43 protein-coding genes (2 of these 43 cut by a window edge) are annotated in these 57,671 nt (G+C 71.2%); 27 read left to right on the top strand and 16 right to left on the bottom strand.

The window, feature by feature from the left end; all coding sequences use genetic code 11:
- Window positions 1-723: the 3' end of a trypsin-like peptidase domain-containing protein gene (locus C3489_RS01265; protein ID WP_146075258.1), read on the top strand. It extends 3,591 nt beyond the left edge of the window; the window shows 723 of its 4,314 coding nt (coding positions 3,592-4,314); its start codon lies off the left edge, out of view; its stop codon occupies window positions 721-723.
- A 133-nt stretch (window positions 724-856) separates the two neighbouring features.
- Here the strand turns inward: C3489_RS01265 and C3489_RS01260 are convergent, their stop codons facing one another.
- Entirely contained in the window at window positions 857-1,636 is a 780-nt protein-coding gene (locus C3489_RS01260) for an NAD(P)H-dependent oxidoreductase (RefSeq protein WP_103778850.1), read from the bottom strand.
- Between the two features lie 140 nt (window positions 1,637-1,776).
- On the opposite strand from C3489_RS01260, the gene C3489_RS01255 reads away from it, so the two are divergent.
- From C3489_RS01255 to gap, 3 genes are all read left to right on the top strand, one after another.
- Window positions 1,777-2,625, top strand: a complete 849-nt coding sequence (locus tag C3489_RS01255) for a helix-turn-helix transcriptional regulator (protein ID WP_103778848.1) — start codon at window positions 1,777-1,779, stop codon at window positions 2,623-2,625.
- A 40-nt stretch (window positions 2,626-2,665) separates the two neighbouring features.
- Window positions 2,666-3,622, top strand: coding sequence for a GlxA family transcriptional regulator (locus tag C3489_RS01250; RefSeq protein WP_103778846.1), 957 nt, complete (start codon window positions 2,666-2,668; stop codon window positions 3,620-3,622).
- A gap of 117 nt (window positions 3,623-3,739) precedes the next feature.
- Complete coding sequence (gene gap, locus C3489_RS01245) at window positions 3,740-4,738, top strand: type I glyceraldehyde-3-phosphate dehydrogenase (protein WP_103778844.1); 999 nt, start codon at window positions 3,740-3,742, stop codon at window positions 4,736-4,738.
- Between the two features lie 94 nt (window positions 4,739-4,832).
- Here gap and C3489_RS01240 read toward each other — a convergent pair whose 3' ends face one another.
- Entirely contained in the window at window positions 4,833-5,588 is a 756-nt protein-coding gene (locus tag C3489_RS01240) for an alpha/beta fold hydrolase (RefSeq protein ID WP_103778842.1), read from the bottom strand.
- Between the two features lie 217 nt (window positions 5,589-5,805).
- Between C3489_RS01240 and C3489_RS01235 the strand changes: the two genes are divergently transcribed.
- Complete coding sequence (locus C3489_RS01235; protein WP_103778840.1) at window positions 5,806-7,452, top strand: hypothetical protein; 1,647 nt, start codon at window positions 5,806-5,808, stop codon at window positions 7,450-7,452.
- 576 nt (window positions 7,453-8,028) lie between these two features.
- Here the strand turns inward: C3489_RS01235 and C3489_RS01230 are convergent.
- Complete coding sequence (locus tag C3489_RS01230) at window positions 8,029-11,451, bottom strand: FlgD immunoglobulin-like domain containing protein (protein ID WP_103778838.1); 3,423 nt, start codon at window positions 11,449-11,451, stop codon at window positions 8,029-8,031.
- A gap of 136 nt (window positions 11,452-11,587) precedes the next feature.
- Window positions 11,588-12,322, bottom strand: a complete 735-nt coding sequence (locus C3489_RS01225; RefSeq protein WP_103778836.1) for a sulfite exporter TauE/SafE family protein — start codon at window positions 12,320-12,322, stop codon at window positions 11,588-11,590.
- Window positions 12,323-12,371: 49 nt separating this feature from the next.
- Between C3489_RS01225 and C3489_RS01220 the strand changes: the two genes are divergently transcribed.
- The 3 genes from C3489_RS01220 (at window position 12,372) to C3489_RS01210 (ending at window position 15,157) form a co-directional block, all read left to right on the top strand.
- Complete coding sequence (locus C3489_RS01220; RefSeq protein WP_258054517.1) at window positions 12,372-12,989, top strand: MarR family winged helix-turn-helix transcriptional regulator; 618 nt, start codon at window positions 12,372-12,374, stop codon at window positions 12,987-12,989.
- Between the two features lie 20 nt (window positions 12,990-13,009).
- Complete coding sequence (locus tag C3489_RS01215; protein WP_103778834.1) at window positions 13,010-13,399, top strand: nuclear transport factor 2 family protein; 390 nt, start codon at window positions 13,010-13,012, stop codon at window positions 13,397-13,399.
- Window positions 13,400-13,528: 129 nt separating this feature from the next.
- On the top strand, window positions 13,529-15,157 hold the full coding sequence (locus C3489_RS01210) for an alkaline phosphatase D family protein (protein ID WP_103778832.1): 1,629 nt from the start codon (window positions 13,529-13,531) through the stop codon (window positions 15,155-15,157).
- A gap of 40 nt (window positions 15,158-15,197) precedes the next feature.
- On the opposite strand, the gene C3489_RS01205 is transcribed toward C3489_RS01210, so the two are convergent.
- Window positions 15,198-16,133 carry a helix-turn-helix transcriptional regulator gene (locus C3489_RS01205; RefSeq protein ID WP_181139451.1) on the bottom strand — a complete coding sequence of 312 codons (936 nt, stop codon included), beginning with the start codon at window positions 16,131-16,133 and terminating at the stop codon, window positions 15,198-15,200.
- Window positions 16,134-16,271: 138 nt separating this feature from the next.
- Here C3489_RS01205 and C3489_RS01200 point away from each other — a divergent pair, with 138 nt between their 5' ends.
- The 5 genes from C3489_RS01200 (at window position 16,272) to C3489_RS01180 (ending at window position 20,757) form a co-directional block, all read left to right on the top strand.
- Complete coding sequence (locus C3489_RS01200; RefSeq protein WP_103778828.1) at window positions 16,272-17,180, top strand: oxidoreductase; 909 nt, start codon at window positions 16,272-16,274, stop codon at window positions 17,178-17,180.
- Between the two features lie 176 nt (window positions 17,181-17,356).
- Window positions 17,357-18,121, top strand: coding sequence for a GNAT family N-acetyltransferase (locus tag C3489_RS01195; RefSeq protein WP_103778826.1), 765 nt, complete (start codon window positions 17,357-17,359; stop codon window positions 18,119-18,121).
- A gap of 68 nt (window positions 18,122-18,189) precedes the next feature.
- A complete protein-coding gene (infA, locus tag C3489_RS01190; protein WP_103778824.1) occupies window positions 18,190-18,414 on the top strand; it encodes a translation initiation factor IF-1 in 225 nt (74 codons plus the stop codon).
- Window positions 18,415-18,647: 233 nt separating this feature from the next.
- Complete coding sequence (locus tag C3489_RS01185) at window positions 18,648-19,904, top strand: extracellular solute-binding protein (RefSeq protein WP_103778822.1); 1,257 nt, start codon at window positions 18,648-18,650, stop codon at window positions 19,902-19,904.
- 328 nt (window positions 19,905-20,232) lie between these two features.
- Window positions 20,233-20,757 carry an HPP family protein gene (locus tag C3489_RS01180; protein ID WP_103778820.1) on the top strand — a complete coding sequence of 175 codons (525 nt, stop codon included), beginning with the start codon at window positions 20,233-20,235 and terminating at the stop codon, window positions 20,755-20,757.
- A gap of 28 nt (window positions 20,758-20,785) precedes the next feature.
- On the opposite strand, the gene C3489_RS01175 is transcribed toward C3489_RS01180, so the two are convergent.
- Window positions 20,786-22,144 (bottom strand): carbohydrate-binding protein, encoded by a 1,359-nt coding sequence (locus C3489_RS01175; protein WP_103778818.1) that lies wholly within the window; start codon window positions 22,142-22,144, stop codon window positions 20,786-20,788.
- Between the two features lie 92 nt (window positions 22,145-22,236).
- Window positions 22,237-23,235: a LysR family transcriptional regulator gene (locus tag C3489_RS01170; protein ID WP_103778816.1), complete on the bottom strand. Its 999-nt coding sequence runs from the start codon at window positions 23,233-23,235 to the stop codon at window positions 22,237-22,239.
- Window positions 23,236-23,340: 105 nt separating this feature from the next.
- On the opposite strand from C3489_RS01170, the gene C3489_RS01165 reads away from it, so the two are divergent.
- Both C3489_RS01165 and C3489_RS01160 read left to right on the top strand, forming a co-directional pair.
- Complete coding sequence (locus C3489_RS01165; RefSeq protein ID WP_103778814.1) at window positions 23,341-24,279, top strand: AraC family transcriptional regulator; 939 nt, start codon at window positions 23,341-23,343, stop codon at window positions 24,277-24,279.
- A gap of 33 nt (window positions 24,280-24,312) precedes the next feature.
- On the top strand, window positions 24,313-25,170 hold the full coding sequence (locus tag C3489_RS01160; RefSeq protein ID WP_103778812.1) for a carbohydrate-binding protein: 858 nt from the start codon (window positions 24,313-24,315) through the stop codon (window positions 25,168-25,170).
- A gap of 27 nt (window positions 25,171-25,197) precedes the next feature.
- Here the strand turns inward: C3489_RS01160 and C3489_RS01155 are convergent, their stop codons facing one another.
- Both C3489_RS01155 and C3489_RS01150 read right to left on the bottom strand, forming a co-directional pair.
- Window positions 25,198-26,229: a tetratricopeptide repeat protein gene (locus C3489_RS01155; RefSeq protein ID WP_103778810.1), complete on the bottom strand. Its 1,032-nt coding sequence runs from the start codon at window positions 26,227-26,229 to the stop codon at window positions 25,198-25,200.
- A gap of 43 nt (window positions 26,230-26,272) precedes the next feature.
- Window positions 26,273-26,872 (bottom strand): hypothetical protein, encoded by a 600-nt coding sequence (locus tag C3489_RS01150; RefSeq protein ID WP_146075257.1) that lies wholly within the window; start codon window positions 26,870-26,872, stop codon window positions 26,273-26,275.
- Between the two features lie 1,008 nt (window positions 26,873-27,880).
- Between C3489_RS01150 and C3489_RS01145 the strand changes: the two genes are divergently transcribed.
- A complete protein-coding gene (locus C3489_RS01145) occupies window positions 27,881-28,264 on the top strand; it encodes a hypothetical protein (protein ID WP_103778806.1) in 384 nt (127 codons plus the stop codon).
- A gap of 57 nt (window positions 28,265-28,321) precedes the next feature.
- Here C3489_RS01145 and C3489_RS01140 read toward each other — a convergent pair whose 3' ends face one another.
- Window positions 28,322-28,759 (bottom strand): nuclear transport factor 2 family protein, encoded by a 438-nt coding sequence (locus C3489_RS01140; RefSeq protein WP_103778804.1) that lies wholly within the window; start codon window positions 28,757-28,759, stop codon window positions 28,322-28,324.
- Window positions 28,760-28,977: 218 nt separating this feature from the next.
- Between C3489_RS01140 and C3489_RS01135 the strand changes: the two genes are divergently transcribed.
- On the top strand, window positions 28,978-30,333 hold the full coding sequence (locus tag C3489_RS01135; RefSeq protein WP_103778802.1) for an SMI1/KNR4 family protein: 1,356 nt from the start codon (window positions 28,978-28,980) through the stop codon (window positions 30,331-30,333).
- A 13-nt stretch (window positions 30,334-30,346) separates the two neighbouring features.
- Here C3489_RS01135 and C3489_RS01130 read toward each other — a convergent pair whose 3' ends face one another.
- Both C3489_RS01130 and C3489_RS01125 read right to left on the bottom strand, forming a co-directional pair.
- Complete coding sequence (locus tag C3489_RS01130) at window positions 30,347-31,390, bottom strand: Ku protein (protein WP_103778800.1); 1,044 nt, start codon at window positions 31,388-31,390, stop codon at window positions 30,347-30,349.
- Between the two features lie 157 nt (window positions 31,391-31,547).
- Window positions 31,548-40,280: a SpvB/TcaC N-terminal domain-containing protein gene (locus tag C3489_RS01125; RefSeq protein ID WP_103778798.1), complete on the bottom strand. Its 8,733-nt coding sequence runs from the start codon at window positions 40,278-40,280 to the stop codon at window positions 31,548-31,550.
- A 296-nt stretch (window positions 40,281-40,576) separates the two neighbouring features.
- Between C3489_RS01125 and C3489_RS01120 the strand changes: the two genes are divergently transcribed.
- The 3 genes from C3489_RS01120 (at window position 40,577) to C3489_RS01110 (ending at window position 42,850) form a co-directional block, all read left to right on the top strand.
- Complete coding sequence (locus C3489_RS01120) at window positions 40,577-41,050, top strand: hypothetical protein (RefSeq protein ID WP_103778796.1); 474 nt, start codon at window positions 40,577-40,579, stop codon at window positions 41,048-41,050.
- A 268-nt stretch (window positions 41,051-41,318) separates the two neighbouring features.
- Window positions 41,319-42,086, top strand: coding sequence for a GNAT family N-acetyltransferase (locus tag C3489_RS01115; protein WP_103778794.1), 768 nt, complete (start codon window positions 41,319-41,321; stop codon window positions 42,084-42,086).
- Window positions 42,087-42,211: 125 nt separating this feature from the next.
- Window positions 42,212-42,850: a LysE family translocator gene (locus C3489_RS01110; RefSeq protein WP_103778792.1), complete on the top strand. Its 639-nt coding sequence runs from the start codon at window positions 42,212-42,214 to the stop codon at window positions 42,848-42,850.
- A 37-nt stretch (window positions 42,851-42,887) separates the two neighbouring features.
- Here C3489_RS01110 and C3489_RS01105 read toward each other — a convergent pair whose 3' ends face one another.
- Window positions 42,888-43,877 (bottom strand): aldo/keto reductase, encoded by a 990-nt coding sequence (locus C3489_RS01105; protein ID WP_103778790.1) that lies wholly within the window; start codon window positions 43,875-43,877, stop codon window positions 42,888-42,890.
- A 232-nt stretch (window positions 43,878-44,109) separates the two neighbouring features.
- Here C3489_RS01105 and C3489_RS38520 point away from each other — a divergent pair, with 232 nt between their 5' ends.
- A complete protein-coding gene (locus tag C3489_RS38520) occupies window positions 44,110-44,259 on the top strand; it encodes a hypothetical protein (protein ID WP_181139444.1) in 150 nt (49 codons plus the stop codon).
- Between the two features lie 99 nt (window positions 44,260-44,358).
- Here C3489_RS38520 and C3489_RS38185 read toward each other — a convergent pair whose 3' ends face one another.
- The gene (locus C3489_RS38185; protein WP_258054516.1) at window positions 44,359-47,100 is read right to left on the bottom strand and encodes a S8 family serine peptidase; all 2,742 of its coding nucleotides are present in this window, start codon (window positions 47,098-47,100) and stop codon (window positions 44,359-44,361) included.
- Window positions 47,101-47,433: 333 nt separating this feature from the next.
- Between C3489_RS38185 and C3489_RS01095 the strand changes: the two genes are divergently transcribed.
- The gene (locus C3489_RS01095; RefSeq protein WP_258054515.1) at window positions 47,434-49,239 is read left to right on the top strand and encodes a serine/threonine-protein kinase; all 1,806 of its coding nucleotides are present in this window, start codon (window positions 47,434-47,436) and stop codon (window positions 49,237-49,239) included.
- A 68-nt stretch (window positions 49,240-49,307) separates the two neighbouring features.
- On the opposite strand, the gene C3489_RS01085 is transcribed toward C3489_RS01095, so the two are convergent.
- Window positions 49,308-50,045 carry an SDR family NAD(P)-dependent oxidoreductase gene (locus C3489_RS01085; protein WP_103778786.1) on the bottom strand — a complete coding sequence of 246 codons (738 nt, stop codon included), beginning with the start codon at window positions 50,043-50,045 and terminating at the stop codon, window positions 49,308-49,310.
- A gap of 23 nt (window positions 50,046-50,068) precedes the next feature.
- Window positions 50,069-51,205, bottom strand: a complete 1,137-nt coding sequence (locus tag C3489_RS01080) for an ROK family transcriptional regulator (protein WP_219821915.1) — start codon at window positions 51,203-51,205, stop codon at window positions 50,069-50,071.
- 276 nt (window positions 51,206-51,481) lie between these two features.
- Here C3489_RS01080 and C3489_RS01075 point away from each other — a divergent pair, with 276 nt between their 5' ends.
- The 5 genes in view from C3489_RS01075 to C3489_RS01055 are tightly spaced (at most 22 nt apart) and all read left to right on the top strand, a layout consistent with a single transcriptional unit that may run on beyond the window.
- Window positions 51,482-53,638, top strand: a complete 2,157-nt coding sequence (locus tag C3489_RS01075; RefSeq protein WP_103778782.1) for an alpha-galactosidase — start codon at window positions 51,482-51,484, stop codon at window positions 53,636-53,638.
- Window positions 53,639-53,658: 20 nt separating this feature from the next.
- The gene (locus C3489_RS01070) at window positions 53,659-54,900 is read left to right on the top strand and encodes an ABC transporter substrate-binding protein (protein WP_103778780.1); all 1,242 of its coding nucleotides are present in this window, start codon (window positions 53,659-53,661) and stop codon (window positions 54,898-54,900) included.
- Window positions 54,901-54,922: 22 nt separating this feature from the next.
- A complete protein-coding gene (locus C3489_RS01065) occupies window positions 54,923-55,855 on the top strand; it encodes a carbohydrate ABC transporter permease (RefSeq protein WP_103778778.1) in 933 nt (310 codons plus the stop codon).
- Window positions 55,855-56,715, top strand: coding sequence for a carbohydrate ABC transporter permease (locus C3489_RS01060; protein WP_103778776.1), 861 nt, complete (start codon window positions 55,855-55,857; stop codon window positions 56,713-56,715). Before C3489_RS01065 ends, C3489_RS01060 begins: the two co-directional genes overlap by 1 nt.
- Window positions 56,712-57,671, top strand: the 5' portion of a protein-coding gene (locus tag C3489_RS01055) for an alpha-glucosidase (RefSeq protein WP_103778774.1). 765 nt of this gene lie beyond the right edge of the window; only the first 960 of its 1,725 coding nucleotides appear in the window; its start codon is at window positions 56,712-56,714; the stop codon falls past the right edge of the window. The genes C3489_RS01060 and C3489_RS01055 overlap by 4 nt, the downstream gene beginning before the upstream one ends.

The raw sequence follows: 57,671 nt of genomic DNA, 5'->3' as shown, positions 1-57,671 counted from the left end.
GGCGGGACCGGCTGGCCGACTTTCAGCCCCGACGGCGAAACACTCGTCAGCAACGGCTACGGGTCCTCCTCAGTGGACCTGTGGGACACACGGAGCCACCGTCGGCTCGGCACCCTCGACGCGGCCACCAAGATGGTCAGCTCCGTGGCCTTCAGTCCGGACGGCAGCACCCTGGCAACGGTGGGCTGGGACGGCAAAGTACGGCTGTGGGACATGCGAAGCCGCCGCCTCACGGCAACACTCGCGGGTCACACCGACTCTGTGCAGTCGGTGGCCTTCACTCCGGACGGGAAGACCCTCGCCACCAGCGGCCGGGACGCCACAGCGCGACTGTGGGACGTCACCGCTCACCGCCTCCTGGCCACCCTCACCGGCCACACCGGCATTGTCTGGTCGGCCGTCGTCAGCCCGGACGGCAAGACCCTGGCAACCGCCGGTGACGACCGCACCGTGCGCCTTTGGGACATCGAGACCCACCAGCAGCTGGCCCTGTACACCGGCCACACCAGAGTCGTGCACTCAGCCCTCTTCTCGCCGGACGGCAACACCCTCGTCACCACCAGCGGCTCCGACGTGACCGCGCGGCTGTGGGACACCGACGCCTTCAACGACATCGCCACCCTCACCCGTAGGGCCTGCGCGATCGCCGGCCAGTCCCTCACCAACAGTGAATGGCACCGCTACGTCCCCGGCGGAATCGCGTACCAGCGGATCTGCCCCTGACCCGTGGACGAAGCGGTGCTAATGAGCCTGCCATCGAGGTCTGAAGCGCAGGGGCGCGCGGTGGACCCTGCGCCTCAGACGTTCATGTGCCTTATGAGATGCCCTCGGCCCTCGTCGCGTTCGTCGTCGGCGGTCAGGCCCGCACGTGCAGCCCGAATCCCGTGCGGCCCGCGGGCTCCAGCCCTTCCTTCAGGTTCAGCGAAGGGATCTCGTAGTCGCCGAAGTTCTGCCGCCGGAACGGGATCGGCTCGGTCGACTCCAGCGTGAGCAGGCGCTGCTTCCAGGCCTTGGCGATGTCCGGGTAGTCCTCGTCGGTCATCCGGTCGGTGCCGTACAGCACGAAGGGGGGCAGCACCTCGATGCCCGGGTAGTAGAGGATGCCGTGGTGGATCGGGAACAGCAGGTCGTCGATGGGACCGTTGATCCCGCGAGGGGCGTAGTGCGGCTGCGGTCCGCCCGTGGTCACCGACAGCAGAGCCCTTCTGCCCGCGAGAGTGCCTTCGCCGAAGCGCTCGCCGTACTTGGTGTCGCTGTGCTCGCCGACGCCGTAGGCGAAGTGGAAGGTGAACACCCGGTCCACCCAGCCCTTGAGGATCGCGGGCATCGAGTACCACCACAGCGGGAACTGGAAGATGACCGTGTCGGCCCACAGCAGCTTCTCCTGCTCGGCCACGACGTCCGGGGTGAGCGTTCCGGTGTCGAAGGCCCGGCCCGAGTCCCGGGTGACCTTCAGCGGAGTCGAGGCACTGGGCCCGTAGTCCGCGGCGTCGACGACGGCCTTCCAGTTCATCGCGTACAGATCGCTCACCCGTACCTCGTGCCCGGCGTTCTCCAGCGTGGACACCGCGAGGTCCTTCAGCGAGCCGTTGAGCGACTTCGGCTCCGGGTGGGCGTAGACGATGAGCGTCTTCATGACGGACTCCTTCGGATCGGATGACTCGATCCTGGACGCCACGACGCCCGGCGTTCAGGGGCTCCGCTTCCGTAGGACGGGACTTCCTGGTAATGGCAGGGCCACCTTCGCGGGCACTACGCCAGGCCATACTGGGGGCCATGGACGATCTGGCTGGTTTTCTGCGGACCCGGCGCTCCCGGGTCGACCCGGCGGCCGTCGGCATCCCGACCGACAGCCGCCGCCGGGTCGAAGGCCTGCGCCGCGAAGAGGTCGCGCACCTGTCCGGAGTCAGCGTCGACTACTACGTACGCCTGGAACAGGGCCGCGCGACCCAGCCCTCGGAGCAGGTCCTCGACGCGCTCGCCCGCGTCCTCGGCCTCGACGACACCGAACGCGGGCACCTCTACCGGCTCGCCCGGCAGCGCCGCCGCCCCGCCAAGGCGCCGGGCGGGCGGGCCCGGCCCGAGCTGCTGCGCGTCCTCGACCTGGTCACCGACGCACCCGCGCTGCTCATGGACCACCGCATGGACGTGCTCGCCGGGAACCGCCTCGCCGGGCTCCTCTACGGCCGGCCGATGCCGGGTCTGAACACCGCCCGGCACATCTTCCTGGAGGAGGCCGAACGCGGCCTGTACGCGGACTGGGAGCAGTGCACGCTCGACGTGGTCGGGCACCTGCGTCTGGCCGCCGGCAAGTTCCCCGACGATCCCCGCCTGGCCTCGCTCATCGGCGAGCTGGCGATGGGCAGCGAGCGCTTCCGCCGTCTCTGGGCCCGCGCGGACGTACGCGCCCGCGCGCATGGCCGCAAGGCGTACCGGCACCCGTTGGTCGGACTGCTGGAACTGCACCAGGAGAACTTCGCACTACCGGACGAATCGGGCATCGAGCTACTCGTGCTGTCCGCGGCCCCCGGCAGCCCCGCGGAGGACGGACTGCGCCTGCTCGCGGGCCTGGGCGCGGACAGCGCTGCCGCGGATCGCGCCGGGAACACTGAGGTCCGCCAGTAGCTCGGGGACGCCCCCGCCGCGCCCCACGTAACCTCTTCCTGTGCCAGCCTCCCGTTTGCATCGTGTCGCCGTCCTCGTGCTGGAGGGCGCGAAGCCGCTCGATGTCGGAATCCCCGCGCAGGTCTTCACCACCCGCGCGAGCATGCCGTACGAGGTGCGGGTGTGCGGGGCGACACCCGGCCTCGTGACCGGCGGCGACGGCCTCGCGTACTACGTCGCCCACGGCCTGGACGCGCTCGCGTGGGCCGACATCGTCTTCGTGCCCGGCTACCGGTTCCCGGACCGCGACGACCCGCCGCAGGCCGTCGTCGAGGCACTGATCGCCGCCCACGAACGGGGTGCGCGGCTCGCCGCCATCTCGACGGGCGCCTTCGCGCTCGCCGCCACGGGCCTGCTCGACGGCAGGCGTGCCACGACGCACTGGCACTACACGCGTGCCCTGGCGGCCAGGCATCCGCTCGTCAAGGTCGACGAGAACGTGCTGTTCGTCGACGAGGGCAGCGTGCTCACCTCGGCCGGCGCCGCCTCCGGCATCGACCTGTGCCTGCACATCCTGCGCGGCGACCTCGGCGTGGCCGCCTCGAATCACGCGGCCCGGCGTCTGGTCGCGGCCCCCTACCGCAGCGGCGGCCAGGCCCAGTACGTGCCGCGCAGCGTCCCCGAGCCGCTCGGCGAGCACTTCGCCGCCACCCGTGAGTGGGCGCTGCACCGGCTGGGCGAGCACCTCACCCTGGACGTACTGGCGCGGCAGGCGGGGGTCTCGCCGCGCACGTTCTCCCGGCGCTTCGTCGAGGAGACCGGCTACACGCCGATGCAGTGGGTGATGCGTGCCCGCATCGACCTGGCCCGTGAACTGCTGGAGCGCTCGCAGCGCAGCGTCGAACAGATCGCCGCCGACGTCGGCCTCGGCACCGGCGCGAACCTGCGGATGCACTTCCAGCGCGTGCTGGGCACCACGCCGAGCGAGTACCGGCGCACCTTCACCCGGGGTGAGTGACCCGGCCCGGTCACCGGGTGGCGGGGTGGCGGGATCCTTTCGAACCCTGGCGATCGCGCCACTGTCGGCGGCGCCGGCCTCGGGCGAGCCTGGTGGGGAAGGGAAGGGACACCATTCATGACTCGCATCGCCATCAACGGTTTCGGCCGCATCGGACGCAATGTGCTGCGCGCCCTGCTGGAGCGCGACAGCGCCCTGGAGATCGTCGCCGTCAACGACCTCACCGAGCCCGCGACCCTCGCCCGGCTGCTCGCCTACGACAGCACGGCCGGCCGGCTCGGGCGTCCGGTGACCGTCGACGGCAACGCCCTCGTCGTCGACGGCCGTCGGATCACGGTGCTGGCCGAGCGTGAGCCGGCGCAGCTGCCGTGGGCCGAACTCGGCGTCGACATCGTCCTGGAAGCCACCGGCCGCTTCACCTCCGCCAAGGCCGCCCGCGCCCACCTCGACGCGGGCGCGCGCAAGGTGCTGGTCAGTGCGCCGTCGGACGGCGCCGACGTCACGCTCGCGTACGGGGTCAACACCGACGCCTACGACGCTGACCTGCACACGATCGTGTCCAACGCCTCCTGCACCACCAACGCACTCGCGCCGCTGGCCAAGGTGCTGGACGAACTCGCCGGTATCGAGCACGGGTTCATGACGACGGTGCACGCCTACACGCAGGAGCAGAACCTGCAGGACGGTCCGCACCGCGACGCCCGTCGCGCCCGGGCAGCCGGCGTCAACATCGTGCCGACCACGACGGGCGCCGCCAAGGCGATCGGCCTGGTGCTGCCGAACCTGGACGGCAAGCTGTCGGGCGACTCGATCCGCGTACCGGTACCGGTGGGCTCGATCGTCGAGCTGAACACGACGGTCGCCCGCGACGTGACCCGCGACGACGTGCTGGCGGCATACCGCGACGCGGCTGAGGGGCCGCTCGCCGGCATCCTCGAATACTCGGACGACCCGCTCGTGTCGTCGGACATCACCGGCAATCCCGCCTCGTCGATCTTCGACTCGGCCCTCACCCGCGTCGACGGCCGCCACGTCAAGGTCGTCGCCTGGTACGACAACGAGTGGGGCTTCTCCAACCGCGTGATCGACACCTTGGAACTCCTCGCCGCACGCTGACCGAGCGCGCAGCCGCCCCGATCCGACAGTACCGGTCATCGCCGGTACCGGCCGGTCGGGGCGTCGCGTTCTTCAGACGCTCCCGGGCAATTGCTCAGCGGGAACGGGCCTGACCCTCCTCAACGAGGCTCTCGCCCTCGCCTGCCGCCGCGCGCACCAGGACGTCGGCCAGTTCGGTCGGTGTGGACAGCATCGGCCAATGCCCGGTGGCCATTTCGAAGAAGGTCACCCCGGGCTCGGCCAGCTTCGCGAACCGGGGGTCGCCCGTGGCGTACAGGGCACGGACGACGTCCAGGCTCAGGCGGCCGCCCGCCAGGCAGAAGACACCCGTCGTCGGCACCTTCAGCCACGCACCCGTCAGCGTGATCGGATCGGTGACGGTGCGCAGGGGATGCGGTGTCGCCAGGCTGCGGTAGCGCTCCCACTCGGCCTCCGGCACACCGTGCACGGCGTCGATCCCGCCGGGGACCGGAAGGACCCCGCCGTCGGCCGTCTCCAGCAGGTGCGGCATCTGGGTGACCACCGACTCGCCGGACTCGGGAGCACCGGTGTCCACGAACACCAGCCGCTCGACCTTCTCGGGCACCCGGTCGACGGCGCCGACCGACGGGAAGCCGGCGTAACTGTGCGCCACCAGCACGACTTCCCGCTCCTGCGCCTGGAGCAGTTCGGCCACCGCGTCCACATGGTCGGCAAGCCCGATGACGGCGGCGTCCTCGTCGGCCCTGTCCCCCAGGCCGGGAAGCGTCACCGCCGTCGCGCGGTGCCCCCGTGCGGACAACTCCGCGGCCACGGCGTCCCACGCCCAACCGCCCATCCACAGACCGGGCACCAGCAGAAACGTCGCCATCGTCGACTCCTTGACTCGGTTCTACGACCAGCCCGGAAGGTAGGTTCTCCCCCAAGGGGAGATTCAACTCGCGCACGGCGCCCGCCCGTCCGTTCACGGGCCCCGGCAAACACCCGGCAAACGCAGGCCCAACGTTCGGTTTCGTTCTGCGTGCAACCTTCTGCCCCCTCCAGAGGTCTGGAAGCCGATTGGATCTTGATGCCCTGGTGGGAAACACATGAGAAGAAGCACCCTCGCTGCGCTGTGCACGCTCGGCGCGCTCGGTGGCGTGCTCACGGTGCCGACGGCGGCGCAGGCGGCCGACCCGCACCCGAACGGGCCCTCGGTCCGGACGAGTGAGACCCGGATCCACCTGGACTTCGGTACGAACACGCTGCCGAAGGACCTGAAGGTGCTCCTGCGCAAGGAGGGCACCGACACCCCGGTGGCGACCGTCACCGAGTTCATCCACGTGCAGGACACGGACCCCTGCAACCCGTCCTGCCAGGACGACCCCGGTGAGACCGCCATCGAGACCTCTCCGCTGCGGCTGGCCGACCTGGGCCGGTACGCCGTGGACGTCGAGTACGCCGGCACCGCCGGCGAGACGATCGTCCACAAGGACGAAGCGGTCTTCGACTACCACCTGATCCCGCAGGTCACGTCGTTCGAGGTGACCGGGAAGCCGGACCTGGAGCACCGGACGGTGTCCATCGCGGCGGACGCGACGCTGCGCGACCCGCGCGACGACTCCGAGAAGCCGATGCCGAACGGCCGGCTGGTCCTGGAGACGACCGCGGCGAAGACAGAGCTGACCACCGACGCCACCGGGCACCTCACTGCCCCGTACACCTTCACCGGCACCGAGCAGCACGACACCAGCACGTACCAGAACGACGTCAAGGTCATCCTGCGGCCGGCCGACGCGGACGCCGCTCATGGGCAGACCCGCCGGGTGGAGGTCGGATACACGGCAACCTCCATCGCGCTGGACTCGCCCAAGGTGACCGGCCCGGACGGGAAGGATGCCCCGTTGACCGGCCGGGCCACCTACCGCGGCAGCGACGGCGTCGACAAGCCGGTCCCCGTCGGGACACCCATGGCGGTGTACAACGTGCGGAAGTTCGCCGCGGGGGCGGACGGGCGGTTCACCACCCAGGTCCCCGTCTACGGCACCCAGCGGCAGCGGATCGCGCTCCTGGGCACGCCCTGGCTGAGCGAGACCTACGTGTACGTCAACTCCGACCCGACCACGAGCGCGGGCTTCCACAGGGTCCCCAGCTATTCCGTCAGCCCGTACAAGAAGGTCACGATCTCGGGCATCTTCGACCGGTACGACCTCCCGGCCGCGACGACGCTCAAGGTGAACATCCAGTTCAAGAAGTACGGAACCACCGAGTGGGTCACCAAGAGGACCGTCGACAGCCCGGCCATCGCGGGCAACAGCTCCCGCACGGTCACGGCCACCGACCTGCCCTACCTGGGCCTGGGTGTCTGGCGGCTCCAGTTCGCCGGAACCAGGGACATCCCGGCCGGCCCCGCCCCGGAGTCGTACTCGATCTGGCGCCAGAACACGGCGTTCGGCGAGTTCAACGCGAACCCGGAACCGGTCAGGGCGGGCGCCCCGATCACCATCACCGGCAAGCTCAACACGCAGTCCGGCGGGCAGTGGTCCGCGTTGCCCAGTGCCCGGATCAACATCTACTTCCGTGAGAAGGGCACGACCACCTGGCGCGGGGTCGGCGTCGCCGTCACGGGCACGGACGGCAGGTTCACCAAGACCTTCACCGCCGCCAAGGACGGTGACTGGCAGGCCAGATACGACGGCGACGACTGGTCGCACTTCTACAGCTACAGCCGCCTGGACTTCGTGGACGTCCAGTGACCACGGCCCTCGCGAGGTGACCTCGCGGCCCGGTCAGTGAGCCGGCGCGCAGCCGGGTGAGCATGTCGCCGTAGTCGGCGACGGGCAACGGTGCCTGACCCGCCGTCGTATGGAACCGGCGGCGGGTCAGGGCGGTCATGCCGCGCGCTCCGTCGTCGCCCCGGACGAGTGCGCGGGTGACGGGCGGGCGAAGGGGCGGTCGCCGCCCTGGTGCGCGCCGTCCTGCCCCGGGCGATCGGCCGGGGCAGGCTGACCGACGACGACACCCCGTCGACCGACGCCACGGCACAGCCGTCCGACGAGGATGTCCTCGACGTTCTGAGCCCCCGGCGCGCTGTGCGGGCCCCCCGCCCCCCGCATCAGCCACGCCGCCCGCGTCAGCCACCTCAGCCCCGCTCAAGGGCGATACGCCCGCTGCCGTGTCCCAAGCTGCCGGCGGCCGTATCGCGGATGCGCTGCTGTCAGCACTTGTGCGGCGGTGTGCAGATGGCCGGCTCGCGTTCGCTGTTCACCGTGGCGGGCCAGGACGAACGGCCGGCACCCCGGCGGGGGGAACGTATGGGTGGTCCGGCGCTTCTAGGCGAACCAGCCCTCCACATCCGCGATCAGGTGCACGTTGCCGGCGTGGTTGTAGAAGGTCACCTTGCCGTCGATGACCGGTACGACGACCTGGTTCGGCACCGTCTGCCCGGCCCGGAAGTTCACGTTCGACGTGGTGCCGCGTGACGTACCCGAGGGGTGGACCGTGACGTACCCGGTGGTGGTGGGTCCGGTGGCCGTGACGTTGAGGACGACGGCGGAGATCTTCGCCGGAACGGGGCCCGTCCCCGCGACCTGCAGGGTCACGGACCGGCCCGGCCCCACCACGCCCTGGCGGATGCCGTAGCCGCTGCGGGTGTCCATGAGCCGGCGTGCCTCGACACCGGTGAACGCTTGACCGTCGCCGCCGGTGTAGTAGCCCACGACGTCACCGAGGAGGTCGACGGAGCCGTAGTTGTTGGTGAGGGCGATCCTGCCGTTGACGACGGGTACGACGACGAGATTGGCGACGGTGCGGCCGGCGGGCACGTTCAGATTGGAGGTGCCCGGGCGCGGGGTGCCGTCCGGGTAGGCGGTGACGACGGTGGAGTGGGAGGCGTTGGTCGCGGTCACGTTCATGACGACCGCGCTCACCCCGCTCGCCGGCACGCCCTTGACGCCCGTCACCTGCAGGCGGGCCGTGCCGCCGGAGCCCACCTTGGCGCGCGGCACGCCGAGGCCGGTGCGGGTGTCCATGAACCGGGTGGGCGTCAGCGGCCGGAACGCGGAGCCGCCCGTGCCCTGCGCGTAGTAGCCGGCCACGTCGGCGACGAGATCGACGGTGCCGCCGGTGGAAGCCATCAGGTCCACCCTGCCGTTGACGACGGGCACGACCACGAGGTTGGACGTCGTCTGCCCGGCCGTGAAGTTGACCTGGGAGGCATGCTGGGACTCGGCGGTGTTCGGGACCACGGAGATGTGGCCCGCCTTGGTGGCGTTGGTGACCGTCACGTTCAACACGACGCTGGTCGCCCCGGTGGCCGGCACGCCACCGGCGCCCGCGACCTTCAGGGTGACGCGCCGCCAGGGGCCGACCTTGGCCCTCGGTGCGCCGACGCCCGAGCGGGTGTCGAGGACCCGCCGGGGCGCGAGCGGCCGGTAGCGGGAAGGGGCGGTCTCCAGGACGGTGTCGGACGCGTCGATGGTGCCGCTCGTCAGCCGGACGAAGGCGTCGCCGGGATCGGGCGCGACCTCGAAGTCGTACGAGTAGCGGGCTGCCAGCACTCCGCGCCCCGCGTCGTCCCTGCCGTCCCAGCGTGCCTGGACGGCGGCTCCGGGTCCGGCCGTGCCGCTCAGCGTCCGCACGACCCGTCCGGAGCCGTCGCGTACCAGGACACGCCAGTGGTCCGCGGGCCGGGACAGGCGCCACAGGGCGTCCCAGGCGTTGTCGAATTCGTAGGCGGCGGTGAAGCCTCCGTCGACCGTGGCGTCGAGGATGGTCAGGCCCTGGGGGGCGATGGGGACGCGCTTGACACGGATGTTGTTCTGCGCGTCGATGAACGCCACTCCACCGCCGTACTTGTCGACGCTCCAGTCGGCCCGCCGTCCCGAATCGGCCCGGTCGGTCACCGGGATGTCGGCGAACTCGGTGGTCTGTCCGGTCGTCGCGTCCGTGAGGAGCAGTTTGCCGGCCGCGTTGTTCCGTCGTACGACGTATCCGTCGCCGAGGAGTGCCTCACCCGTCGGCACGGGGACGCTCTTCTTCAGGTGCTGGTCGTACACCCCGGCCTTGGCACCGCCCGCGCAGGCCCAGTACAGCCAGCGGCCCAGCGCCTGCAGCTCGCTCGGGACACAGCCGGAGCCGAGGTCGAGGTCGGGGGTGGTCACCTTGGTGACCAGGTCGTAGGAGTTGACCTTGCCGGTCCCACCGGCCGTCTTCCACAGCTTGGTGCCCCACAGGGCGGCGGCGCTGTGCGGGCGCTGGAGCACGATCCGGGAGCCGCCGTTGTCACCGAAGTCGCCGACGTACTGGGTGGTTCCGTCGGAGGAGAGCGAGTAACGGCCGCCCGCGTCCAGGAGCGTGGAGGTGGTGGGTAGGTCCACGCGGTAGTAGGAGTTCTCGGTGAGGGGCGAATCGACCGAGTAGCCATGCGAGATGGCGCTCTGTCCGTCACCGAGCGACAGCGGCCCCTTGGGCCAGGCCGGGTTGTCCGACGAGGTCCAATGGCGTGGCCTTGCCTCGCCGGGCGTGCGGGTGTCGACTTCGTACAGGGTGCGTCCCGGTCGTGTGTTGCTGAAGTAGTTCACCCGCCCGCCGCCCACTGCCAAGCCGCTGTAGGTTGCGGGCATCTGCGGCACCTTCCGCACGGCCGCGAGGCGCGGCACCCCGTCCTCGCCGAGCGTGACGCGGTGCACGGACCAGTCCTGCGCGCAACTGCCGCCGACGGCGAGAACGCTGCCGTCGGGAGTGACGGTGAGGTTGTCGGCCGCGTGCGGGAGCAGCTCGCGGACGGTGCCGCCGCCGAGCGGCACCGCGAGGAGCTTGCCGCCCTGGCTGTAGGTGCCCCAGTAGTCGTCGACGTCGTGGCGTACGAGGATCCAGTCGCCGAGTACGGCGGACTTCGACCAGTCGGCTTCGTTGATGCCCTTGGGCGGCAGCGGGGTGGCCACCGGAGGGGCCGACGCGTTGTCGCGCGGGACCGTCAGGACGGTGTCGTTGTCCTGCTCGACGAGGAGTCGGTCGTGTCCGAGGCTCCGGCCTGCCGCGGGTGTCACGGTGAGCGTCGGCGTGAGGGTCGCCGTCGCGTAGTCGAGAAGGTAGGAGCGGTACGGGCCGTCGGCCACGGTCTGTGTGGTCACCAGCGCGCCCCGCAGGTCCTGTTCGAGGACGCGCAGCGTGGTGACGGGTTCGCGCAGGCCGGTCACCGGCTGCTCGGTGACCTCCTCGCCGCCGGTCGCGTGAAGCAGGCGCAGTCCGTCGTACTTCCCGTCGGCCGTCTTGGTGGCGGTGACCACCGTGTCCGGGGTGAAGGCGCGGATCCAGGTCTGGCCGGCCGGCACGGACAGGGTGGCGGTGGCCGTGCCGGTCGCGAGGTCGGTCGCGGTGAACCGTCGCGTGTCGCGGTTGTAGTAGCCGAGGAGACCGGAGTGGTGGGCTGTGTCGGAGGTGAGGTAGGTGGAGGGCAGGCTCGTGTCCGTGCCGGTCGTGAAGTCCGTCCAGACCAGCTTCTTGCCCTCCTGGTGGTGGACGTAGCCGGTGGCGCCGGCGTGATCGATGAGCTCCCCGCGCGGCTTGAACCGGCCCGGGTCGGAGATCACCACCTCGTCGGGGGCCGACGCGGGCGTCGAGGGCGGGTCCTCGGCGAAGGCCGCCCCGGTCGTGGTGACGCTCAGGCCGCCGGTCGCGGCCAGGACGACGGCGGTGGCGAGCGCGGTGCGTGAGCGCGCCGCGCGGCGCGTCGCGAAAGACAGACGAAGCATCGGTGGGTCCCCTCCCTCGGCGTGGGAGAAGACCAGGCCAGACGCTTCGACGCGCGCCGAGCCCCCCGCTTCTTCCCCCCGCGGCGCGCGATCTTAGCTGAAGCGGGCGGGGGTTGCGCGGGCGGACCGGGGTTGGTCATGCCATGTCCAGCAGCCCTTTGACCAGTACGGAGAGGCCACCGGCCAGGGACAAGGCGCAGATGAACCGACGCGTCTCCCGCTCCCGGGCTCTCGGGGCGAGGGCCCTGCCGATGAGGATGCCCGCCACCATGGCGGCCACCGTCACCCCCCACGCGGACCCACTCAGCCGTGGCACACCATGGGCAGCCACCGAGAAGACGTTCACCGCGATGCCGTAGAACTGCGCGTTCGGCACGAATGCGGGAAGCGGCCAGCCCGCGTTCAAGGCGTACAGCGAGTACGGTGGCCCGCCGACGCCGGCGGCGGAGTTCATGAACCCGCCCACGGCCCCGGCGGTCACGGCGCCCTTCGTTCCGGTCAGCGCCGGTATGCGCGCGCCTGCCATCACGAGAGCCACGGCCAGCGTCACAAGTGTCCCGATGCCGGCCAGCAGTACCGGTTCGGAGAGCCGGGCGGCCGCCCACCGGCCCGCGGGCACGGTGCACGCGGCGGCGATGACCAGGGGGACCATGGCACCGATCCGTACCTGCCGCCACCCCGCGGCGAGTCCCACGACGCTGATGGCTCCGGCGGCGCAGTTGGCGAGCACCACCCCCTGCGACGGCCCGAGTGTCAGGACGAACACGGGAACCGCGATGAGCGCGAAGCCCATCCCGGTGAGCCACTGCACCGAAGCAGCCACCACGACTGTGCCGCCCAGCAGCAGTTCTGCCGATCCTGCCCCGGCCACAGTGGACACCTACCGTTCTTGTCTTCAACTCACGGGCCACGCCTGGCCGATGGCGCTGCGCGCCCGGGTCGATATAAGGTACTGCTTCATTATGAAGGACGTAAATATTTCTCAGGAGTTGGCGTCCGACCCCGACGGCTCCCTCTACGACCCCGGGGTCCGAGCGTCCATGCAGGCGTTCACCGGCGGCGGCGCCACCCTGGCACTGGAGGTGGCCGCCGCCGTCCGTTCGGCCTCGCAGGCCATCGACAGGTTGCGTGCGCACGGCGCGGGCGGGCGTGGTCTCAGTGCGGGGGCGCTCGATCTGCTCGCGCGACTGCGCACGGCGTCCGAGGACGGGCTCCGTATGGGGGAGTTGGCCCGTGCGGCCGGTGTCAGTCCGCGCAATGTCACGGGACTCGTCGACACCCTGGAGCGCGACGGCCTGGCCGAGCGGGTCCAGAACCCGAGCGACCGCAGATCGGTGCGCGTCCGCATCACCCCGGCCGGGCGGGAGTGGCTGGAGGCCTTCCGGCAACCCACCCAGCGGGCCATGTCCGCCGTCTTCCGCGGCTTCAGCAAGCATGAACTCGCCCAGCTCCGGCACCTGTGTCTGCGCCTGGTGGAGAACCAGCACCAGATCGAGCGGTACCTGAACAACGTCCGGCCGGACGAGCCGGCTTCCTGAAACGACCCCTGGAGCACCCCATGACCACCGGCTCACTCACCCGCGAGACCGTCAGGGCCTACTCAGACGCCCGGTTCCGCGGTGACATCACCGCCGCCGCCGCGCTGACCGGCGACGGCTTCGTCTTCCGCAGCCCCTTCATCACGTCCGACAGTCCGGACGGCCACCTCGACGGCCTCGAAGGGCTCCTGGGCATCGTCAGCGAGGTGGAGTTCATCAGCGAGCTGTACGGCGAGAACGAGGCCACGCTGGTCTACGACCTGCACACCGTCCCGGCTGTCGGCATCGCCCAACGCACAGCGGAGCACTTCCGGCTCAGCGACGGCCGTATCACGGCGATCACACTCATCTTCGATTCCGCTCCCTGGCAGGCCATCATGGCCGCCGCCGGCCCGACCGCCGACGCGTAACCGGCCACGGCTCGCTCTCCACGTCCCGGTGGGGGCATGGTGCGCGGCTTGAAGGGCCTGTCCGTCGCCGAGCCGGTACGGTTCAACGGTCGTTTCAACCGAACGGTGCGACACAGGAGGTCCGCCACCGTGGTCGAACTGCGTCTGGGGCCGTTGCTGAGGTACACCGACAGCTCGTGCGCGACGGTGTGGGTGGAGGCGAGCCGTCCGTGCGTCGCGCAGGTGCGCTGCTCGAACGGCGCGGGCGGCACCGCACCGACCTTCCAGGTCGCCGGACACCACTACGCCCTGGTGACGGTGACCGGTCTGGAACCGGGTACCGCGCCGTCGTACGAGGTGTTCCTCGACGACACCCGGGTGTGGCCGCTGCTCGACTCCCCTTTCCCTGCCTCCGTCATCCGGGTGCCCGCCGCAGGCGACACCGTACGGATCACCTTCGGCTCCTGCCGCTGGGCCACTCCCCCGGCCGACGGCAAGGACCCCGTGGGCGCCGACGCCCTCGACTCCCTCGCCAAACGGCTCGCGGCCGACACCGACGCACAACGCCCCGACGTCCTGCTTCTGCTCGGGGACCAGGTGTACGCCGACGAGACCAGCGAGGCGACGCAGAGCTGGCTGGCCGAGCGGCGGGATCTCCGGCAGCCGCCCGGCAGCCAGGTGGCGGACTACGAGGAGTACTGCCGCCTCTACCACGAATCCTGGCTCGACCCCGGGATCCGCTGGCTGCTGTCCACCGTACCCAGCTACATGATCTTCGACGACCACGACATCGTCGACGACTGGAACACCTCCGCCGCCTGGCTCGCCGACATGCGTGCCACGCACTGGTGGCAGGAACGGCTGCTGAGTGGCCTGATGTCCTACTGGGTGCACCAGCACCTGGGCAACCTCTCCCCCGCCGAACTGGCCGCCGACCCCACCTATACAGCCGTGCGCGCCACGCCGGACGGCACGGACGCGGTGCGTGTCCTCGCCGGGAAGGCCGACACCGAGCCGGCCTCGGTTCGCTTCAGCTACCGGCGCGACGTCGGCCGGGTCCGCTTGGTGATGGTGGACTCGCGGGCGGCGCGGGTCCTGCAGGAGGACCGCCGCGCCATGCTCGACCCCGGTACGGCCGACTGGCTGCGCGAGCAGGTGCTGACCGACGGGGACGCCTACGACCACCTGCTGATCGGCAGCTCACTGCCCTGGCTGCTGCCGCATCTCGTGCACGACGCCGAGGCCTGGGACGCGGCACTGTGCGCCGGAGTGCGCGGACGGCGCTGGGCGCGCTTCGGTGAACGCCTGCGCCGGGGGCTGGACTTGGAGCACTGGGCCGCCTTCCCTCGTTCGTTCGCCGACCTCGCCGGCCTGATCGCCGAGGTCGGCTCCCGGCCCGACGCGCCCGCCAGCGTGAGCGTGCTGTCCGGGGACGTACACCACGGGTATCTCGCGCAGGCCTCGTGGCGGTCCGGCGAGCCCGGCCTCCCCGTCGTCCAGCTCACCTGCTCCCCCGTGCACAACTCCGTTCCCCTGTCGATGCGCATCGGCTTCCGCTTCGGCTGGAGCGCACCGGCGCGTCTTGTGGGCCGCCTCCTCGCCCGCCACGGCCGCTGTCCCCGCCCGCCCGTCAGCTGGCGCAAGAAGGGCGGGCCGTGGTTCGGGAACCAGCTCATGACCCTGACGATGCGCGGGCGCTCGGCCCGGCTGCGGCTGGAACGCACCGGGAAGGACGCGTCGCTGCGCCCGGTGCACGCCCGCACCCTGGCCTCCGGCTGAGGCCCGTTGCGGTGCCCGGCCGTGGGCTGTCCGGCACTGATCAGTGCCCTTGGCCGTGGCCCGCGGCGAGGACTGACTCCCCGACGGACGTGCGGGCGTACAGCACCGAGCGTCCGGCCCGGTGGGCGGAGACGAAGCCGGCGTCGCGCAGGGCCGTGAGGTTCTGGGAGACCCCGGCCTTGGAGATGCCCGTGCGGTGGGCCAGTTCCGTCGTCGTGGCCGGAGTCTCCAGTTCGGTGAGCAGAAGCGTCCGTGCGCGGCCGAGCACGGCGGCCAGCGCCGCGGTGCGGGTGACGGTGCGGCGTTCCCACAGCGTGCCGGTGCCGCGGGCTCGGTAGGCGAGTTGCGGCGGGTCCGGCGGAGCGATCCGTGTGGACAGGCCCGGCCCCTTGAAGGCCGAGGGGATCAGGAGCAGCCCCGCGCCCGCCGTCTCCCGGGACAGCGACCGTGGCCAGCGGAGCAGCCGCAGCACGTCGTCGCTCCAACTGACCTGTGGGTGCAGCTCGTCGAGGAGACGGCCGGCTCCGTACTGCGAGACCTGCCGGGCGCGATACAGGACGTCGGCCTCCAGCACCGTGCGGATCCGCGCCCAGTAGGGAGCGAGCGCCAGCTCCCAGTAGGTCTCGATCTCCTCCGCTACCCGTGCCAGGTGCCTGCGCGGATCGGCGTACAGGGACCGCAGGCCAGGTCCGATGCCGCCCGTGTGGTGTGCGAGGTGGTCGAGGTCCTTGCGGACGCGGTCGGCCGGGCAGGCCACGACCGCGGCCAGTTCCTCCGCCAACGTGGGTGCGGGCCCGGCAGGTGCCGGGTTCAGGAAGTCCGGGGCGTAGCCGGAGGGCGGGATCAGTTCGGCGAGCCATGCCTTGTCGAGGCCGGCCGCCGCGACCCGTGGCCGTACCTGCTCCACCCACCGTCGGTGCACGGGATCCGCTCCACCGGAGGCCAGCAGCCGGACGCTGCTCCCGACCTGCCACATCGGCGAGACGGCGAACCGCACCTGGGCCACGTCCCTCGCCGAGAACGACAGCTCCGCCAGGAACCCCCCACCCCTCTCAAGGATTCACCCATACCTGAATCAATGGCGGCCACCCTACCGCGCGGACATCATCCCGGCATGATCCCCGAAACGATCAACGCTGCCGCATCGGGCACCTGGAAGCTGGGAGACCTGACGGTCAACCGCATCGGCTTCGGCGCCATGCGGCTGCCGCAGACCGGCAAGGCGCTCGTACCCGACGCCGTCCCCCGCGACCGCGACCAGGCGATCGGCGTGCTGCGCCGCGCCATCGAGCTCGGCGTGAACCACATCGACACCGCCGCGTTCTACTTCTCCGCGCTGCGCTCCGCCAACGAACTGATCAACCGAGCCCTGGCGCCCTACCCGGACGACCTCGTCATCGCCACCAAAGTCGGGCAGCCACGCGGACCGTCCGGGGAATGGCTGCCCCACGCCGGGCCGCAGCAGTTGCGCGGCCTGGTCGAGGAGAACCTGCGCCAGCTCGGCCGGGACCACTTGGACCTGGTGAACCTGCGCGTCGTCGGTACCGATTCCATCGCCGAGCGCTTCGAAGAGCTGGCCGAGCTGCGCAAGGCCGGACTCGTCCGCCACCTCGGTCTCTCCAACGTCCACCCCCACCACCTGGCCGAGGCCCGGGCCATCGCACCCGTGGTCTGCGTGCAGAACATGTACGGCCTCGGAGTGCGGCCCGACCAGGACGCGTTCGTCCGCGCCTGCGGCGAGCAGGATGTCGCCTTCGTTCCGTTCTACGCGATCGCCGCCAGCGGGGGCCAAGCCGGGGCGAGCGACGGCGACCACCCGGAGATCCTGGCCGTCGCCCGGGCACACGGCGCGAGCCCGGCTCAAGTCAGGATCGCCTGGACCCTTCATCGCGGCCCGCACGTGCTGGCCATCCCGGGCACCAGTGACCCCGGCCACCTGGCGGCGAACGTGGCGGCGGGCGCTCTGCGGCTCAGTCGGGACGAGATGGCGCTCCTCGACTCCCTGCACCGCCGTAATTCCTGAGCGCGCCGATGATCGAGCTGATAGCTTGCAGTCGACCGTGACCGGCCCAAGGAGGTGAGACCCCCATGAACGCAGTATCGAGGTGGGTGCTCCCTCTCTCCGTCACGGTGTGACCCTGATCCAGGTGTCGCCGGGAGCCGCCTCTCCGACAAGGCACTCCTGAAAGGCGAACATCTATGAACACCGTGACGATCACGCGGGTCGCGGAGGGGCAGTGGGAGGCTGTGACCGACGGTCGGACCGTCGGCCACGGAGACGTCTCGCACCGGCCCGACGGGCGGCTCTTCATCAGCATCGACGTGTGGCAGGACGCGGTCTTCGACCAGCTCGCGGCCGTGATGCTGGCCGACCTCCCCGAGCTGCTCCACACCGTGGTCAGTGAGTCCGACCACGACCTGCGGTCGAGTTGGGAGCGGCTCGGCTTCACCGTGCGACGCCGTGAGTGGGAGTACATCCTGCCCACCGACTCCGGCGACACCGGGCTTCGCACGGCGCAACTCCCGGCGGGCGTGACGATCCTGTCCGCCGGTACCGCGGACGAGAGCCTGCTGCGCGCGCTGGACCGCACGATTCGCGAGGAAGTCGAAGCCACCGTCGGCTGGCACACCATGCCGGCCGAGGTACTGCCCCGCCCGGCCGGGTCCACGCTCGGGGACCCGTCGAAGTACGCGGCGGCGCTCCAGGACGGCGAGTACGTCGGCCTGGTCCGGGTGGCGCGGGCGCCCCGCCGGGCGCGGATCGGGCTGGTCGCGATCCGAGCCGGTCACCGCGGGCACGGCATCGGGCGGGCACTGCTGGCCCACGCGTTGGGCGAGCTGCACCGCGACGGGATCGGCTCCGCCTGGGCCGAAGTGGACACATCCAACGCCGCCGGGATCGCGCTGGCCGAGGGCGCCGGCGGCCGGCGATCGGGCAGCTACCTGGAACTCGCGCGCCGCTGACGCCCCGCTCGCCCATCGCGAACAACCTGACCGGCCACCCAACTCAACCAATTCAGAAGCGAGATACCTTGGCACGAACAGCAAAGGGCCTGGAGATCGAGGGAACCGTCCTCGACTGCCAGCGCAACGCCACCTTCACGGTGGAGCTGAACAACGGGCACCACGTGCTCGCGCACATCAGCGGGAAGATCCGGAAGAACTACATCAGGATCCTCCCGTTCGACCGCGTGCTCGTGGAACTCAGCCCCTATGACCTCACCCGCGGCCGGATCGTCTACCGGTACCGCTCCTGAGCAGCGGCACGCGCGCCCGGCCGACCCCGGGCGCGCTCCTCATCGCACAGCCTCTTCTACGCGCGTCAGAATCAGCGGCGGCATATCGGAAGACACCATTCGACATCGGCCGAGTTGGAGGTATGGCCACACTTGTCCGGCAGGGGGCCCATATCGCCCCGGCGCGGGAGAGGATTCCGGTTGCACTGCTGAAAAGATCAAGAGGAAAGACCGTGCGACCAAGACTCATCGGCATGACCGCCTCCGTGGCCGCATTCGGACTGCTGGGCTCCCTCGTCACCGCCTGCGGCGCACTGGGGAGCGGCGGAACGACGCTGCGCCTGGTGGCCCCCGAGTACGGCGACAGCCCGGCGACCAGCTCCAAGGCGTACTGGTCCCAGCTGACCAGCGCCTTCACCGCCGCCCACCCCGGCACGAAGGTGGAGGTGACGCTCTACCCGTGGGCCGACGTCGACCGCGAGGTCACCCGCATGGTCCAGGAGGGCAATGCCCCTGACGTGGCCCTCATGGGCGCGTACTCCGACTTCGCCGCACAGGGCCGCCTCTACTCCGCCGGCGAGCTGCTGCCGATCAGCGAGGAGGCCAACTTCCTGCCGCCGCTCGCGGAGGCGGGAACGGTCGACGGAGCCCTCTACGGCTTGCCCTTCGTGGCCAGCAGCCGGCTGCTCTTCTACAACGAGGAGCTGTTCGACAAGGCCGGTGCGAAGCCGCCGAAGACCTGGTCGGACCTGAAGGACGCGGCCGAGGCGCTGAAGAAGGAGGGCGTGCTCTACCCGTACGCCCTGCCGCTCGGCCCCGAGGAGGCGCACGCCGAAGCCCTGATCTGGGAACTGAGCAACGGCGGCGGGTACACCGACAGCAGCAACGGGTACAGCATCGCGTCCCGGCAGAACACACAGACGTTCCGCTGGATCAAGGACAACCTGGTCACACCTGGCCTGACCGGCCCGGTCCCGCCCGAGCGGCTCAACCGGCAGGACGCCTTCGCCGCCTTCCTGCGCGGCGAGGTCGGTATGGTCAACGGCTACCCCTCACTCCTTGACGAGGCGACGAAGAAGGGCATGAAGGTCGGCACGCTGACCATGCCCGTGTCCGACACGCTGAGCGACGGGAAGACCCCGCCGTCGGTGGGCGTCGCCGACTGGATGATGGCCTTCAAGCACGACGGCAATCGTGAACTGGTGGGCTCGTTCCTGGACTTCGTCTACGAGGACAAGAACCTCAACGAGTTCGCCGGCCGCTACCACCTGTTGCCCTCGACGGTGTCCGCCACCGAGACCTCCCAGGACTCGGCGACGGACACCGGCAACGAGCAGTTCCTGACCGCACTGCGCACCGCCCAGCTCTACCCGGTCAACGACCCGTCCTGGCTGCAGGTCAGCAACACCATCAAGCAGAACATCGGCAAGGCCGTCGCGCCCTCCGCCGACCCGAAGACCGTGCTGGAGGACATCGCCCAGCAGGTCCGGGTCATAGCGCAGCAGGGGTAGCCCTCTCCCGAATCCGTTGCTCGCCCTCATCCCAGGCCACCGGAGAGACGGCGTCGACCGGACGCCTGCCTCGTCGCTCGCGAAGTGCCCACAAGGTGCGCGCAGCGACGACCGACCCGCCGCCCCCCGGAGCGGGCATGTCGATGCCCCAGGGGCCGCTCGCAGGCCCGCCACGTGTCCATGGTTGGATAGGGTCCAGGACTGCGCCGCCCCCATCGGAAGATCGGCGCAAGGTCAGCCCACGTCGATCACGGGGCGCGTTGCACATCAGCACGGGACCGTTCCGCCCTTCCCCGCATTCAGCACGACCCCAGGTCCCGAGAGACACGTGAGTTCCGACACCACCACACGCCCGGCTGCCCGGCGCCTGCTCGCCGGACGCGCTCCAGCCCCTGCCGGACGCCGCCACACCGTTCATGCCACGACGTCCGCCGTCTCCGTACTGCTGCTGTTGGCGGCGATAGGCGCTGTCCTGCACGAACCGCTGTTCATCCCGCCCCTCGCGGCCAGCGCCGCCCTGGTGCACAGCACTCCGCAGCTGCCTCTCGCGCAACCGCGCAGCCTGATCGGCGGCCACCTGCTGTCCGCCCTCGGCGGCTACCTGGTGCTGGCCACCTGCGGAAGCTCGACCTGGGCCGCGGCACTGGCAGGCGGCCTCGCCCTGGGCACCATGATGATCACCAGGACGCCGCACTCCCCGGCCGCGGCCACGGCCGTCATCGTCGTCCTCCAGTCACCCGCCCCGCTCCGTTTCCTCCCCCTTCTGCTCACCGCCACGCTGCTGCTGGTCAGCGCCGGAACCATCGCCGGGCTGCCGAAACACGCACCTCGGTACCCCGCCTACTGGTGGTGACTGCGAGCCGCTCGCCGGATGCCGCCGCTCACACCCGCTGCCACAGCGCCGGCGTGTTCGGCGGCTCCCAGCCGGGCTGGGCCTGGTGGCTCTGCAGACAGCGATAGGTGGCACCGCCGTACGTCACCGTGTCGCCCGCCTGGTAGACGGTGCCCGCCGACCAGGTGCCGCCCGGATCACCGGGGTCGCCCGGGTCCCCGGGGCCGGACGCGCTGGTCTTCAGGGTGAGGCCGTAGTTCTGGAGGATCGGGTTGATCGGCTGGAAGTAGGTCGTACCGCCACTCGTGCAGTTGCCGGAGCCGCCCGAGGTGACGCCCTGTGCCTGGCTGCCGGAGATGAACGAGCCGCCCGAGTCGCCCGGTTCCGCGCACACCGAGGTGCGGGTGACGCCGGCGACGGTGCCCTCCTGGTACGTCACGCTGGAGTTGAGCTGCTGCACCGTGCCGCAGTGCCAGCCCGTCGTGGAGCCGGAGCGGCACACGGAGGCACCCACCGTGGCCTGCGCGGATCCCGCGACCTGCGCGCTGGAGCCGTTGACGTACGGCGTCGCCGTCCAGTTGGCGTTCGTGGCCACCCAGGCCATGTCGTTGCCGGGGAAGACCGACGCCTGGAAGGTGCCCTGCGCGACCCGGTTGGAGCCGGTGGTGCCGCTGCCGGCCCGTCCGCAGTGGCCGGCCGTGGCGAATCCCTGCTGGGTGCCCCGGGTCACCGGGAAACCGATCGAGCAGCGGCTGCTGTTGTCGATGTAGTAGGCGTCGCCGCCCCGCAGGTCGTAGAGCGGGCGGGGGTGCTCGGTGGACCGCACGATCCTGGTGAGGGAGGCGTCGACGCCGGCCGCGGCGAGCAGGGAGCGGGCGGCGTCCGCCCGTGTCGCCTGCACCACCAGCGTGTTGGTGCGTGCGTCGACGTACCAGACCGGCGTGTCCGTGCTGCCGTGGTGCGCGGAGGCCCGGTCCAGGCGTGCCTTGGCCGCGTCCAGCGCCGCCAGGGAGTGGTCCACGACGACCGCGTCGGCGCCCCGCGCCCGGATGACGGGCGCGTCGGCCGGGTCCGTCGTGGCCACGGTCAGCGTGTCCGACAGGGTGCCGCTCACCCAGGCGCCCGCGAAGTGCGCGCCCACGGCGGCGCGCAGCCGGCCCGCGGTGGCGCCGGCCTCGGCCTCGTTGGCCAGGCGGCGGTCCGCCTGCTGCCGGTTCAGCCCGAGGTCGCGTCGGAGCGCGGCGAGGAGGCCGGGCGGCGCCGCGGCGGTGCGCAGGCTCTCGGCCGCCGTCGGCACGGCGGAGGAGTGGGACGGCTGGGCGCTCGCGGAGCCGCTGAGCCCGGCCGCGAGCAGGGCACCGGCCGCCGCCGCTGCGGCACACGCGGCCCTGAGGTGTCGTTGGAGCATGGGGAGGTCTCCTCGGATTCGGTGGGAGTGCCGACACCGTAGGGAGGACCTGCCACGGCCCGTAAGACATCAGCCGACCCCCTGCCCCCGCGTTATGGAACCCCGCCGGGAGCCGCCCCGGGCACCGGGTGTGACACGGCGTCCGGTGCCGGACGGCGCTGCGCGAGCCGGCGCGTGTGGCCGGCGCTGCGCGCCGCCGCGTCCGCGTGCGCCTCGCGGGCCTGAGCCAGCACCGTGGCCGCGGTGTCCGGCCGCTGTGCTGCCGGATGCCAGCCCAGCAGATGCCGCCACATCAGGGGCGTGCCGGTGAGCGGGCGGACGGTGAGCCCGGGCGTCGGCGGAAAGGTGGCCCGGCACAGGCCCACCGCCCGGCCCACTTGGACGAGGTGCACGCAGGACGCGGTGTCCGTCTCGTACATGCGCCGGGGCGTGAAGCCGGCCCGGGCGCAGGCCGCGGTGAAGCAGTCCGCGAAACATCCGTCACCGGGGACGCACGCCCACTCCTCGTCGGCGAGCGCGGCCAGGTCGATCTCCCGCACGCGGGCCAGCCGGTGACCGTCCGCGAGCATCACGAAGACGGGGTCGACGGCGATCTCCTCCCAGACGAGGTCGGGGCAGTCCGGCGGCGGGGCCGAGCCGCAGGTGCCGGCCAGCACGAAGTCCAGGCGCCCTTCGGCCAGTTGCTGCGCGAGTTCCCGCTCCGACCAGGAGGCACAGGTGGTCACGGCGGTGCCGGGTGCGGCCTCGGCCAGCCGGTCCACCAGCGCGCCCAGCAGCGGTCCGTGCGTTCCCCCGAGCCGCAGCCGCTCCCCGTCCCGTTGGGTCCGGGCGAACCGGGCCGCCTCCCGCTGGAGTTCACTCACCGCGGGCAGCACGATCCGGGTGCGTTCCAGGACCAGCTCGCCGAGGGCGGTGGTCCGTACGCCGTGCCGGCCACGCTCGAACAGCGCGCCGCCCAGGGCCCGTTCGATGCGTCTCAGCTGCGCGCTGAGGGCGGGCTGGGCCAGCCCGAGCACCGTGGCCGCTCTGGTCAGGCTGCCCGCGTCCGCGATGGCCCGGATGGTCTTCAGATGCCGCAACTCCAGCTCCATGAGGGGAGCTTGCGGTGCCGTAGGGCGAGGGGCAAGGGGTTGGTACGGACCAGGGTGGGAACGGATGTGCCCGACCGACCGGTGTCCCCGAGAGGAGTGCGACCGATGCGCAGCACCACCGTCCTGCCGGGAGCTCCCGGACTGCCCTGCGGCGCGGGGGACGTGCCGCTGCACCGGCTGGAGGTGGCCGGACCCGGCGCCCCGCCCTGTGCCGCGGGCTCCTTCGAGGAGGTGGGACCGCTGTCCCGGTGGGACCGGCCGCACCGGCACACCTTCTACGAGATCGTGCACATCCGCGCCGGTTCGGGCACCCACGTCGTCGATCTCACCCGGTGGCCGGTGCGTCCCCCGCAGCTGGCGGTGATCCTGCCCGGTCAGGTGCACCACTGGGAGGGCGGCCGGGGCCCCGAGGGGTCGCTCGTGCTGTTCACCGACGACTTCCTGGTGGACCACCCCGGCGACCGCGAGGTGCTGCGGGAACTCGGGGCGCGGTGCCGGTTCGGCCTGGACCCCGAGCACGACCGGTCGATCGGGTGCCTGATCGCCGAACTGGTCGCGGAACTCAGGGAGCGTGCGCCGGGGCACGAGAGCGTCCTGCGGTCCCTGCTCCATGTGCTCGTCGTGCGTGCCGCCCGGCTCCCGCACCGCACCGGCGAGGGCACCGAGCCGCGCGCCCAGGGCCGTACGGCCGCGGTGGCCGAGGCGTTCGCCCGGCTGATCTCCCGATCCGAGGCGGCGGGGTGGACCGTGCAGGAGTGCGCCGGCCGGCTGGGAGTCACGCCGGGATACCTCACCCAGGCGGTGCGGACCGCCACCGGCCGTCCACCCGGGCGGCTACTCATCGAGGCGCGTGTGTACTTGGCTCAACAGCTGCTGGTGCACACGCAGTTGTCGGTACGACAGGTCGCGGCCCGTACCGGCTTCAGCGACCCGGCCTACTTCGGCCGGTTCTTCCGGCGCGAGACCGGCAGCAGCCCCGGAGCCTTCCGAAAACACCACAGCCGCCACCATCAGTCCCTCGAAGCCCCGCCCGCGCCCGCCTAGTTTCGGTGCCCACCACGCCCCACAGGAGGAGACATGGACGGAGCAGGCAATACGCACGGCGCGGGCCGGGACGACCACGGCACCGACCGCGAACCGGACTCTCCCCGGCTCGTCCGCCGCAAGACGGTGCTGCGGGCGGCACTCGCGGCCACCGCCGCCATCCCCGTCGCCCTGGCCGGCGGTCCGGCCCTGGCCCGCGCCTCGGCCGCGAGCGGCACCGCACCACACCTCACCCCGTCCTGCGACGACGGCGACGACCCCACCCCGGAGCAGATAGAAGGCCCCTACTTCAAACCGAACTCACCGCAGCGCACCAGCCTCCTGGAACCCGGTCTGCCCGGCACCCCGCTCACCGTGACCGGCTATGTCTTCGGCCGCGCCTGCCTCCCCCTGACCGGCGTCCTGCTGGACTTCTGGCAGGCCGACGCGGGCGGCGCCTACGACAACACCGGATTCAGGCTGCGCGGGCACCAGTTCACCGACTCCCGCGGCTCCTTCGCGCTCACCACCATCGTGCCGGGCCTGTACCCGGGGCGCACTCGCCATCTCCACGTCAAGCTGCAGGCTCCCGGCCGACCGGTGTTGACCACGCAGCTGTACTTCCCGAACGAGCCGCGCAACAACACCGACACGATCTTCGATCCGCGGCTGCTGATGAGCGTGCGCGACGCGGGCGGCGGCCGGGAGGCGGCGTTCGACTTCGTCCTCGACGTTCCGCAGGACCCGGGCCCCGGCCCCACCCCGCCGGGTGGGAGCTGGGCCGTGGGCGTCACGTACCGGTCGGGGGACCGGGTCACGTACGCCGGCCGCGCCTACGTCTGCCTCCAGCCGCACACTTCTCAGCCGGGCTGGGAGCCGCCGGCGGTACCGGCGCTGTGGCAGGCGGCGTGAGCGAGCGGTCCGGCGCCTGGTGACAGCTCAGGTCCACGGTCCGCGGATGACGTGCCGCTCGGGGAAGATGCGCGATTCCACGTATCGGCCGATCTCCCGCACGTCGTCGGGCGTGCCGACACCAGGGAGTTCGACGTACTTCGTGGACGAGGCGCCCGCCTCGTTGTACCGCAGGCCCAGTGAGGCGGTGTTGGTGAGATACGTGCCGAACGTACGCACATAGCTGGGTGATTCGACGATCTGGTAGTACCAGACGAACTGGACACGCCGCCGGACGAACCCGGCCTTCACGTCGACGCCGTACTCGTAGAAGTCCGCACCGTTCGTACGCGCCTTGACGTACGCCACCAGGGGGAACGCCAGGATCTGGGCCACGACGGCCAGGAGGGCGAGCACTCCGAGCATGCGGACGCCCATGGGGATCCGCAGGCTCTCTCCGGCGACGAACAGAAGCGCGGCGAGCGCCACGGCGACCAGCAGGTGCTTCAGCAGTGAAGGGAGGAGATGGCGGGCCCTGAGGCGGACCGACCGGACGACGTGGCCGCGGTCAGCCACCCGGTGGGAGTCCACCCGGGCCCGCAAGGTCGGCGGGCCCGGCGTGAGCGCGGGCCCGACCAAGGGCGGTGCACCACTGCCGGGCCCGGCCGGGGGCACGAGGGGTTGCGGGCCTGCCGGGGCGGCCTCGCACTCACGCAGCCGGGCCCTGGTGTCCTGGTAGTCGGTGACCGCCAGGACCCGCCGATAGACCTCGGCGGCCTCCCCCAACGCGCCCTCGGCCTGCAGGATCCGGCCGAGACGGTAGGCGGCCAGATAGTGACGCGGCTCGCTGTCCAGGACGCGCCGGAGGTTCGCCTGCGCCTCGGGCGCCCGCCCCAGGTCGGTCAGGCAGACGGCGAGCGCGAAGCGTGCGGCGACGTCCTCCGGTGACCGCTGGAGGAGGCGCTGCAGCAGCGGGAGCGCCTCGTCGGGCCGGCCCCGGCGATGCAGGTCGCCGGCCTGCGCGTACAGTCCGGCCTCGTCGTCCGGTGTGCCGCCGGACGTCGGATCGTTCACGCTCATCCCGTCCCCCTTCTCGCGCCGGCGCCGCGAGCGCGGTCCCCGGTCACCCGCTGCTTCTCTCGGCGACGCTCACCTCGGCCCTGATCAGCGGCATGATTCCGCACAGGCCGTAGCCGGCCAGTCCGATCAGCCCGGCTACGAGGCACACCCCGAGGGCGGTGTAGGCCTGCGTGTCGTCGACGGGCGGCGACCCGGCCGGGTGTGGCCGGCTCATCCAGTCGCCGAAGTGCACGAACTTGATCATCCCGACGGCCAGTACGGCCTGGGAGACGGTGTGCAGCAGCCGGCCCCACAGATCGCCCGGCCCCGGCCGCACCACCCGGTGGCAGAGCACGAGACCCGTGTTGAGGCTGAAGGCGCCCAGCAGCACCAGGTCGAGCCAGGCCAGGGGCGCACCGGGCTGCGGCCAGGGCGGCCCCTCTCCGCGCAGGGCCGCGTCGAGCCAGGGAACGGAGGGGTCCGGGGCGTTCGACCACAGGGACGAGCGGCCGTCGGTGACGCGATCGTCGATGCCCGTCGCGAGGAGTATGGCGCCGAGTCCGCACACCAGGAGTCCCGGCCAGAACAGCGCGCTGCGTGCTCCCGGCCCCCGCCCGTCCCCGGGTGACGGTCCCGTTCCGCTCGCCATGTCGACCCCCGTCACCCAGCACAGGCTGCCGCGTGACCGTGCGGCTCACGCACGCGGCATCGTCGCGCCGCCCGCAGGGCTCCGCCATGGGCGCGCGGGGTCACACGGAGGGCGCGCGCGGGAACGCGATTGCGCCTGGTGACAGGGTTGTCGGGGCGGGGAACAATCGCGGGCGGGTGGAGGTGTCGTACGCCATTGGGGGTGGGAGTGATGGGCGGAGGCTGGCACATCTTCCGCAGGACCGGCCGGCCGGCGACGCGGGGTGGCGGCGGCACGGGGGCGACGGGGCAAGGGCGCCGGTTCGCACCGAGCCCGGGCCACACTCCCGGGGGCACGCGACCGCCTGGCGCCGTACCGCCGGGTCCGGGGCGGACTCCACCGGAGACCGGGAACGGGGACAGGAGCGGTGGCGGCGGCGGCGACGGTGCGGCCGGTTCCGACGCCGGGACGAGCACGGACGCGGGGGCCGGTCCGGGGCAGCACGTCGGACACGGGCAGCATGCGGACGGGCAGCACGGGCACGGCCATCACGGACACGAACACGGCCAGGGCCATGGCCACGGACACGGACAGGGACAGGCACACCAAGGGGACTCCCCGGGCGGGCACTCGGGTGCCGGGAACGCACATGAACACGGGCACGGGCACTCCGGCACGCACGGGCACTCCGGCACGCACGGGCACCAGGGCCCTCCGGAGACGCCGGGCGTGGCACCCGACCACCATGACAAGTTGCCGCCCGTGAAGGGCGAGCCCCAGCCCCACACACCCGACTGGAGCGGCAAGGATCCCTATCCCTGGGGCAAGGGAGCCTCGGACTCCTCGCAGGCACACCCGGGACACCCCGGAGACGGGCACCATCCCCACGACGACACGACACCCCAGCCCTCACCCGGGTCGCCGGCTCCGGCGCCTGCTCCGGCCGTCGACGGCCACGGAAGCCACGGTCACGGCCACGTCGTACCAGGCGGCGAGGGTGGCGGTGACGGGGAGGAGATATCCGGCGGCGGTCAGGACGTCGGCGTGCCCGACGCGGGTACGCCCTTGCCGCCACCCGCGCTCGACGGGGGCGGCGCCGCGGACGCGGGCATACGGGAAGAGGCCGGCGACCGGGTGGACGGCATTCCCGTCATCGGCGAACCCACGTCCACCGATCCGCCGTCGACGGCACCCGGGCAGCCGCAGCAGCAGGACCAGACCACATCCACGGATCAGCAGTCATCGGCGATGCAGCAGACGGACACGCCCCACTGCTCCGGGCAGGACTTCGGGGCGGTGGCGTTCGACCTCGCGGGCGGGGCGGCCCCGGACACGGGTGCGGACCCCTCGGCGGCCCCGGACGGCGACGCCCCGGCGCCCGGCTTCGACGCCTTCACCTTCTCGGCACCGCCGGAGGCGATGGCCTAGTTCGACGAGCCAGACGTCTGCGAGCGACCTCGCGGACGCCCGGCGAGCCCTCCTCGCTCACTTCGCTTCGAACGCCTGGGCGACGGCGAGGCTGTCTTCGTAGACATGGTGCCGGGTGACAAGGCCGTCTTCGACGGTCAGATGCAGAGCGAACCGGGCACGGTAAGGGCGCCCGGTGGAGCGGGCGGTCTGCCGGATCTCGCCGAGGACGACCGCGTCGTGGCCGTCGACGACGATGCGCTCGATCTCGGTCGCTGCCTGTCCGGGGGCATGGTGCTCGGCGAGCTCGCGGTAGTGGGCTGCGGCGTCGGCGCGGGTGGACCGGTGACGGATCCACGGGGTGGCGGTACGACCATGCTCGGCCTCCGGCCAGTTCAGTTTCCAGTCGCCGTGCTCGGCGTACATCTCGGCGATGCTCTCGGGATCGCCCTCGCCGATCCGGCGCAACAGCTCGTCCACGACGGCGCGAGTGGTCGCAGGTGTGGCTGTGGGCATGGCTCATCACTCCGATCCGGCATGCGCGCCCGTCCGACGCGGCGATGTGAACATCGTTGCCGGAGCTGGCAGTTCGGCGCGATTACCTACCAGGTAACGGCGTATCAAGCGCCAAGATCACACCAGGGAGGCATCCCCGTGGCGGGTGAGCCCACGGTCGTCGTCCCGGACACGGCCCGGGCGACTGCGCTGTCAGCGGCTCCGCGTACGGTCTGCGCATGGTTGATCAGAGACCCCCGTTGTCATCGGTATCCGACTTCGCGACCTGGGAGCCCGTGCTGCGGCGCATGCTGGCCGACGACACGGACCGGCGTGCTGCCCGCACCGCCCGCGTCGCGGGACGCATCGGCCAGTACGGCTGGAGCCTTGCCCATCGGGGACCCATGTCGCCGGCAGCACGCACCGCCGTGAAGGACATACAGCGGGCGCTCGCGCGCGGCGGAGTTCAGGAGATCGCGTTCAGGGCGCGGATCCGACCGGACGGCAGGACCACGCTCGGCCTCGTCTGGCCGAGCCCGGCCGTGGAACCCGCTGTCGGCTACCCGGACCTGGGCGTGCTCGTCCTGGCCGAGGGCTCCCTCCCCGAGCCTTGGCTGCGCCGTCCCGAACCCGTGCCCGGGGCGGTGCCCGCACCGTCGGCGGATCCGGAGTTGCTGGAGCGGACTCTGCGTGAGCGGTTGCCCGACGCCATCGGTGCTACGGAGGAGCAGATCGCCGCGGCCGAAGAGCGCCTCGGTGTCGCGCTGTCCGAGGAGCTCAAGGTGCTCTACCGGGTGACCCGGGTGGACTGGGGCGACGACTTCGACGCCGCGACCCGCGCCGGCGACGCCGTCGGCTGCGAGCTGTCCGGCCTGGAGGACCTGCACGTCGTCGACGCGGCGGCCCGCCACCCCGGCTGGGGCCTCGGCGCGAAGCGTGCGATCAGCACCGCGCCGGGCGCCGCGGTGCAGGCCCTGGCCGGCTCACCGGGCTGGGTCGGTTTCGGGAGCAACGGCGGAGACGAGTTCGCGGTCGACCTGACTCCCGGCCCGGGCGGGCACTTCGGCCAGGTCATCCTGGTCGATCACGAGCAGAGTCTGGGAGCCGAGCTCGTGGCCGACTCCCTCACCGATTTCGTGCTGGGCCGCTTGCGGAAGGAAGACCAGGACCGGCGGGGAGATGCGCCTGACGCCGTGGCCCGGGTCGGGGCGGGAGGCGCCGAGACCGTCCAGGCCGCCGCCCACCCGGCGCTGGAAGTCCTGTCCATCGGCGCCGGGGACGGCGCACCACACAGCCTCGCGCCCGTCGCCGGACTGTCCCGCCTGCGCACGCTCACCGCCTTGCCCGGCACCCTGGCCGACCCTCTGGAGGTCGCCGCGCTCACCGCGCTGGAGTTTCTGGAACTCGGCGCGCGGGACTGGCGCGTCCTCCTGGACGCCGGAGCCGTCCCGCGCACCCTGAAAGCCGCAGCCGTCACCGTGCGGGACCAGGACCACCTGCCCGTCGTGGCCATCGCCAACGAGATCCTGGCGCTCTGGGACCGGCCCCAGGTCGTACAGACACTCCTTGACGGAGACCTCGGCCCCGCGTCCTGAGCAATGAAGGTGGTCAGGCGGCGCTCTTCTTGCGGCCGCGTCCCCCGCCCGCGAGCGCGTCGATGAGCTCCTCCCGGCTCATCCTGGACCGGCCGGGAACCCCCTGGTCGCTCGCTCTCTCGTACAGCTCCGCCTTGCTCAGCTTCTGCAGCCCGGCCTTCTTCGGCGGGGCCTTGCGCGAGGGAGTCTTCGCCGTCTTCCCGGCCGCGGCGGTCCGGGCGGTCTTGCGCGGGGCGGGCTTTCCCTTCTGCCGGCCCGTCTCCTTGCTGCTGCGGCCGGTGCGGGCGGCCTGCAAGCTGCCTTCGAGGACCTTCATCAAGTCGATGACGTTGGTCGCCTCCGGCGGCGCCTCGGCCACCGCGATCTCCCGGCCCTCCGCCTTGGCCTTGACCAGCTCGCGGACCTTCTCCTGATACGTGTCGCGGTAGCGGGACGGCTTCCAGTCGGAGCTGAGCGCGTCGATCAGCTGCAGCGCCATGTCCAGCTGCTTGCCGCGCCCCGCCCGGCCCGAGGGCAGCTGGGGCAGCTCCTGGCGCGGATCACGGACCTCGTCCGCCCAGTGCAGCGTCTGCAGCACCAGCACCTTGTCCTCCGCGCGCAAGGCGGTCAGATACTGCTTGTTGCGCATGACGAACGTGGCGATCCCGGCCTTGTTCACCTCACTGAGGGCGGCGCGCAGCAGTTCGTAGACCTCGGAGTACTCCTTGCCGCGCGGCGCGATGTAGTAGGTCCGGTCGAAGTACACCGGCTCGATGGCGTCCAGGTCGACGAAGTCGCTGATCTCGATGGTCTGGGAGCGGCCCGGCGCGATCTCGTCCAGCTCGTCGGGCTCGACGATCACATACTGGCCCTCGTCGACCTCGAAGCCCTTGACGATGTCGCCGGTGTCGACCTCGTCCCCGGTACGCTCGTTCACCCGCCGGTTGCGGATCCGGTCCGAGGTGCCGCGCTGCAGCTGGTGGAAGTGCACCGTGTGATCCTCGGTCGCCGCGTAGAGCCCGACGGGGACGGTGACGAGCCCGAATGTGATCACCCCGGTCCAGATCGCCCGCGCCATCACCCGTGCTCCGTTCCGTCCGACCGGCGTGAGCGCCGGTACCGCCTCTTCCCTCCACGCTCGCACCACCGTCCCGCGTGCGCGCGCCGGGAAACGGCGGAGCCGCTCGCACCTGTCCCGGGCGGGCAGGTGCGAGCGGCTCCTCATGGAACGCGCACTACGGTGCGACCAGGGCCCACCCCGATCGGGCCATCGTGGCGGCCGCTCCGAAGGAGACCGGGTCGTCGGCGACTCCCGCGCCGCCGGTCGCCACGTCCTCGGCCAGGGTGCCGACGACGAGCAGTCCGGCTCCGACCACGAGTCCCACGCCGGCCACCCACTTCGCCGTCTGCTGCCAGCGCGAGCGTTGCGGTGCGGGGGCGGTCACCGGGACCGGGACCGTCTGCGGTTGACGCTGGGTGGCGGAGTAGGTGATGACTCCCTTCCCGGGGTGCTTCGTCGACGACTCGACCTGGAGAGTGGTGTTGGGCTGGGTCGCGGACGGGGCCTCCATGGGCAGGATGTCGAACCCTGCCGTGACCCGGCGCATGTCGCCCTGGGCCCTGAGCTGCGCCGTGATGCCGGCGACGTACCACTCGACGTCGCCGACGCCGGAGTCCTCGGCCCGGCCGCCCTTGTTCTTGGCGTCCCAGACGTAGACCGTGGTGTCCGTCCACAGCAGCAGGTCGGCCCGGCCGCCGGTCGCGATCACCCTGTTGCGCGGGTCGCCGCCGCCCTTGACGGACTGCAGGTCCATGGTGACCTGCCAGGTGCCGCCGGGCTTCGCCGCGCCCATCGCCTGGAGCTGGGCCGCGGCCATCATGATCGCCTGGTCGTGGTGGACCGTGTACTTCTCCTGCAGGTGCCGGCCCAGGTTGAACGGCTCGCCCGGTTCACGGCCGTCGGCGTCGGTGTAGCGCAGCGGGTTCTGGTAGGCGTAGCCGTAGAGCTGCAGGTTCGACGGCTGGTGGACGCCTTCGTTGGACCCGCCGTTCAGGTACTCGTTCAGCTGGGGGTCGGTGGACTCCCACATGCCGCCGCGCGGGTCGTAGTAGCGGGCGCCGTGGTAGGTGTAGCCGGTCTCCGGGTCGAGTTCCTTGCCGGTGAAGCCGTACGGGTCCTTCTCGCCCGGGTGTTCGTCGACCCAGGTCTCCCCGGACGGGAAGTAGTCCAGGTGCTCGGCGAGCCGGCCGGAGCCGTCCGTGCCGAAGTTCGCCGACCCCAAGTGGTCGCCGTGGAAGAAGAACTGGTCCTTCTCGTAGGCGTTGCCCGGCTTCGAGGTCTGGGTGGCGATGCGGACGCCGCCCGCGTACACGTGCTTGAACTCGGTCTGGTTGCGGGCCGTGTAGAACTGGTTCGGGTAGAGGGTGGTCTGGGCGCCGTCCTTGACGATCCGGGTGCCCTGGTCGTCGTAGGTGAAGCGGACCGACGGGGGCTTGCCGGGCTGGTTGCAGGAGGACGGATCCTGCGGCATGTCCTGGTTCTTGGTCGTGTCGTGGACGCAGGCCAGGCGGTTCTCCTCGTCCCAGATCTGCTGGCGGCGCGGCCTGCCCGGCGCGGACGACACGCTGTCGGTCAGGTTGCCGTTCGCGTCGTAGGTGAGGGTCTGCCGGCCCATCACGGACGGGGCGTGCGGGCGGTCGGCGCCGTACGTGTAGCTCTGCTCGTACGTCGTGTCCTTCTGGACCTGCTCGTGGCCGCCGCCCACGACGATGCCGTGGTGCTGGTCCTTGGCGGTGATGTTGCCGATCGTGTCGTACGACGTGGCGTACGTGTAGCGGTCGGTCTTGTTCGCCATGAACTGGAAGGAGCCGGTGGCGCCGGTCAGCCGGTTCAGGTTGTCGTAGGTGTAGGTCTGCTCCGTGGGGCCGCCCAGTTTGGGTGTGTCGGCGGGGAGTTGGGTGTTGTTCTTCTGGCCGGTGAGGTTGCCGTTGGCGTCGTAGGCGTAGCCGATGTTCTGGAAGGTGGAACCGGTCGGCAGGGTGGAGCTGAGGGTGGCCAGGCGGCGGTCCTCGGCGCCGTAGGTGAAGGTCGTGCGGGTGCCGTTGCCGAGTTCCAGTGCCGCGCGGTCGCCGAACTTGTCGTACGTGATCGACCGGACGTAGCTGTAGTCGAAGCCGTTCTTGGTGCCGGCGGCGGCGCTGACCTGGCCGCCGCTGTCGTAGGTGTAGGACAGCCGCTCACCGTCGGGGTAGGTCAGGGTCAGCATGCGGTTGAAGCTGTCGTAGCGGTAGGCGGTGGTGAAGGTGCGCACGTGCGGGCCGGGGCCGGGCAGGGTGCGGGTTTCCTCGGTGACCTCGCCGAGCGGGCCGTACTTGCGTGTCACCTCGCCGCCGGCGTCCTCGATCTTGGTGACCCGGCCCGCGGCGTTGTCGTCCGCGCCCGGTGCGCCGTAGGTGTAGTGGACGTCGTTGCCGGTGAAGACGGGGTGGCTGATCGCGGTCACCCGGTCGAAGTCGTAGGTGTAGGCGATGGCCTGGTTCTTGGCGGCCAGGTTGGCGGTCTGCTCCCGGATCACGTTGCCGGCCGGGTCGTAGCCGGTGACGGTGCGCCCGGCGTCCGGCGAGTCGACGACGGTGCGGCGGCCCAGGTTGTCGTAGGCGGAGGTGGTGACGTTGCCGTGGTCGTCGGTGACCTTGAGCACCTCACCCAGCGGGTCGTAGGCGTAGGAGGTCCAGATCGGCGCGTCGCCGGTCTTCGCGCCGGGCTCACGGATGGCGGTCTGCTGCTCGCGCACGTCGCTGTAGGCGGTGGTGCGGTTGCCCTTTGCGTCGGTGGACACCGTCTCGAACTGCAGGGCGCCCGCGCGGTCCTCCCCGAAGCCGTACGCCACCGACGTGGACGTGCCGTCCGGCAGCGCGGTGCGCAGCCTGCGGTCGAGCACGTCGTAGGTGTGGGTGGTGGGGCGGACGGTGTCGAAGGCGGTGTTGAAGACGGTGCCCGCATCGCCCTTGGGCTCGGTGACGGGGTAGTACTGCTCGACCGTGCGGCCCAGGGCGTCGAAGACGACACGGCCGGAGACGGTCATCACGTCCTTGCCGCCGACGGTGGCGTCCTTCTTCGTCTGGACGACGCGGCCCACTCCGTCGGTGAAGGTGACGGTGTCGATCGTGTCGTCCTTCACCGCGCCCGTGGCGTCCCGGTCCAGGTGGCGGGTGACCGCGTACGGGACGGGCGCCTGCGGGTGGTAGGCGAAGGCGATCGTGGGCCGGCCGGCGCCCTGGTCGTGCGGGCCGGTCACGGCGGTGAGCCGGCCCACCGCGTCGTACTCGGACACGGTCTTCTGGCCGTTGATGTCCGTGGACTCGGTCTGCAGGCCGAAGCGCAGGTCGTAGGAGGCGGTGGAGCGGTAGCCGAAGCTGTCCTCGATCGACGTGGCGTGGGTGCCGGTCGGCTCGTCGTAGGTGTAGGTGCGCTGGTAGCGCTGACCCCGGTGGTTCTCGGGCGAGGTGATCGACTTCAGGGTGCCGTCGGGGTTGTACGCGAGGTCGGTGACGGCTTCGGCGCCGCCCTCCAGGTGCGCGGTGTGCCGGGTGACGTCACCCGTGGTGCAGTCGACCTCGGCGTCGCGCGAGCGCATGAGCTTCCCGCCGCCGCGGACCTCCACCGTGCGGCCGATGCCCACGATGTGGGTGTCGGTGCAGTCGGTGTAGACCGTCTTCGTCTCGACGTCGTCGGCGGCGCCGGGTTCGCCGTAATCCACCTTGCGCACCAGGTTGCCGAGGTCGTCGTAGCTCATCTCGGTGGACGTGGTCTTGCGCGGGGTGGTGCCGCCCTCGCCGTCGTACCAGCGGGCCTCGGTGCGCTCAAGGCTCGGGTAGACCGAGCCGGTGAACACCGGCTTCAGGGTGTAGGTGTTGACGGTTTCGGTGAACAGGGCACCCTTGGCGTCGGTGACCGCTTCGCGGGTGAGCAGGCCGCGGGCGGCGTGGCCGCGGGTGTCGTACTCGCGGACGGTGCTGCGGTACGGCTTGCCGTCCTCGGTCAGCTGGGTGCTGGTGACGGTCTTGTAGCCGAGGAACTCGCGCTCCAGGCGGTCGTACTTGCCGTCCTTGTAGGAGAAGGTGGACGCCTGGCTGTCGGGCCCGTCGCCAGGCAGGTTGTCGTGGACCTTCGTGCCGGTGAGCAGCCAGCGGGAGCCGGGCTGGTCGTAGGTGTTGCCGTCGCGCGTGTAGCTCAGGTCGATGCGCGAACCGAGCGGCCGGGTCACGGTCTTGAGCAGGTTGGTGCGACCGGTGCGGTTGGACGCCACGACCAGCTCGTTGTCCTTGCCGGAGGCGAGGTGGTCGGCGAGCCCGTCACCGTCGATGTCGCGGATCATCTGCTCGGCGCGCGAGGCGCCCGTGGACACGTTGACGCCCGGGTTGATGATCAGGCAGCCGACGACGAAGCAGATGGGGACGGTGACGTAGACGCCGCCGCCGAGCTGGGCGTTGGAGTCGGAGTTGATCCCGTCCAGGGAGCCGAGGAAGGGGACGGGTGCGGCGAAGCCGGAGCCGGTGTTGAGCGCGACCCGCACCGGGTTGCCGGCGAAGACGCGGTCGACACGGCCGTCGCCGTTGAGGTCCGCCAGCGAGCTCTTCGTCGAGGACGACTGCTGCTGGAAGGAGGCGCCGCCGCCGAAGCCGTAGAAGTCGGTGTTGAAGCCGATGTTCAGGCCTGCGGTGGTGCCCCGGCCCTCGTTGATCTTCCCGCCGGGCCAGGGTTCGGGCGCGGCGAAGCGGTAGCCGAGGTTGAGGGCGACGCGGCCGTCCTCGTAGGCGCGGTCGGGCAGGCCGTCGCCGTTGATGTCGATCAGGTCGTAGGAGGCGTCGGCGGTGTTGCCGCCGAGGTTGCCGCCGATGCCGAGCGGGGGCATGTCGTTGCCGGACGAGGAGGTGTCGGCGGTGCCCCAGCCCGGCGGGGCGGCCTGGCCCCGGCCGGTGGCGATGGTGCGGGCCGCGCTGCCCGCGCTGGCGTTGCCGCTCTTGGTGTCGGAGGCGCGCACCGCACCGCCGGGGACGGAGCCGCGGGTGGCGCCGAGGACGCCGGTCGGGTCGGTGTACTGGACGCCGCCCGCGCCGACGACGTCCGGGAAGCCGTCGCCGTTCATGTCGAGGTAGTCGAGCTCACCGCGCGCGGTGCCGAGGGCGACGCTGCCGCCGACGCTGCCGATGCCGCCGCCGACCGAGCCGGTCAGCGAGATCTGCTGCGAGTGGGACATACGGGGCACGGCGTACGCGGAGGCCAGGGACGCGGCGGTGGGCAGGCCGATAGTCTGGCCACCGAACCGTGAGCTGGAGGCCGTGGAGGCCGCCGCCCAGGTGTACTCCCCCGATCCCCAGCGGCCGTGCTCGGTGTCCGGGGCGAAGGGCACGGCGGTGGGCGGGGTGATCTTCGGGTTCTTCTCGAAGGCGTCGCGGTCCCGGTCCGGGTCCACGTCCGAGGGCAGGTTCTCCTTGATCTTGTCCTCGGTGAGGTCGTCCTGCTTGATCGGCTGGCCGGCGCGGTCGCGGTTGCCGTTGTAGCCGGCGTACGACCAGCCGCGGTACAGGCGCCCGAAGACGCCCTCGGCGGTGGGCGCGTGCACGGTGGCCGGCACGGACGGGCCGCCGTTCACGGTGACTTCGGCACTGTGGATCTTCGCGGCGAGTTCGGGCGAGGCCGCGGTGATGTCGGCGTACAGGGCTTCGCCGGCCGGGGCCGTCACCTCGACGGACGGCGTCTCGCCGATGTCGAAGGCCTTCTTCGCCAGGAGCGCCCCGTGCTTCTTGACGGTGAGCACCAGCCGGCCCGTGGTGTTCTCGGCCGCCGTCACGGACGCGGTGGCGGTGAAGGTGCCGCCGGGGGACGTGAAGGGCTGCTGGACGCCGGCCGGGCCGGAGGGCACATAGGTGTCGATGTCGTACGGCGGCCGGAACTGCAGCGGCTGCGCGTCGTCGCCGGCCGGTGCGGGCACGCCCTCGGCCTCGGTGTAGCGGGCGAGCGGCGCCCATGCGAAGGCGGTGACGTCGACGGGTGAGTCGGAGCGGATCCGCCACTGGAGCTTCTGGCCCTTGGTGACGTGGACCGTGGTGCCGGCCGGGAAGGTGCCGGTCTCGGCGGCGCCGATGGTCTTCTCGACGACCGGCGTGCCGTTCTGGAGGATCTGGACGGTGACGTCGTCGGTGGTCGCGGCCTTCTTCGTCACATCACCGGTCAGCTGGAGGGTGCCGTCGACCGGGGCCTCGACGCTGCCGGCACGGCCGGCCAGGGTGAAGTCCTTGGACGCGGTGTAGGAGTGCAGCGGCAGGTCGTTGGCGTCGGTGGCCTCGAAGCCGGTGTAGGTGACCGTCGGGTCCCAGGCGACCTTGTCACCGGCGCCGTCGAAGACGGAACCGACCCGGAAGTAGAGGCGTTCGCCGCGCTTGACCTCGATGGCGTCGACGCCTTCGGGGGTGTACGCGGTCTCGTCGACGGCCTCGATGTGCTTGGACCACAGCTCGCGGCCCTCGTGCTGCACGGCGACGCGTACGCCGTCGGGCTGGGCGAACTCCGGCTGCTCGTCGGACTTCTGGAGCGTGACCGTGCCGGTGACGCGGACGGTGCCGTCGTAGGGCGCCGTCCACCGGCGCAGCGTGTCCACCAGCGGGGAGGAGTCGATGCGCCGCTCGCGCTCGGCGGCGTAGTCGGGCAGCAGCCCGTCGGTGTCGACCTGGCCGGCGCCGATCGGCACCGGGGTCTGCGAGGCGGGGCCGTACTCCACGGTGCCGTCGGTGTCGACGCGGCCGAAGCGCACGGACGAGCCGTCGACGAGGTCCACGATGCCGTCGGAGTTGACGTCGCTGAAGTACCGCTTGGTGGTGGAGACGGTGTCGACGTAGTCCAGCTGCGCCGCCACGCCCAGATAGCCCTCGATGCCGACGGTGAGGGAGTTGGCGGACTCGCTGAGGATGCCCGGCAGGTTGCGCAGCGGGGTGGTGGCGGAGGCGAACCTCGGCTCGCCTCCCGGCCGGGAGAGGTTCTTGCGGAAGACGAAACCGCCGCCCTGCTTGAACACCTTGTCCGGCAGGCTGTCGCCGTCCACGTCGACCAGGGAGAGGAGCCCCTCGTCGCCGGACCTGCTGTAGCCGGCCTTGACGCCGACGGAGCCGTTCTTGGAGGGGCTGGTGCCGTAGCCGACGTACAGGTGGCCGCCGACGCTGGTGGAGGTGTTGCCGTGCAGGGCGCCCGCCTCGCCGGCACCCGGCTTCACGGTGTTCACGGCGCTGTTGCGGACGTTGTCGTCCGGCGAGGTCCAGTCGACCTTGGCGAAGGCCTCGTAGGCGCCCTTGGCGTCGCGGATGTCGTCGAAGTAGTCGAACCGGTGGCGGTTGAACTCCTTGCCGTCCGCGTCGAGCTGGGCGATGGACTTCAGGAGCGTCTTGTCGAACGCGCCGGTGGTGTAGGCGAGTTCGTAGGAGCGGACGGGCTTGTCCTGGAAGCGGACGTCGATGCGGCGCAGCAGGTCGGCGGTGACCCGCTTGAATCCTCCGCGCGCGTCGATGGACACGTCGGGCCGCCGGGCCTCGCCCAGGTCCCGGTCGCGGACGAAGGTCACCGTGTAGGGCCCGTCGGTGTCGCCGTGCCCGGTGTAGGCGATCTTCTGCACGTACAGGTTGCGGCCGGCGACGGTGCCGCCCGCCACTCCCGCGTCCCGGACCAGGGCGTAGCTGTAGCGCACGGTGTTGCCGTGCGGGTCGCGTACCTCGCGCAGGGCCCAGGAGAAGATGTTGCCGGCGTCGTCGGCGAGCGTGGCGCCCTCGCCTCCGTACAGGTAGCGCACACCGGACTTGTCGGTGACCTCCCAGCCGTACGTGGCGGGCGAGGTCCCGGTGCGCACGATGCGCTCGAAGCCGCCCTCGATCCGCGCGTGGAAGACCTTCTCGCCGGTGCTGCGCGGGCCGGGCGTCCCTCGGTGGGCGAGGGGCGTCAGCTGGTCGCCGCCCATGAGGTACGTCTCGGTCTCGCGGGCCGCGTCGTAGCGGGGCACGCCCCAGCGGGTCTCGACGGATATCGACGGGACGGACAGGTCCCAGCCGCTGCCGAGCCAGCTCTCGGCGGCCGACGAGGTGTACTCCACCGCCAGCGACGGCGCCAGGCCGGCTCGCCCGTCGGGGAGTTCGAGCGGGTAGGAGAGCCGGGCGTCGCCCTGGTTGTTGGCGGTCGGGGCGGCCATCTGGTTGACGCCGGTGACCGGGGAGGCGGCCTGGATGTTCTTGATCTGGTTGGGGTCGGAGGAGATCTGTTCGGGGCCCTCGGGGGCGGTGACCACGGCGTTCACCATGTCGGTGAAGTGGTTCGTGCGCGAGACGACGACGTGCTTGTCCTCGTCGACGGAGATGCGCTCCAGCGCCCGCCAGCAGCTGCCGGCCTCGTCGAAGTAGAAGGTCCGGATGTCGCCCGGGGTGTGCCCGGCGCTCTTCAGCGCGTCGGGGTCGTAGGGCAGGGAGACGGTGATGCCGGTCTCGAAGGTGTGCGGGGTGGGGGTGAAGCGGTAGCCCTGCGGCCCCTTGGTGACGTTCTCCATGCCGGCGCCGAGCTCCGGCAGGGTGGTCGCGTCCAGCGGCTCGATGCCGACCTCGGTGGGTTCGGACACCGCCTCGGGCGCGAGCGTCACCTCGGCGCCGTCGCGGGCGACGCTCTTGGTCACCCCGGTGTCGGGGTTGACCCAGGTCGTCGACGGCGCCACGGCCGCGTTCTTGGCCCTGGCCTGCTTGCCCGGCACACAGCCGCCGAGCGCCGGGACGACGGCGGCCGTCGGCGCGGTGCGCGGCGAGCCGGTCAGCTCACTGGCCGAGACCAGTGAGAGCGGCAGCGCGAGGGCCAGCAGCAGCGCCGGCCCCCTGCCGCGGGCCCATGGGGCCCGCCTGAATCTGTCTGCCCAGCGATGTCTGCGTACCCCACCCGTCATCGGCCTCGCCCCCGACCCTTCCCGCGGCAACCGGCTTGAACTGCAACGACCCACAAAGCAGCCACATCTTCCTCGTGGCGACGCACACAGCACAGTCACAAATCAGCCAGCACGTAAAGGAGTTGTGAACGTCTCCGGGTCACTCGTTGGGGTGGTTTGGCGGGGCTGGGTGAGGGCATCGCGCATGGCCGCATGGCGGAGGATCCCCCGGCGCACAGCCCCTGCTCGGGCGTCTCAACTTGGTCGTACGGTCCGTTCAGGAGGGGGGAGTCCGACGGTCAGTAGCCTCGGGCACCATGGGAATTCAGATCGACGTAGTGGTGGATCACCCGATCAACGATGAGATGGAGAGGGTGCTCGGGCTGGCCGAGGCGGTCGGCGAGCCCATCACCGTCACGTTCAGGTGGGAGGGACGTGACGAGGCGGAACGCGCGGTCTTGGTGCCCGCGGCCACGCTCGCGCTCTGGGAGCATTGGGCCCCCACGGCCTACCCGATGAGTGACGCTGGGGAAGAGACCGGGACTGCGGCGGAGGAGCCGGAGCTGGCCCACCCGGCGGAGTTCGGCGCGTTCACGCTTTTTCGTCTTCGCGTGGGAGGGCGCACGGCGGTTGCTCGCGAAGGCGTGGTGGTCGCCGAGCTACTGGACCCCGCCGAGGCCCACTGGCTCCAGGAAAAGGCCCGCGATGTCCGCCAAGGCTTCATGGATCCACGGCAGAAGGCGGCGTTCGAGGAGTTCCTTGCCCGGCAGGCGTCTTTCAATGGACCCTGATGTGAAATCGCTTGCCCGCTCCGGTAGGTCGTGGAACAGTGTGCCGTGTTCTGCGATCTTGCAGACCTGCTCACGGTGAGGAACGAAGCCAATGTTCTCGGCGTCCATCAGTGGCCGCCGTCGGTCCTGAGCGCTTGCTCCGCAGCAGCCTCGGCCTGTCACGCTGTCCCTCGACGGCGGCCCCACGAAGCGGTGCCTGACGCACCGCCACACTCCCGTGCCCCGAACTACGGGCTTTCCCAGAGACTTCGTGAGGTCAACACCCGTCATGGACATCCAGGTCCAGAGCTTTGCCGTCGCCAACCTCCGCCGCCGTCCCGTGGTCATCGAGACCGGTGGCTTCGTCGCGGGCTTCACCCCTGATACCGACAGCCCCTACCTCAACTACGCGACCCCGCTGCCCGCTGCCAAGCCGACGGAGCGGGACGTCAGGGCGCTGATCGGGGTCTTCCGGGAGCGGGGTCTGCTGCCCCGGCTGGAGTTCGCACCGCAAGCGGCCCCTGCCGTGGCACCGGCCCTGCGGGCGGCCGGTTTCGGCATCGAGGCGGTGCACGAATACCTCGTCTGCACACCCCAGACCCTGGCCCTCCCCTCGTCCGCGCACTCCCCGCACGTACGGTGCCCGACCACCGACGAAGAGTTCACCGAGCTCGATGCCGCACTCGCCGAGGCGTTCGGTGGCGTCTTCGCACCCTCCGCACAGGGTGCGGCCCGGCTGCGCCGCACCCAGCAGAGCGGCGGAGCGGTGCGCTTCGTCCGCGACCCGCGGGCCGGCATCGTCGGCGGGGCGTCCTGCTCCCCGTCGGCCGAGGGCACCGCAGAGCTGTCCGGCGTCGGCACCCGCCCCGCCTACCGTGGCCGCGGCATCGCCGCCGCGGTAACCGCCACGCTCACCGAGGCGATGTTCGCCCAGGGGGCCGGATCAGTGTGGCTGGAGTACTCCGGAGAAGGATCCCGCCGCGTCTACGAGCGCGTCGGTTACCGACCGCAGGGCACTCGCCTCTACGTCTCCTTGCGCCCGGATCGGCATCGCTGACGGCACCGACCCGCCCGGGGGGGGCGGCCTGGCGCCCCCGAGGCCCCGCGCCCCCACTGGTGCAGAGGCCGGCCGGTCGAGAAACGGCTGGAGGGGCCGGACCTTCCCGTGCTTGCATGAGTCACATGGTGTCCACCGACCGTTTGCTCGCCTTCGCGGCCATGTCGTTCCTGCTGATCGTGATCCCCGGCCCCAGCGTGCTGTTCGTGGTCGGGCGGGCGCTGGCGCAGGGGCGGCGAGCCGCGCTGACCACCGTCGTGGGCAACACGCTCGGCGCCTACCTGCTGATCGTGGCTGTGGCCTTCGGTATCGGGTCCGTCGTGGAACGTTCGGTACTCGTGTTCACCTCGCTCAAGCTGGCGGGGGCCGCCTACCTGGTGTACCTCGGCGTCAAGGCGTGGCGTGAACGTGGTTCGCTGCGGGCCTCGTTCGCCGGGGAGGGCGTGGCGCACGGCGGTCTGCGAACCTTCCTGGAAGGGTTCGCGGTCGGTGTGACCAACCCCAAGACCATCGTGTTCTTCGCGGCGGTGCTGCCGCAGTTCGTGGACCGCGAGCAGGGGCATGTCGCCGTGCAGATGCTCCTGCTCGGTCTCGTCTTCAACGCCATCGCCCTCGCCTCCGACACCGTCTGGGGCCTGGCCGCGGCCACCGCGCGCGACTGGTTCGCCCGCTCGCCGCGGCGGCTCTCGCTGGTCGGCGGGGTCGGTGGGCTCGCCATGATCGGCCTCGGTGTCACCGTCGCCGCGACCGGGCGAAAGGACTGACCTCGACGATCGGACGACGGTGACGCCGGCGGCCCGGCTAGCGGTTGACCGAGCGCATGCCTGCCTCGTCGTACCGCTCCCCCGCCGCCTCCGGCAGCTCGGCGTCGATGCGGGCCAGGTCGTCGTCGGTCAGCGTGATGTCGACCGCGGCGGCGTTCTGTTCCAGGTAGGTGCGGCGCTTGGTGCCCGGGATCGGTACCAGGTCCTCGCCCTGGGCCAGCACCCAGGCGATGGCCAGCTGGGCCGGGGTCACGTCCTTCTCGGCGGCGATCTCCTTCACCTTCGCCGCCAGCCGCAGGTTCGCCTCCAGGTTGGCGTCCTGGAAGCGCGGGTTCTGGCGGCGCCAGTCGTCGGCGTCCAGTTCCTCGGGCGAGCTGAACCGCCCGGCGAGGAAACCGCGGCCGAGCGGCGAGTACGGCACGAAGCCGATGCCCAGTTCCCGGCAGGCGGGCAGCACGTCGGCCTCCACGTCGCGTGACCACAGGGAGTACTCGCTCTGCACCGCGGTGACCGGATGCACGGCGTGGGCGCGGCGGATGGTCTGCGCGCTCGCCTCGCTCAGGCCGATGTACCGCACCTTGCCCTCGGCGACCAGCTCGCCCAGCGCGCCGACCGTCTCCTCGATGGGGACCTTCGGGTCGACCCGGTGCTGGTAGTACAGGTCGATGTGATCGGTCCCCAGACGCTGCAGCGAACCGTGGACCGAGCTGCGGACGTGCTCGGCCGAGCCGTCCTGCGGACCGACCGTGCTGATGTCCCCGGGCACGGCGTCGTCCATCCGGTAGTTGAACTTCGTCGCGATCACGTAGGCGTCGCGATGTCCCCGGATCGCCTCGCCGACGAGGGACTCGTTGGTGAGCGGCCCGTACATCTGCGCGGTGTCGAGGAAGTTCACGCCGAGATCCAGAGCGCGCCGGATGGTCGCGATCCCCTCCTCCCGATCGGCTGATCCATAGAAGGCGGACATTCCCATGCACCCCAGGCCGATCGCCGATACCTCAAGGTCCCGCAGACTGCGCTTGCGCATGACGTGTCCCAGCCTTTCGTGCACAACTCGTTCATCGTTCGGACGGCACAAGGCCCTCATCCATCTAGCAACGGATTGCGGCGCCCGGCATCCCGTGGGAGACACCGGGCGAATCGGGCCTCGCGCGTCGCGGTGTCTGCGACGCTACGACCTGGAGTGCACTCCAGCGCAAGCCGACCCGTTCTCGAAGATCGTTACGCTGACCCGATCTTCTCTGAATGGAGGGGCGGACGTGAGACGCCCTCGAAGAAGCACCCTGCGCCGGGTCGCGCGGCTCGCCGCCGTTCTCGCGCTGCTCGCCGGCTCCGCGACCGCCGCCGAGGCCGACACCGTGGACCCCGCCACCGCGCCGACCGTGCGGACGATCACGTACAACGTCTGATGCGACACCGCCGTGACCGGAACGGGTGAGGCCCCGGAGGGGGATCCTCCGGGGCCTCACTCACAGGTGCGTCCGGTCAGGTCCGGGTCGCCGTCGCGGTCAGCCGATCGACGAGCCGAAACCGCCGCCCGCGGCCGGGAGGCCGTTCTGGCCCGGCTGGTACACGGTCACCGTGCCGGTCGCGCCGGTACGTCCGCCGGTGGCGTTGCTCCACGGCACGGCCTGGGCGATGCCGTAGGGCGCGCTGTTGGGCACACCGACGTAGAGCCGCGAGGCCGTCACTCCGAGGTAGTTGCCGATGGCGTGGCCGGCCGTCGGGGTGCCGGCCAGACCGGAGGCGTTGCCGGCCTCCAGCCAGAAGTCGGTGTCACCGGGAGCGCCGAACGGGTAGAAGGTCTGCACCGCGCCCGCGTCCGCGGTGGTGCCGACGTCCTCACCGGGGATGCCGACCGCGAGGACGAGGGTGCTCGCGCTGGCCGGATCGTGCGGGGCCAGGTTGGCGAGCGCGACCTTCTGGCCGAACTTGTCGCCGGTCTCGGCCGAGCCCTGGACGTTGGCGACCTCGGCGTTGAAATTGGCGGCCTGGGTGACGGCACCGGCGCCGGTGACACGGAAGGACTGGACGGCGCCGGCCTGGCTGACGCTGCTGGTGCCGACTGTCAGGGCCTCACCGGGGGAGCCCACCGCGAAGACGGTGTCGGTCGCGGCGGACGTGGCGGAGGGGGCGTAGGCGACGGCCGCCACGGACGCGCCGAACTGGTCGCCCGCCTCGGACGCGCCGGAGACGAAGTCGTCGTCCTGGCTGATGCCCTGGAGCGGGGTGGGGATGCCGTCGGCGCTCAGGTCGTGCTTGAAGATCTGCACGCCGCCCGCGTTGGCCAGGGTGCCGATCGCCTCGCCGGGCGAGCCGATGACGATGTGGTTCGCGGAGGCCGCGACGGCCGAGCCGAACTTGTCGCCGGCCTCGGCGGTACCGTCCACGCCCGGCTTGTCCTGGTGGAGGGCGACGTTGATGCTGCCCCGCAGATAGTGGGCGCTGCCGGCGTCGGTGACCGTGCCCAGGTCCTCGCCGGGCACGCCGATCACCAGGTACGGCTCACCGCCGGTGGTGCGACCGGCGGCGACGGCGGCACCGAAGCGGTCGCCGGCCTCGGGGGCCGAGGAGAGGATCGAGCCCTCGCCGCTGCCCTGGACGAGGTTGAGGGGCGCCTTGCCCGTGGACAGGCCGCCCGCGGCGCCGTAGAAGACCTGGACCGATCCGGCGTCCGTGACCGTGCCGACGTCCTCGGACGGGACACCCACCACGAGGTCGGTGTAGCCGTCGTCGTCGTAGTCGACGGTGGCGAGGTTCTCGCCGAACGAGTCGTTCGGCTCGGCGCCTTCCGACACGACGCGGACATCCTGGTTGATCTCGGCGGTGCCCTTGCCGCCGCCGTACACCACGCGGACCACGCCGGCCTTGGCGTCGCCGCCGACGGTCGCCTTCGGGTCCCCGACGGCCGTGTCCTCCACGCCGTCGCCGTTGAAGTCCGTGATCTGCGGCTTCACCGCCCGGTCGAGCCGGATGCGCGGAGTGGTGCCGTTGCCGTTGGCGATGGGCTTTCCGGTCGCCTTCAGGAGCGACTCCAACTCGTCGACGCTCGCCCGGGGGTACGCCTGCCGGAGCACGGCGAAGGCGCCCGCCACGTGCGGAGTCGCCATGGAGGTGCCGTTGTAGGAGACGTAGGCGTTGCCCGGGATCGAGGAGACGACGTCACTGCCCGGGGCGAAGAGGTCCAGCAGCGGGCCCCGGTTGGTGAAGGAGGACAGCTGGTCGTCGTCGGTGGTGCTGCCCACCGCGACGGCCGAGGAGATGCACGCGGGAGCGCCCACCGCGGCGGTGTAGGCGTTGTTCATGGCGGCGACGACCGTGGCGACACCGGCGGCGCGCAGGCTGTCGATGACCGGCTTGCGGATGTCCGTGTCGCAGTACTGGTAGTAGCCGGTGCCCGTGCCCAGGCTCATGTTGGCCGATGCGATCGGCAGGCCGGACTGGCGCAGCTGCAGGACCTTCTCCAGGCCCGCCAGCTGGTCGCTCTCGTACGCCTTCACGCACGGCGCCTTGCCGACGCCGCAGACGCCTTCGGTGCTGTTCTTGTGGAACACCTGGATGGCGATGATGTCGGCGCCGGGGGCGACACCGGTCTTGGGGGCTCCGGTCAGGCCCTGCCCGTTGCCGGCGGCGATGCCGGCGACATGGGTGCCGTGATCGCACAGGTGCGTCCCCGCGCAGGGGCCGGTCTCCACGTCCGCCGAGCCCGATCCCTCCTGCTGCTCGGTGCCGTTGGGGCACAGGCTGGTGTCACCGGCGGCGGAGTCGTTGGTCGAGAAGCACGCCTCGGCGATCACCCGGCCCCCGAGGAAGGGGTGGTGGACGGCGACGCCGGTGTCGATGACGGCCACCGCGGTGCCGGCGCCGTTCTTGCCCGCGGCGACGGTCTTGTCCGCGCCGACGACCGGAATGGTCGAATCCAGGCCGGGGGACGCGGCCTCGTCCTCGGTGACGCTCACGACACCGGGCTGAGCGGCCAGCTTCTGCAGACCGGCCTTGTCCACGCGGAGCGTGGTCACGGGCAGGGTGGACAGGGTCTGCAGAGCCTTGCCCGTCTTGCCGGCGCGAGCGGCGGCGGGCAGGTCGGAACGGCTCCTGGTGAGGACGTTGACCCGGACCGTGCCGCCGTCGGCCACCTTGTGGCCGAGGGCCGGGTCGACGGGGTCGGCTGTCGCCGGGGGTGCCGATTCGGTCGGCACCGGTGCGGCGTGGGCCGGTATGGCACCGAAGGTCACGGCTATCAAGGCCATGACAAAGGTGGACCATATAGGTCGCTTCATGTCGCTCCATGGGGAAGCGGACAGGGGAGATTGCCCGCGTGATCGTGCGTAAGAAGGCGACACGGTATCGAACGGTCTATCGAAGGCGTGCGGTACCCCCCTTCGGTGGTCGGACCCGGCTCAGCGACAGCCGTCGGGGCGGGTTGGCGGAGTGTCAGCAGCGGTCCCGGGGCGCGACGCGGGCGGCCGCGGTTTGTGGAGTTTCTGCAGATCGCCTGTACGAGGTGCGCAGGCGCGGCATGATCCGGGAGGGCGTGGGGGGCCGGGGCGATCCCGGCGGGGGCGGAACGAGGAGGCCCGGCGGTGCGGGACCAGCTACTGGGAGGCCGTTACCGGCTCGTGGAGCCGCTCGGCGAAGGCGGTATGGGCCAGGTGTGGGAGGCCCGGGACGAGCGGCTGGACCGGCACGTCGCGGTGAAGCTCATCTCGTTGCTCTCCGGCGGTGGCAGCCACGCCACCGACGCCCGGGCCCGCTTCCTGCGCGAGGCACGGCTCACCGCCCGGCTCCAGCACCCCCGCATCGTGACCCTGCACGACGTCGGCGAGGCGAACGTGGAAGGACGGGCGACGCCCTTCCTCGTCATGGAACGGCTGCGCGGCCAAGGCCTCGACGCCCTGCTGCGCCGCGGCGGCATCACCCCGGGGGACGCGGCGCGTTGGGGCTCACAGGTCGCCGACGCACTGGCCGAGGCACACGCGGCCGGGGTCATGCACCGGGACGTCAAGCCCTCGAACATCATGGTGACCGGCTCCGGCGACGTGAAGGTGCTGGACTTCGGCATCGCGCGGGCGGCCGACCCGTACGCCACCACGGACCGGCTGACGCAGACCGGCTTCATCGTCGGCACCCCGCCCTACATGGCCCCCGAGCAGGCACGCGGCCGCCCCGAACCCCGCAGCGACCTGTACGCCTTGGGCTGCGTGCTCTTCGAACTCCTCACCGGCCGACTGCCCTTCGAGGCGCCCGACACCCTGGGCTATCTCAGCGCCCACCTCACCGACACCCCGCCCGCGCCCGGTTCCCTCGCGCCGGGCCTGTCGGCCGACTGGGACGCGCTGGTCCTGCGACTGCTGGAGAAGGACCCCGGCAGCCGGCACGACAGCGCGGCGCAGGTCGCGGCGGCCCTGCGACGGCTGGACCGCCCGGAGCCGACGACCGGGCAGTCGGACCGCCCGGAGATGACGACCCGTCAGCTCGACCAGGGTCGCCCTGAGCCGACCGCCGCCACGACCGCGTCGACCGAGCGGATCGACGTCGCCCCGCCGACCCTCCCCGTCACGAGCCACGGGCCGGGCGAGACCGGCCTCGACGCGCGCCGGTCCGCGACCGTCGCCATGGCGGCGGCGCTGACCTGCCTGCCGCCGCTGGTGTACATGATCTCCCTGAGCGTCACCTATCTGACAGACCCTGGTGCACCCATCGGGCTGCTCGTCGGAAACCTGTTGCTGGGCCTGGCCGAGTCGGCGGCGCTCGGCTTGGGGGTGGGGCTGCTGTTGCGCCGCAGGCTGCCCGGTCGTCGGACGATCGCGGTGGCGGGCGTCGCGACCGCGCTGCACGGGCTGAGCGCCGCCCTGCAGTACGAGGTCGCGGACGGGCCGCAGACCGTCGTCATGATCGCCCATGTCGTCGGCCCTCTGACGGCCGTCGCCGCGGTGACGGCGGTGGTCGCGGCCCTCCGCCCGTCCACGGCCCGGTGGTGCCGCGGCCCGCAGGCGGTCCCGGAGCCGGTCGTCAGGGCCGGGACCGTCGCACCGGCCCTGCTGACCCTGTTCGCGGCGGCCGGCGTCCCATTCTCCGCCGGCCAGGCCGTCGACGCGGGCATGGCGACCTACGCCTCGGGGGTGCTCCAGACGGTGCTCTTCCTGCTCCTCACGGCGGTGCTCGCCATCGGCGCGGTCCTGGTCCTGGTGCGGAACCCGGTCGGCCGCATGCCCGTCATCGCGGGCGGGCTCGGCTTCGCCCTCGTGGCCCTGAACAGCCTGCTGCACGCGAACGCCCTCGGCTACGCGTTCCGCATCCTGCTGTTCCTGATGGCGGTCACGGCCGTCATCACGACGGTCCGCGCCGCTCTTCCGCCCGGCCGGGCCCGTCGCCGGCCGTCCACGTGACACCCCACGCTGCCCTGCCGTCCCGTTGCCGGGCCAGGCCCGCGAGGAGGCTGGTGGCGGTGCGGGGGTCAGGACGGAAGAGTGAGACCGGTGTGTCCTTCGAGCATGCCGATGAGCGCGTCCTGGAACCGGGCATCGAGTGCGGCCCGGTGAGGCCGGCGGGTACGGCGGTGATGCCAGTAGCCTCCGGAGCGCGGGGTGATCTCCTCCTCCTCGGCGGTCGCCAGCCACTCCTGGGTGCGGTGTCCCTCGTCGAGATCGTCCGGCGCGGAAGGCCCTCCCATGCGGGTCGGCACCCAGCCGGGATCGACGGCGTGCGCCATCTGATCCGGGTACCGAGCGGCGAGGGCCATCGCCAGGGCCGTGACGTAGAGCTTGCTGTCCGAGTACGTGCCGCGGCGGCCGACGAGGGCTTCGGGGTCCAGCCGCGTCGATCCCGACAGGTGCATGGAACTGCTCAGGCAGATCGAGCGCCTCGGCGGTGTCATCGCCGCCATGAGGACGTAGGGTGCGACCACGTTGACGGCGAGCACGTCCGGGCCGTGCAGCACGCCCGCGTTGTGGACGACCGCGTCGAAGCGCCCGATCGCGTCGGCCCGCTCCGCCACGCGAAGCGTCTCGTCCAGGCGCGACAGATCGCCGTAGACGACCTCGCGCATCCGGTCGAGCACGCCTCGGTCCTCGACGCGGCCGGCGTGGCGGGCGTGGCGGGCGTGCAGGACGACGTCGTGCCCCGCGTCGGCGAGCGCGGTCACGGTCGCCAGACCCAGTCCCGTCGACGCCCCGGTCACCAGGACCAGTGCCATACGTCGGCTCCTCTCATCGGTCGTCAGCCCGAGGCCGGAGCGTCGCCCAGGACGTAGGTCTGGATGGCGGTGGCGGCCGCGCCGCGGGCCCAGTGGGTGAAGTCGCTGTGCTGGACGTCCACGTCGAGCGGGACGGCCCTTTGGGCGCGGTCGGCGTGGATGCCCTCGTCCACGGCGGAACGGGCCACTTCGGCCAGGCGTACGCCCTCCCCGGTGAGCACGATCTTCTGCACGAGCGTGAAGTTGGCGACCGCGGCCAGGAGGCGGCCGAGGGCGCGTCCGGAGGCGGTGACGACGGCTGTGGCGACCGGGTCACCGTCGGCGGCCAGGTCCAGGCACTCGTCGTAGGTCACCGGGCGGCACAGTCCGACGGAGACGGCGGCGCGGATGGAGTGCTCGGAGAGCATGGCCGTGGCGCAGCCCCGGTGTCCGCTGGGGCAGAGCGGGCCCATCGGGTCCAGGGGGCAGTGCCCGAGCAGTCCGACGCCGACGTCCGGGGTGTCGACGATGGTGTCGTGCATGACCAGGCCGTAGCCCACACCGGCGCCGATGGTGATGACGGCGAAGCGGTCGTGGCCTCGGGCGGCGCCGAACCAGTGCTCGGCCCGGGTGAGCGCCAGCAGGTCGTTGTCGACCGTGACGGGAGTGCCGAGCGCGTCGGCGAGGAGGCTGCCGAGGGGGACGTCCTGGGACCAGCCGAGGAAGGGCGCTTCCGTGACGGTCGTGTGGTCCATGACGCGTCCACCGAGGCTGACGCCGACCCTGCTGATCGTCGGATGCTCGGCGGTGAGCTGTCCGGTCAGCTCGCGCACGGCGGCCACGACCGAGGCAGGGTCCCGGCCGGGCAGCGGCGTGTGCGCGGAGGCGACGACGCCGGCGCGCATCGTCGTGAGGACGGCGTGGACGTCGTCGCCGGTCACCTTGGCGCCGATGAAATGGTGGGCGGCGGGGTTGATGTCCAGGGGCCGGGTCCGGCGCACGGTCCCGGACTCGGGATCGCCGCCGGCGTCCACCTCCACGAGCAGACCGTGGTCGACCAGCGGCTTGGCCAGCCGGGTGAGGCTTCCGGCCGACAGGTCCAGGCGGCGGGCTATCTCGCTGCGGGAGACCGGCCCGCGCAACAGCACTTCCAGGGCGACGGCGCGGCTGGGGCCGGTCATCAGGGTCGACGGTGCTGAGGTGGCATCCACCGGGTGGTCCTCCGCGGGTAGTGACGCTCGGCAGGCGAGGCTCAGCATCCCACACACCCCGCCGTTACTTCCACAACGAAAACAATGGCCCTCTCCTCCCCGGTGTTACAGCCGCAGAAAGAGAGTGTTTCCGAGGGGTTGACGCAGCAATGCTTCCGCGCTGAAAGTTTCCACGAGTCGAACAGCTCGCCTCCCCACCCCTGCCACGGGTGCCGGGGCTTTCTCTCTCCCCTCAAGGATTCCCGCATGGCCGAGCGTCTTCATGACGACCACCTCCACTTCCGCGCCGCCGGCACGAGCCTGGTCCTGGACTGCACCGGCGATCTGCTGCCCCGGGTCCTGCACTGGGGCGCGGATCTCGGCGACCTCTCCGCCGACGCCCTGGCCCACCTGGCCCTCACGGACGCGGCGCAGGTCATGTCGTGCTCGCTCGACGAGCCGGTGCCCCTCAGCGTCCTGCCCCAGCAGTCCGCCGGCTGGCTCGGCACCCCCGGGCTCACCGGGCACCGCGAGGGTGAGGACTTCTCCACCGCCTTCCGGGTCCGCTCCGTGCGCCCCGAGGCCGGCGACGGCCCGGTGGCGCACCGGCTGACCGTGGACGCCGTCGACGACCGGGCGGAACTCGCGCTGACGCTGCACATCGAGGTCACCCGCTCGGGCCTGGTACGGCAGCGGGCCACCCTCACCAACACGGGCGAGCGCCCGTACACCCTGGACGGCCTGCTGCTGACCCTGCCCGTTCCCGGCCAGGCCACCGAACTGCTCGACCTGACCGGCCGGCATCTGCGCGAGCGCGCGCCGCAACGGCACGAGTTCACCCTCGGGACCCATCTGCGGGAGAACTGGCGCGGCCGCACCGGGATCGACGCGACGCTCGTGCACGTCGCGGGCGAGAGCGGTTTCGGCTTCCGCACCGGTGAGGTGTGGGGCCTGCACGTCGCCTGGAGCGGGAACCATCGCTCACTGGCCGAGCGCACCCCGGCGGGCGTGCGCCTGCTCGGCGGCGGGGAAAGCCTGCTGCCCGGCGAGGTACGGCTCGCCGCCGGCGAGTCCTACGCCTCGCCCTGGATCTACGGCTCCCACGGCACCGGACTCGACGAGCTGGCCGCACGCTTTCACGGCTACCTGCGCGACCGCGCGCACCACCCTCGTTCTCCGCGTCCCGTCACCCTCAACACCTGGGAGGCCGTCTATTTCCGGCACGACCTGGACAAGCTCAAGGCCCTCGCCGACGCCGCCGCCGAGGTGGGCGCGGAGCGCTTCGTCCTGGACGACGGCTGGTTCCGGGGCCGCCGGGACGACACCGCCGGGCTCGGCGACTGGTACGTCGACAAGGACGTCTGGCCCGACGGGCTGCACCCGCTGGTGGACCATGTGCACGCGCTGGGCATGCAGTTCGGCCTCTGGTTCGAGCCGGAGATGGTCAACCCGGACTCCGACCTCGCCCGCGCCCACCCCGAGTGGATCATGGCCACGGGCGGCCGCACCCCGCCGGCCGCCCGGCACCAGCAGGTCCTCGACCTCGGCCACCCGGAGGCGTACGCCTACCTCCTGGAGCGCCTGGACGCCCTGGTCACCGAGTACCGCATCGGCTACATCAAGTGGGACCACAACCGGGATCTGGTCGAGGCGGGACACAGCCCGCGCGGGACGGCCGGGGTGCACGCCCAGACCGCAGCCGTGTACCGGCTCATCGACGAACTGCGGTCGCTGCACCCCGAGTTGGAGATCGAGTCCTGCTCCTCCGGAGGCGGCCGCATCGACCTGGGCATCCTGGAGCGCACCGACCGGGTGTGGACCAGTGACTGCATCGACGCCCTGGAACGCCAGCAGATCCAGCGCTGGACCGGCCTGCTCCTGCCGCCCGAACTCCTCGGCTCCCATGTCGCCTCCCCCGTCGCCCACACCACCGGCCGGGCCCACACCCTCGACTTCCGTGCGGCGACAGCCCTCTTCGGGCACTTCGGCATCGAGTGGGACCTCACCCTCGCCTCCCCCGAGGAGCGGGCCCGCCTCGCGGAGTGGGTCGCGGCGTACAAGCGGCTGCGGCCGCTGCTGCACACGGGCACCGTCGTCCACGCCGACCACCACGACCCGGCCCTGTGGCTGCACGGGGTCGTCGCCCCCGACCGGTCCCGGGCGGTCTACGCCCTCGTCCAGACGGCGACCAGCGTGCAGTCTCCGCCCGGCCGGGTCCGGCTGCCCGGCCTCGACCCCGACGCGCTCTACCGGCTGTCCCCGCTCGCACCCGGGGACCGGCCCGAGGGCCCCACCGGCTTCCCGCTCCCCTGGTGGCACAGCGACCGGGTGGAACTGCCCGGGCACGTCCTGATGACCGCCGGCATCCAGGCCCCCGCTCAGTACCCGGAGCGCGCCGTCCTCCTCGAAGCACACCGCGTCTGACGCCCCGACAGGAGACACGCATGATCCGCACCGGACTCAGAGGCCTTGTCGCCGTCGGCCTGGCCGCCGTGCTGCTGAGCGCCTGCGCCGGCCTGCCGTCGACGGGCGGCCACACGGTGACCTTGGACTTCTTCCAGTTCAAGCCGGAGGCCGTCGCAACGTTCGACAAGCTCATCGCCGGCTTCGAGGCCGAACACCCCGGCATCAGGGTCGAGCAGCACCACGTCCCGTCACCGGAGACAGCGATCCGCACCCGGCTGGTGAAGGACGACATCCCCGACGTCATCTCCCTCAACGGCAACAGCACGTTCGGCGAACTGGCCTCCGCCGGGGTGTTCTACGACTTCTCCCGTACCAAGGCCGCTCAGCAGATCCTGCCCGGCGTGAAGAAGGTGCTGAGCGATCTCGGCAGCGGCGGCAAGGGCGAACTCAACGGGCTGCCCTTCGCCTCCAACGCCAGCGGAGTCCTCTACAACAAGGCGCTGTTCGCCCAGTACGGGGTCGCGGTCCCCCGCACCTGGAACGACCTCATCGCGGCGGCCGCCACCTTCCGCAAGGCCGGCGTCACCCCCTTCTACGGATCCCTCAAGGACGCCTGGACCTCACTGCCGCCCTTCAACCAGCTCGCCGCCAATCTCACGCCCGCCGACTTCTGGAAGGCCCGCAAGGCGGGCCGGACGAGCTTTGCCGCGCAGTACCCCGAGACCGCGCGGAAGCTCAAGGAGATCTACCGCTACACCCAGAAGGACACCTTCTCCCGCGACTACAACGCCGCGAACGAGGCGTTCGCCAAGGGCAAGGCGGCCATGTACGTGCAGGGCAGCTACGCCCTGCCCCCCGTCAAGGCGTACAAGCCGGCCTTCGGCATCGGCCTGTTCCCCCTCCCGGCCGGCGACGACCCCGGGTCGACCCGTCTGGTGTCCGGAGTGGACGTGGCACTCACCATGGGCCGCCACCCCAGACACCCCGAGGAGTCGATGGAGTTCATCGACTATCTGATGCGGCCCGACGTGGTGAGCGCGTACGCCGCGGAGCAGAGCGCCATTCCACCGCTGAAGGGCACCGCGCCCTCCGATCCGGCACTCCTACCGGTCATGCCGTACGTGGCCCGGAACCGGATCACCGGCTTCGTCGACCACCAGATCCCCCGGGCGGTGATGCTGGAAGCGGTCGTCCAGCAGTTCATCATCGACGGCAACCAGGCCGCGTTCCTGCGGACCCTCGACAGCGAGTACACCAAGGCGCTCAAGCGCCGGGTGTGACAGCCACCGAAGGAGGAAGACGATGACCACGCTGACAGCTCCGCCCCGCTCCCCCTCCGCGAGCACCGGCACCCGGCGCAGACGCCTGCTGCCACGCCCCAAGGGCGGGGCGTTCTACCTGATGGTGATTCCCGCGCTCGCCCTGTTCCTGCTGTTCCACACCTTCCCGGTGCTGCAGGGGATCTACTACAGCCTCACCAACTACGCCGGTTACGGCCGCTACCACTACGTGGGGCTGGACAACTACCTCAACCTGTTCCAGGACAACCGCATCTGGGACAGCTACCTCTTCACCTTCCAGTTCGCCGTCGTCGCGACCGTACTGACGAACCTCATCGCGCTGGCCGTCGCCCTCGGCCTCAACGGCAGGATCCGCTTCCGCAACACCCTGCGCGGCGTGTTCTTCATACCGAACGTGCTGGCCATCCTCGTCGTCGGCTATGTCTTCAACTACTTCTTCTCCAACTCCCTCCCCTACATCGCACAGAAACTGGGCATCGGCGCCCTGAGCACGAGCATCCTCGCCGACCCGGACCTGGCCTGGGTGGGCGTGGTGATCCTCGCCGTATGGCAGGCCGTCGCCTTCAACATCATCATCTACCTGGCCGGTCTGCAGACCGTCCCCGAGGAGCTGTACGAGGCCGCCACCCTCGACGGGGCCGGTGCCTGGCAGCGCTTCCGGTCCGTCACCCTGCCCCTCATCGGACCGTTCGTGACCATCAACATGGTCCTGGCCATGCGCAACTTCCTCCAGGTCTTCGACCACATCACCGCCCTCACCCAGGGCGGCCCCGGGACCTCCACCACCTCCGTCGCCTACCTCATCTACACCGGCGGTCTCAACGGCGGCGAGTACGCCTACCAGACGGCCAACGCCGTGGTGTTCTTCCTCTGCATCGTCGTGATCTCGATATTCCAGCTGCGCGTTCTCCAGCGCCGCGAGGGGAGCGTCTGATGTCTGCCACCGTCCCCCGTCCCGCCGCCCGCCCCCGGCCCGGCAGGCCCCGCGTCAACTGGTGGCTGACGGCCCTGATGGCCGTCCTGTCCCTGACGGTGATCGTTCCGCTCTACTTCACCGTCGTCACCGCCCTGAAGACCCCCGACCAGCTGGGCGGCTCGGGCTTCGGCCTGCCCCACGAGATCCGCTGGGCGAACTTCTCCGACGCCTGGAAACTCACCCACTTCCCCTCGGCGCTGATGAACAGCGCGCTGATCACCGTGGGCGCCGTGCTGCTCACCCTGCTGACCAATTCCCTGGTCGCGTACGCCATCGCCCGCAACATGCACCGCAGGTTCTTCAAAGGGCTGTACTACTACTTCGTCTCGGCCCTGTTCGTGCCGTTCCCGATCATCATGCTCCCGGTCGTCAAGCAGACCGCCGTGCTGGGCCTGGACAACCAGGCCGGACTGATCCTGCTGTACGTCGTCTATGGACTGGCCTTCAACATCTTCCTGTACGTCGGCTTCCTGCGGTCGGTGCCGAAGGAGCTGGAGGAAGCCGCCCGCACCGACGGCGCCGGCACCTGGACGATCTTCTGGCGGGTCATCTTCCCCCTGCTCGCCCCCATGAACGCCACCGTCGGCATCCTCACCTGCCTGTGGGCCTGGAACGACTTCCTGCTCCCACTGGTCGTCCTCTCCGACCCCTCCGCGCAGACCCTGCCGCTCGCGCAGTTCATCTTCCAGGGGCAGTTCAACACCGACTACACGGTGGCCTTCGCCTCGTATCTGATGGCTCTGGCGCCCGTTCTCATCGTGTACGTCTTCGCCCAGCGCTGGGTGATCTCCGGAGTAATGCGAGGTTCCCTGAAGTGACCGAGACACACCCGTGGTGGACGACGGCCGTCGTCTACCAGATCTACCCCCGCAGCTTCGCCGACAGCAACGGCGACGGCATCGGCGACCTGCCGGGCATCACCGGCCGCCTGGACCACCTGGCCGGCCTCGGTGTCGACGTGCTGTGGCTGTCGCCCGTCTATCCCTCGCCGCAGCACGACAACGGCTACGACATCAGCGACTACCAGGACATCGACCCGGTCTTCGGCACCCTCGACGACTTCGACGAGCTGCTGGCGGCCGTCCACGACCGCGGCATGAAGCTGGTCATGGACCTCGTCGTCAACCACACCTCGGACGAGCACCCCTGGTTCGTCGAGTCCCGCAGCGGCCCCGACAGCCCCAAGCGCGACTGGTACTGGTGGCGGCCCGCCCGCCCCGGCATGCAGCCCGGCGCCCCGGGCGCCGAACCGAACAACTGGGGCTCGTTCTTCTCCGGCCCGGCCTGGGAGTACGACGCCCACAGCGGCGAGTACTACCTGCACCTGTTCTCCCGCAAACAGCCCGACCTCAACTGGGAGAACCCCGAGGTCCGGCAGGCGGTGTACGCCATGATGCGCTGGTGGCTCGACCGGGGCGTCGACGGCTTCCGCATGGACGTCATCAACCTCGTCTCCAAGGACCCCGCGCTGCCGGACGGCCACATGCCCGAGGGCAGCCGGTACGGAGACGGATCGCCCTTCTACGTCTGCGGCCCCCGCATCCACGAGTACCTGCAGGAGATGCACCGCGAGGTCTTCGCCGGCCGCGGGGACCGTCTGCTGACGGTGGGCGAGATGCCCGGGGTGACGGTCGAGGAGGCCAAGCTGTTCACCGACCCCGCGCGTGCGGAGGTCGACATGGTCTTCCAGTTCGAACACGTCGGACTCGACCACGGCAACGGCAAGTTCGACGTGCGGCCGCTGCGCCTGCGCGACCTCAAAGCCTCCCTCGGC

The organism is Streptomyces sp. Ru71, assembly GCF_002920535.1.
Taxonomy (GTDB): Bacteria; Actinomycetota; Actinomycetes; order Streptomycetales; family Streptomycetaceae; genus Streptomyces.
This window is presented reverse-complemented; position numbering and strand designations above follow the sequence as displayed.

Bases quoted from the DNA above. Each gene is read 5' to 3' on its own strand.
- C3489_RS01260 (WP_103778850.1), bottom strand. From the start codon at position 1,636: ATGAAGACGCTCATCGTCTACGCCCACCCGGAGCCGAAGTCGCTCAAC.
- C3489_RS01255 (WP_103778848.1), top strand. From the start codon at position 1,777: ATGGACGATCTGGCTGGTTTTCTGCGGACCCGGCGCTCCCGGGTCGAC.
- gap (WP_103778844.1), top strand. From the start codon at position 3,740: ATGACTCGCATCGCCATCAACGGTTTCGGCCGCATCGGACGCAATGTG.
- C3489_RS01240 (WP_103778842.1), bottom strand. From the start codon at position 5,588: ATGGCGACGTTTCTGCTGGTGCCCGGTCTGTGGATGGGCGGTTGGGCG.
- C3489_RS01235 (WP_103778840.1), top strand. From the start codon at position 5,806: ATGAGAAGAAGCACCCTCGCTGCGCTGTGCACGCTCGGCGCGCTCGGT.
- C3489_RS01230 (WP_103778838.1), bottom strand. From the start codon at position 11,451: ATGCTTCGTCTGTCTTTCGCGACGCGCCGCGCGGCGCGCTCACGCACC.
- C3489_RS01220 (WP_258054517.1), top strand. From the start codon at position 12,372: ATGGCGCTGCGCGCCCGGGTCGATATAAGGTACTGCTTCATTATGAAG.
- C3489_RS01215 (WP_103778834.1), top strand. From the start codon at position 13,010: ATGACCACCGGCTCACTCACCCGCGAGACCGTCAGGGCCTACTCAGAC.
- C3489_RS01205 (WP_181139451.1), bottom strand. From the start codon at position 16,133: ATGTGGCAGGTCGGGAGCAGCGTCCGGCTGCTGGCCTCCGGTGGAGCG.
- C3489_RS01200 (WP_103778828.1), top strand. From the start codon at position 16,272: ATGATCCCCGAAACGATCAACGCTGCCGCATCGGGCACCTGGAAGCTG.
- C3489_RS01195 (WP_103778826.1), top strand. From the start codon at position 17,357: ATGAACACCGTGACGATCACGCGGGTCGCGGAGGGGCAGTGGGAGGCT.
- C3489_RS01185 (WP_103778822.1), top strand. From the start codon at position 18,648: ATGACCGCCTCCGTGGCCGCATTCGGACTGCTGGGCTCCCTCGTCACC.
- C3489_RS01175 (WP_103778818.1), bottom strand. From the start codon at position 22,144: ATGCTCCAACGACACCTCAGGGCCGCGTGTGCCGCAGCGGCGGCGGCC.
- C3489_RS01170 (WP_103778816.1), bottom strand. From the start codon at position 23,235: ATGGAGCTGGAGTTGCGGCATCTGAAGACCATCCGGGCCATCGCGGAC.
- C3489_RS01165 (WP_103778814.1), top strand. From the start codon at position 23,341: ATGCGCAGCACCACCGTCCTGCCGGGAGCTCCCGGACTGCCCTGCGGC.
- C3489_RS01160 (WP_103778812.1), top strand. From the start codon at position 24,313: ATGGACGGAGCAGGCAATACGCACGGCGCGGGCCGGGACGACCACGGC.
- C3489_RS01155 (WP_103778810.1), bottom strand. From the start codon at position 26,229: ATGAGCGTGAACGATCCGACGTCCGGCGGCACACCGGACGACGAGGCC.
- C3489_RS01140 (WP_103778804.1), bottom strand. From the start codon at position 28,759: ATGCCCACAGCCACACCTGCGACCACTCGCGCCGTCGTGGACGAGCTG.
- C3489_RS01135 (WP_103778802.1), top strand. From the start codon at position 28,978: ATGGTTGATCAGAGACCCCCGTTGTCATCGGTATCCGACTTCGCGACC.
- C3489_RS01130 (WP_103778800.1), bottom strand. From the start codon at position 31,390: ATGGCGCGGGCGATCTGGACCGGGGTGATCACATTCGGGCTCGTCACC.
- C3489_RS01125 (WP_103778798.1), bottom strand. From the start codon at position 40,280: ATGACGGGTGGGGTACGCAGACATCGCTGGGCAGACAGATTCAGGCGG.
- C3489_RS01120 (WP_103778796.1), top strand. From the start codon at position 40,577: ATGGGAATTCAGATCGACGTAGTGGTGGATCACCCGATCAACGATGAG.
- C3489_RS01115 (WP_103778794.1), top strand. From the start codon at position 41,319: ATGGACATCCAGGTCCAGAGCTTTGCCGTCGCCAACCTCCGCCGCCGT.
- C3489_RS01110 (WP_103778792.1), top strand. From the start codon at position 42,212: ATGGTGTCCACCGACCGTTTGCTCGCCTTCGCGGCCATGTCGTTCCTG.
- C3489_RS01105 (WP_103778790.1), bottom strand. From the start codon at position 43,877: ATGCGCAAGCGCAGTCTGCGGGACCTTGAGGTATCGGCGATCGGCCTG.
- C3489_RS38185 (WP_258054516.1), bottom strand. From the start codon at position 47,100: ATGGCCTTGATAGCCGTGACCTTCGGTGCCATACCGGCCCACGCCGCA.
- C3489_RS01085 (WP_103778786.1), bottom strand. From the start codon at position 50,045: ATGGCACTGGTCCTGGTGACCGGGGCGTCGACGGGACTGGGTCTGGCG.
- C3489_RS01080 (WP_219821915.1), bottom strand. From the start codon at position 51,205: ATGACCGGCCCCAGCCGCGCCGTCGCCCTGGAAGTGCTGTTGCGCGGG.
- C3489_RS01075 (WP_103778782.1), top strand. From the start codon at position 51,482: ATGGCCGAGCGTCTTCATGACGACCACCTCCACTTCCGCGCCGCCGGC.
- C3489_RS01070 (WP_103778780.1), top strand. From the start codon at position 53,659: ATGATCCGCACCGGACTCAGAGGCCTTGTCGCCGTCGGCCTGGCCGCC.
- C3489_RS01065 (WP_103778778.1), top strand. From the start codon at position 54,923: ATGACCACGCTGACAGCTCCGCCCCGCTCCCCCTCCGCGAGCACCGGC.
- C3489_RS01060 (WP_103778776.1), top strand. From the start codon at position 55,855: ATGTCTGCCACCGTCCCCCGTCCCGCCGCCCGCCCCCGGCCCGGCAGG.